The sequence below is a fragment of the Bradyrhizobium sp. Kon69 genome, from assembly GCF_055807515.1.
The window spans coordinates 1-55,466 of record NZ_JBVVOS010000027.1 but is presented as its reverse complement, the minus strand read 5'-3'; the positions used below and the strand labels follow the sequence as shown (position 1 = coordinate 55,466).

Here is a 55,466-nt window from a genome sequence, read left to right as displayed (position 1 = left end):
CCGCCCAGAAATTCTGCGAGATCAGGATGATCGCGGACGCGAGCACCACGCAGATGCCGGGAATCACGACCCACATGCGCTTGTTGCGGCTCGCGTCGATGAAGCCGCCGATCGGCGTCGTGATCAGCATGCCCGCGACATTGCCGATCGTCATCGCAGTGCCGATTAATCCGCTCGCCCAGCCGCGCTCCTGGAGGAAGACGCCGACGAAAGGGCCGATGCCCGATTGCATGTCGGCCATGAAGAAGTTGAGAGCGAACAGGGGCCAGATACGAGACGAGGAGGGGGACCGCGATGTCATCGATACCAAAAATTGGTCTCAGCCGGGATACGGCGGGTGGGACATGATCCTTTCAGCCAATCGTTCTGGCGCGGACGAGAGTTTAACGGGCGCTGATCGGGTTGGTTCCAGGTTTCGCCCGGTCGCTGGGGCTTGCGGTCACCGCCAGCAATTCCTTATTGACCTTGGATCGTCTCTGTCGGGAGTACGGCATGCCTCTCTGGACCTGCGAAACCTGCGGCGCGCAATTTCCGGATGGCGAAAATCCGCCATCCTGTCAAATTTGCGAGGACGAGCGGCAATACGTCGGCTGGAAGGGGCAGACTTTCCTCACGCGCGAGGCGCTCTCGGAGCGTCACCGCCTGGTCTGGCGAGAGGATCTCGGCCTGACCGGCCTCGCGCTCGAGCCAAGCTTTGCCATCGGCCAGCGCGCGCTGCTGGTGCCGCTCGCGGACGGCTGGCTGATGTGGGACTGCGTCTCGCTGGCGACGCCGGAAGCGATCGCCCATGTGCGGTCACTCGGCGGGCTGAAGGCGATCGCGATCTCGCATCCGCATTACTATGGCGCGCTCGCCGATTGGAGCGAGGCGTTCGGCGGGGTGCCGGTCTATCTGCATGCCGATGATCGCCGATGGGTGACGCGTCCGCATGCGTCGATCGTGCACTGGACCGGCGACAGCCATCGCATCTCCGACGATTTGCTGCTGCTGCGCACCGGCGGTCATTTCGCCGGCGCCACCATGCTGCACCATGCGAGTGGTGCGGACGGCAGGGGTGCGCTGCTCACCGGCGATATCGCGCAGGTCACGATGGATCGCCGCTTCGTCAGCTTCATGTACTCCTATCCGAACTACATGCCGCTCAACGCAGCCGCGGTGCGACGGATTGCGGCTGCCGTCGAGCCGCTGGCGTTCGACCGCGTCTACGGTGCCTGGTGGGGCCGCAACATCGCCGCGGGCGCCAAGGTCGCATTCGCGGCCTCTGTCGCGCGCTATCTGGCCGCCATCGCCTGAGCCGGCTCGCGACCGGATTTATCTTGCTGATCCATAATAAATGGACTATAAGTACAGTTATTAAGCGTGGCGCGACGATGCGTCTGCGGGACCGGCATGATCGATGCATCGCTGTTTCCGCGGCGCGCTTGCCGCGTGAGCGGGAGTTCGGTCGATGACGGCGGGGCGCGACTACGAGATTTTCGAGGCCGGCGACGTCGCGCTCCGGTCCGGGGCCGTCGTCCCTTCGCTCAAGCTCGCCTACAAGACCTACGGCACCCTCAGTCCGGACAAGGACAATGTGATTCTCTATCCGACCTCGTTCAGCGCGCAGCACACCGACACCGAGTGGCTGATCGGCCCCGACGGCGTGCTCGACCCCACGCGCTACTTCATCGTGATCCCGAATCTGTTCGGTAACGGGCTGTCGTCCTCGCCGTCGAATACCGCCGCGCCATTCCCGATCCTGACCTATCACGACGCCATCGCGGTCCAGCATCGGCTGCTTGCCGAGCGGTTCGGCATCTCGAAGCTTGCCCTGGTCTATGGCTGGTCGATGGGCGGCATGCAGGCCTATCACTGGGCGGCGCTGCATCCCGATATGGTCGAGCGGGCGGCCGTCGTCTGCGGCAGTGCCCGCTGCGCGCCCTATAATTATGTCTTCCTGGAAAGCGTGAAAGCCGCGCTGATCGCCGACCCCGCCTTCCGTGACGGCCGCTTCGTCGAGAAGCCGGTCGCGGGCTATCGCGCCATGGGGCGCGTCTACGCGGGTTGGGCGATGTCGCACGGTTTCTATCGCGACGAGATCTGGCGCGAAGCAGGCTTCACCTCGCTGGACGACTATCTCGTCCGCACCTGGGACGCGGCGTTTGCCCGGCGCGATGCCAACGATCTCCTGGCTCAGATCGGGATCTGGCAGAACGGCGATATCAGTTGCTGCGCCACATTCAACGGCGATTTCGATCGCGCGCTCGGTGCGATCACGGCCCACATGCTGCTGATGCCCGGTGCGACCGACCGCTATTTCGACGTCCGCGACAACGAGGGCGAACTCGGCCGGCTGGTCAACGCCCACTCTGCGGTGCTGCATCCGATCCCGTCGCTGCACGGCCATCGCGCCGGCAACCCCGTCAACAATCCGCGCGATCAGGCCTTCATCAAGGCTGAGATCGCGGAGCTTCTCGGCAAGTAGGACAGGCATCCGATCATGACTGACACAACCGTTTCAGACTCCGGCCATCGGCTGAAGCCGCTGGCACCGGCGATGCTGCGCGAATTGTCGGTGCGGTCGAACCTCAGAGGTGCCGCGCAAAGCCTCAGCCATTACGGCCTGGTCGTACTGGTCGGCGCGCTGATCTGGAGGGTCTCTTCCACCTGGGGTGTCCTTTGGACGTTGCCGCTGGTGGCGGTGCAGGGCTATCTCGTCGCCTTCCTGTTCATGGCCGTGCACGAGACCGCGCACAAGACTGCGTTCAAAAGCCGCGGCCTCAACCTCGTGGTCGGCTATCTCTCAGGCTTCATCATCGGATTGCCTTACGAATATTACTGCCTGTTCCACTGGGACCATCACCGCTATACCCAGGATCCGGACAAGGACCCCGAGCTGGTCGTCGGCGTCAAACCGAAATCCGACACGCAGCTCGCGCTCGCCTATAGCGGCGTGCTTCAGGTCGCCGGACGCCTGCGGCTGATGCTCGGCCATGCCGTCACCGGTAAGGTCGTCGTGCCCTGGATTCCCGAGAACAGGCGCGCCATCATCGTCACCGAGGCGCGCGCCTATGCCGCGCTCTATGCGTTGCTGCTCGGGCTGTCGCTATGGTTCTCGTCGGCGCTGCTGCTCTGGGTTTGGATCGTGCCGCTGATCATTGGGCAGTTCTTCCTGCGGCCCTATCTCTACGCCGAGCACACCGGCTGCGAGCGTACCCGCAGCGCATTCCAGAACACCCGCACGACTTATACCGGCGCAATCGTCAAATGGATCGCGTGGAACATGCCCTACCATGTCGAGCATCACGCCTATCCCTCGATCCCGTTCCACGCGCTGCCAAAGCTGAACGGAATCGTCGACGGCGAGATCGTCCATCGTGGCCGCGGCTACATCAGGACGACGCGCGAGACCTGGGCCTGGTTTCGGCGGCAGCGTCAGGGCGGCTAGTGGGAAAAATTTTGACATGCAAAGGCCCCGATCGCGGTGCCATCGGGGCTTTGCCGTGAATGCGAGATATCAGTAGATCCCGTACGCGCAGACGTTCACGACGCGGACGCGCAGGCCGTGGCGGGTCTGGACGACGCGCTCCTGATAGCAATTGTTGACGCCGCTGTTGACGTAGACCCCGCCAAAGCCCCAGCTCGGACCCCAGTGATGGTGGAAGCCGTGGGCCGACGCGGCGGTGGGGGCGAGAGCGGCAACGCCGAGCGAGCCGGCGGCGATCAGACCAAGTGCAAGCTTACGAAACATCTTCATTCTCCAGTGTGGCGCAAAGGGCCGTTGTTGTGTCCCTGCATCTCGGTCGAGCCGAAACGCGGATGCGTTCATGCAGGCAGGGGAGAATCGTGTTTCAGGAGTGTTTCGTCGGTCGCGACGCGTCGCGCCGCCGTCCTGTTTTCCGCGCCGCGCGATAGCGCACGGCCATCGCCTCTGTCAGCTCGGCCATCTTCTCGCGCAGATCGGCCGGCTCCAGTACTTCGGCCTCGGGCCCGAGCCGCAACAATTCGGCGGCGGCATGCCATGACGTCTTGCCGGTCGGCACTCTGGCAATGCGCCAGCCGTCCGCATCCGCGGTCTCTTCGAGCTGCGTACGCGCCCTGACGTAAGGCTGGCTCAGCGCGTCGAGCAGTTTCACGCCGAAGGGCGACAGCCGAACGATCGCGACATTGGGATGCATCTCGGCCTCGAGACGCAGCGTTGCGTCCCGCCAATAGGCGGCGAGATCGAAGCCGGCGGGCCGCTCACAGCGATCGTCGAGCGCCGTGCAGTCGAGCACGCGCGCGACGCGATAGGTCCGCACGCTGCCGTCGACCAGACCTGCGAGATACCAGCTGCCACCTTTCAGCACGAGACCGAGCGGCGCGACGCGGCGCTGCTTCTCGGCGCGCCAGCTCTGGTAGCGGATCTTGATCAGTGTCCCGCGCAGAGTCGCGGCGGCGATGGTGCGCAGATGCTTGGGTTCTTCGGCCTCGCCGAACCAGCCCGGCGCGTCGAGGTGAAAACGCTCCTGCATCCGTCCGGCGTCTTCGCGCAAATTTGCGGGCAGCGCGGCCATCAGCTTGTTCTGTGCGGCGATCATCGCCGCATCCAGCCCGAACGCCGCCGCCGGGCCCGGCAATCCCCCAAGAAACAGCGCTTCCGCCTCGCTTTGCGACAGACCGTTCAGCCGCACGCGATAACCGTCGAGCAGGCGATAGCCGCCCTCGGCGCCGCGGTCGGCATAGACAGGGACGCCGGACGCCGCGAGCGCGTCGATGTCGCGGTAGATCGTGCGCACCGAGACTTCGCAGGCTTCCGCGAGCTCGGGCGCGGCGACCTGCCCCTTGGCCTGGAGGGTGGTGAGGATCGACAGCATCCGGCTCGCGCGCATGATCCTTTAAACCATACCTGACACAAGATGTCAGGTATGGTTCGCTATAACGCCATCGCCAGCCGGCCAGATGGAGACCCGCCATGACCGATCCGAACCGCATCACGCTGTATTATTCGCCGCAAACCCGCGCCACCGGCACGCGTGTGCTGCTGGAGGAACTGGGCGCGCCCTATGATCTTCATGTCCTCAACATGAAGGCCGGCGAGCAGCGCCAGCCGGCCTACCTCGCCACCAATCCGCTCGGCAAGGTGCCGGCGATCCACCATCGCGGGCAGCTTGTGACCGAGCAGGTCGCGATCACCATCTACCTCGCCGACTTGTTTCCGCAGGCCGGGCTCACGCCCGCGCTGAACGATCCGCTGCGCGGCCCCTATCTGCGCTGGATCGCCTATTACGGCGCCTCGTTCGAGCCGGCTCTGATCGACAAGTTCATGCAGCGCGAGCCGGCACCGATCACGCAATCGCCCTATGCCGACTATGACACCATGCTCGGCGCGCTCGAGGCGCAGCTGTCGAAGGGACCGTATCTGCTCGGCGAGCGCATGACGGCCGCGGATGTGCTGTGGGGCGTCGCGTTCAGCTGGACCATGATGTTCGGCATTGTGCCGAAAAAGGACGTGTTCGTCCGCTATGCCGAACGCATGACCTCGCGGCCGGCGTTCCAGCGCATCAACGCGGCGGATGCTGAGATGGCGGCGCAGCATGCTGCGGCGCTTCAGGGCTGAGCGATCCAAGGTTGAAGATGGACGAAGCCGATGCACACGACCAACTGCTTCAACACCTTCATCCAGGTTGCTGAAGATTGTCCTGCGCGCACAGGCGAAGAGCCGCCGCTGCGCGCGGGAAAGCCGACGGTGGCGTGCCTGCAATACGAGATGATCGCGAAGGCGCCTTACAAATACACGTCCGACGACGTGATCTTCGCGACGTCTGCGCCAGGACGCGAACTCGCCGTGAAGGCGACGGAAACGGAGAAGCTGGCGGCCCGTGAAGCGTTCTTCTCCCGAGGGCAGGCGTGCATGAGGGCATCAAGCCTGGGCAAGCGCTTCGGCTGGGGCGTTCATGCCGATAGCAAGGGCCGGATCGCGATCTATCCCATCGAGAGCACACGCTACCAGGCGCTTGCCCGCGATCCCAAGCTTACGCAGGTGAGGGCGATGCGGTCGAAGCGGGCGTGATCAGAATTTTGGCGGCCGCTTCTCCGCGAACGCCTTGATGCCTTCCTTGATTTCGTCGCCGCGCATGCTGTCGCGGTGACGCTGGTCGGCGGCTTGCTGGTCGAGTTCGCCGCGGGCGAATTCGTTGATGGCGCGCTTCATGCCGCGCATCGCCTGCGGCGCGTTGCCGGCGAGGATGTTGGCGAGCCTATCGACCTCCTCGTCCAGAAACTCGACCGCCACCATATCGGTGAGATAGCCGATCCGCAGCATCTCCGGCGCGCTGATCTTTTGCGCGGTCAGGAACAGCTTCTTCGCATTGTCGACGCCGAGCCGCGTCACGTAACGCTTGATGCCGCTGCTGTAGTAATGCAGCCCGAGCCGTGCCGCGGGCATGAACATCTCCGCGGTATCGACGCCGATGCGGAAGTCGCAGGCGAGCGCGAGGTCGGTCGAGCCGCCATAGACGCCGCCGTTGAGCCGGCAGATCGTGGGGACGCCGAGATCCTCCAGCCGATTGACGACCACCTCGAAGGCGGAGCCCGCGCTCTGCTGCTCGCTCGCACTGACCGCGCGCTCGGCAACCGAGTTGAGGTCATAGCCCGCGGAGAAGGCGCGCCCCGTGCCGGTCAGCACCAGCACGCGGATAGCAGGATCGGCCTCGACCCGGTCGAACAGTTTGACCAGCTCGCCGAGATCCTCGGCCTGGAGCCGGTTGAGATGTTTGGGCCGGTTGAGGCGGATGGTGGCGCGCGCGCCAATCAGTTCGAGCACCGGGCCAGTGGCTGCGTCGGTGATGTCCGACATTCTTATCTCCATTTATTTGCTTGTCGCCATCTATTTGTTTTCGAGCGTGCGCCGCTTCGCCTCGGCATCGATGGTCTCGGCGAGATCGGGATGCCGTGCCATCAGCACGCGGAAGTCGACGAGGTCGAGCACAAGAAGCCGCGACACCTTGGTGGTCGAGACATTGGCGCCGCGCAAATTGTTGCCGAGCAAGGCCATCTCGCCGAAGAACGCGCCGTCGCCGAGCTGCACCTTCTTGCCGGGCAGGTCGACCTCGACCTCGCCGGCGGCGATGAAATACATGCAATCGCCCTGCGTACCCTTGCGGATGATCATGGTGCGCGCCGGCAGCTCCATGGTGCGCAGCATGTGGGTGACGTCGGCGATGGCGGCCGGTCCAAGCGCCGCGAAGAACGGCACCTTGCTGACGGATTCCCAGGTCTTGAGGAAATTGTCGCGCCGGGTCTCCGCGGCAAAGCCGGTCGCCAAAATACCCGTCCAGAGGCCGAACACGCCGAGGCCGGAGATCATCACCAGCGCGGCCACCATGCGGCCGAGCGGCGTCACCGGCACGACGTCGCCATAGCCCGTCGTCGTCAGGGTTGCGACGGCCCACCACAGCGCGGCCGGCACGCTGCCGAACGTCTGCGGCTGCACGTCCCGCTCCAGGAAATATTCGGCGACCGAGGCCAGGAAGACCACCATCAGGAAGATCACGAGCACGCTGAGCAGCGGCCCCGATTCGAGCACCAGCACGCGGCGGAGCTGCCGCAGGCCGGGAATGCCCGGTACCACCTTCAGAACCCAGAGCACGCTGAGCAGCCACGCCGTCCTGGGCTCGATCCCGAGAATCAGCGCGGCCGGCACGGCCAACGCACCGACCGCGTCGACCAGCCCGGCGGAGGAGGACATGTAGAGTGCGAGGCGCCCCTGTCGCGCCATATGGCGCAGCCGGACCACCCATTCGAAAACGAAGTAGACGAGGCAGGCCCAAAGCAGGGCATCGACCCAGCGATGCGCCGTCTCATAGGCCGGGTTGACCGTCAGCAGCACCATGGCGAGCACGCCGACGGCGACGGCCACATAGGCCGCCCTGGTCATGTTGCGGCCGGCCGTGGCGGCCGCGAACTGGGCCAGAGCGGAGATCAGCGGCTTGGACATGCGGGAAGGCGGCTCGGTTTTGTCTTTGCGGTCCCCGGCTGGAACCTCGGTGCCAAAGTGCCTGCCCGGGTCGAGGCCGTCAACGACGGGCGCGGCCGCGGGCCACGTGCCGTTACTTGAAATGCGGCGGTTCGTCGTAGCCGCGACGGCTGCTGAAGAATAGCAGCACCATCAAGCCGATGCCGACGAGAACGGAAAACCCGGCCCCCAGCGCCAGCGCCACATAGCCCTCCGTCGGGATCGGCTCGCCCTCGACCGCCATCGCGGAGTAAGCGAAATAGCCAACCGCGGCCAACATTCCCAGCAGGAAGATGATGAGGAGTGCACGCATGGCGCGGTCTCCGGTTGATCCGAGAACAAACGGTTGTAGACGGGGACGGTTCCCGCACTAGGGTCCCCGGTCGTTCGCGGACGTGCCGGCAAGGCGTCGTCGCAGATCCTCAAATCGATAGGTCAGGCACTCTGAGCTGTCTTCACCACCACGACATTGCTCTCGTCGTGGTGGGGAGGGGCAGCATCCTGAGCGGCCTTCTCGCCCTCGCCCGCATGGCGCTTGAGGTAGTCGCGGCGCATGCCGATCTCGTCGCGGACGAATTCGTAGCCGAGCTTGAAGGTGTCGAGCCCGTCGGTACTGATCGTGCCGTCTCGCAAGCCGATGACCGCGCCGCGCAAGATGCCTTCCAGCTCGTCCTGGAGACATTCGAGCTGGTCGAGCGAATGCGCGTGTTCGATCCGCTCGCCGATGTCGAGGATGGCGGTGGAAAGCTCGCTGGCCTTCTCCGGCGCGATCCGGGTGATCTTGGCGTAGATCGCGGCGAAGATCGAGCCGATGACGCTGAGCGCGGCAGCGCCCAGATACATCAGGTCGCTGTACTTATCCATGAACGACTTGGTGTCGTCGTTGATGTAGTCGGCCGCCCCTTGATGCGCGATCACGAAGGCGTCCTTCTCGACGGAGGCGGGCTCTATTCTGCTGGCAAAGCCGCCGTCGAGCCCGAGCGCGGACTTGTTCTCGTAGACGGTGCGCGCGAGCTCCCCGGCCGCCGACGGCGACATCCTGGATTGGGCGACCAGCAACCATTCGAGCCCGATCGTGTCGAGATCGTCGTCGGGAATTTCCGGCGATGCAGACAGCGTGCCCGCCGTCAGCGTCTCGCTGGAAATGCCGGGGATCCTGCGCGCCAGCGCTTTCGCCTCGTCGATCGCGTTCAGCGTGAAGCCGCCGCGCCTGGCGACCTGCTCATACGCCTTGTCCCGCACCGCCCTCGAGGCGTGGACGATGGCGACGACCGCGCCAAAGCCGCTTGCCGGCGCGAACAGCTTGTCGAGCGTTGCGCCCGGCGGCGCCATCTGGATCTTCGCCGCGTCCGCGCCGTCGGGAATGTCGAGGATGCCGCGGACGAAGGCGAGCGATGAGTCGTTGTCGGCGAGGACGGCGACCTTCTTCTTCTTCAGCTCGGCGAGCGACTTGATCTTCTTGTTTCCCGGCCCGAGCAGCAGCACGAGATCGTGCTCGAGGATCGCGAGCGTGCGCGCCCGCAGCGGCACCTTGGCGTCGGTGCGCAGCACCGCGAGGTCGGCCTGCTTGCGATCGAACTGGGCGATCGCCTTGACGTTGTCGGCGTTGTTGACGATCTTGATCCGGAAGCGCGAGGCGTTGTTCTTCAGGACGCTAGCGAGCTTGGCTGCGAACAGCGCCTCGTCGCTGTTGGCGGCACCGACCGCAAAGGTCAGCGTCTCCGAATTGTGCACAAGCATGCGGCCGCCCCAGACAGTGGCAAGCGACAACAGCAGGGTCAGCACGACGTAGAGGAAGACCTGCTGCTGATTGGTCTTGATCACCTTGGGTCGCCGGGGTGGTGGCTCGATCGGCGATGAGGTCGGGCCCTCAGTACTCATGGCAGCACTCTGGCCTTATGCTTCCGGTGGCGGGCGGCTCGCGGATGCGATCGCTGCGGTCGCCCTGTAATTCGTAAACGTCTGAAAAAAGAACGATATTCTCTGCCGGCAATGATAGCGCGCAGGCCGCGGAAAGCAAATTCCGAGCCGAAGGTAACCTTACTCAACCCGGCCGCGGCGATTGGTCATCCTATCACCAGTTAGCCACAGTTGGCGATTTTCCGGTTCCCCCCGGCTGCATTCCGCCGCGGGAGGTGTCATAAATCGCAAGTCCCGGCGATTTGACCGGTCCAGGAAGAGATTGCGCTGAACGCTCCAATTCTTCTTGTCACGTCAACGAGGGCGCCTTGTCGTTTCCACCCCTGTCATCGGCGGTTCCGGTCGAAGCCCTCATTGGTTGGATGTTGCTGCTGACGTTCAAGCACGTCATCGCCGATTTCGTCCTCCAGACCGCCTGGATGGCGCATGGCAAGGACCAGAAGCACGGCTGGGCCCTGCCGCTCCTGGTGCACTGCCTGGTTCACCTTGCGGTTGCGCTGCCGCTGATCCTGATCGTGGCGCCGAAATTCTGGTTTGTAGCGCTGATCGACTTCGTGATCCACATCACGATCGACCGCGCCAAGGGCCTCGTCTCGGCCAATTTCGGTGTCGATCTTGCGCATCCCTGGTTCTGGACCCTGATCGGTGTCGACCAGGCCCTGCACCATGTGACCGGCTTCGGCCTCTCCATCTTCATGGCGGCGAACTGAGGGCTGGCGGCCGTCTGGAGTGGCTGTCGGGCCTGCATGGTTCGAGACGGCGCTTCGCGCCTCCTCACCACGAGGGCTGAGAATCTTTCAGCAGAAGCAGACCTCATCCTGAGGGCCCGCAAGGCGGGCGTCTCGAAGGATGGCCACAGAGAAAACCCTTTCCAGCCCATTGATTCGCGGCGAGGGCGCAAGGACCCCGGGTGACTACCGGGCAGCGTGGTTAACCTTTTATTAGAGAATTGCACTGCATCTTCCCAGACGAGGGAGAACTGCAATGTTTTCAAGCCGCGATACCTTTGAAGGCGATTCGTGCCCGGTCCGCGACGAACTCCTTGGCGAGATGTACCGCGCCAGCGAGAGTGGCCTGCCGAGGCTGGTTGAAAGTGTTTCCCCTGACGCGCGCGCCAGGCTGGCGCTGTTCTGCTATCGCCGCAGCCATCTGCATTCGCTGGCGGTCGCGATCGCCGGCAGCTGCAACGAGCGCGACCTGATCGAGAACGGCGGCCGTGTCGGTTCGACGCTCTACGCGCTTGCGCGCGAAGGCGCGGCGAAATCCTCGCCGTCGCTGTCCGGTGGGCGCAAACCGATCACGCTGTCGACCAAGCCACTCTCGGTGCTCGCGCCGCTGGACGACGAGATCGACGACGAGATTAGCGAAGCCGTCCCGGCCTAAACGCTCGCGATAATTGGCAGCCCGAATTTCCGTCGCGCCATCGCGCATTCGGCATCGCCCGGCATGCATGTGCGGCACACCTCCGGTCGCACTGCGTAGATGCCGCACGCGGTCGCTTGTCCGATCTCTCCCTGCAACGCCGAACAGCGATCGCCTTCGCAGCGCATGCCGCATTGACGGTCGTTGACGAGCGCTTCGGGAATCGCGGCGAGCTCCTCGTCGCTCTCGATCGAGAAGCGCGGCCAGTTCGCCGAATAGCCGCAGCAGGCGCCGCAACTCTGGCAGCAGCTCGACAGGTCGATGGGGGCGTTCTCGTCCATCGTCACGTATCCTTCACGTATCCTTGGGCGGGCCCCAGACCAGGCTCTGCCGCCATTTCGCGCGCAGCACGTCGCGCCTTTCCGGATATCTCTCGTCGGGATAGCTCGCATCCACCACGCGGTCGGTGCGGAAGCTGCGGAAGTCGCCGCGCAGCTCGCACCAGGCTGCGAGCAGGCGCACGGCTTCGAGATAGCCGATCGAAATCGGCCAGATCATGCGCTCGCTGGCGCGGCCCTGCTCGTCGCGATAGCGCAGCATGATCTTCTTGCCTTCGTGGATCTGGGTGCGCGTGCGTGCCATGTCCAGGCGGTCCGGCTCCCTGTTCCAGCTCGGCCGGGCCCGGCTTGCCGGCTCCAGCACGAAGGGACGCAGGCGCTCGGGGACGGTGTCGGCGATCTTGGCCATCAGATCTTCAGCCGCGCGCGCCAGCGCGGGATCGGCATGGCCGGCGACCCATTGCGCGCCCAGCACCGCCGCCTCGATCTCGTCGGGTGTCAGCATCAAAGGCGGCAGGTCAAAACCCTTTTCCAGGATGTAGCCCATGCCGGCTTCACCGCGGATCGGCACGCGCTGGCCGATCAGCGTGGCGATGTCGCGATAGATCGTGCGCTTCGAGGTCTCGAGCTCGGCCGCGATCGCGTCCGCCGTCAACGGCTTACGCGTGCGCCTCAGCACCTGGATGATTTGAAACAGCCGGTCGGCGCGTCTCATGACGGGTCTCTTGTCGGTGGTTTTTCAGATGGTGGCGCGCGGCTGCTGACAGGATGTTGGCAGCAGGGGAGTTCTATACCGGGACAACACGTCGACTGAAGAGGATTTGTCCATGATCATCCCAACTCATTTTGGCCCGGCCGCTGCGCTGTGGCGGACCCAGCCTCTAAAGGTCCAGTCTTTGCGACTCCCGCCATTGCAGGTCCGAGCTTGGTACGCATGGGTGTTCGGCCGCCTCGTATCCCTTGATCTCATGGTCGTCGACCTCCGCCTTGCGCTCGCGACAATGGTGGCTCGCTTCCTGGTCCAGGCCGCGGACGCGCTGGTCCGTCATGTCATGGCCCGCGCCTGGCGAGGGGCCCGTTTCGCAGAAGATATCACTGCTGCTGCCACCATGGTGGCAGCAGCCCGCGGTTAAGTTCCCTCAACTCTTTCGGTGGTTTCAGGAGAGCCTTCATGATCACGCTTTACGGCTTTGGCACCGGCTTCGGCCTGCCGGAGATCAGCCCCTTCGTCACCAAGACGGAGGTGCAGCTCAAGATGGCGGGATTGCCCTACCGGAAGGAGCGGGCGATGCCACCCGCCTCTCCCAAGGGGCAGCTGCCTTTCATCGACGATGGCGGCGAGGCGGTGGCCGATTCCACCTTCATCCGCGCCCATATCGAGCGCCGCTACGGCTTCGATTTCGACGCCGGGCTGTCGCTTGCCGAGCGCGCACAGGCTTGGGCATTCGAGCGCATGATCGAGCATCACGTTTATTTTGCGCTGGTCGGGGCGCGCTGGGTCGATCCGGTCAACTTCGCCAAGGGGCCTGCGCATTTCTTCGACGGCGCGCCGGAGCACAATCGCGAGAAGTTGCGCGAGGACGCGCAATTCCGTGTCGCCGAGAACTATTTGCTTTCCGGGCTCGGACGGCACGCGCCCGATGACGACGTCGATCTCGCCGTGCGCTCGCTGTTTGCGCTCTCGGTGCAGCTCGGCGACAAGTCCTATCTGATGGGCAACAAGCCCTGCGGCGTCGATGCCACCGCCTTCGGTGCACTCGCCGGGATCCTGACGCCATTCTTCGAATCCGCCCTGCGCCGTCGCGCCGAAGGATTTCCGAACCTCACCGCTTATGTCGACCGGATGATGGACATTTACTATCCGGAGTTCGCCTGGACCCCGCTGCGGCAGGCAGCGTAGTGCTCATCAAGCCGTCTTGAAGCGAAAACAAAAGAGCCGGCCCATCGGGCCGGCTCTCGTCGTCTCAATCCTGCCGCCGCGTCTACTTCACCAGCGAGTACTTGCCGTTCTTCACCGTGAGCAGGATGCGCGAGCGCTCGTCGAGGCCGTAGCGGTCCTTCTCGGTGAAATTGTAGACACCCTGGCTCGCCGCAAGCTCCTTCTCCGACAGCAGCGCCTGGCGGATCGCTTCGCGGAATTCCGGCGTGCCGGGCTTGGCCGTCTTCAATGCAGCCGGGATGATGCGCTTGAGAATCTCGAACGCATCGTAAGAGTGACCGGCGAACTGGCTACGGCTGTTCGGGCCGTACTTGGCTTCATAGGCCGAGTTGAGCGCGAGGCCCGGCTTCTTGGTGGCGGCTTCGTCCGGCTGGTCCTCGGGATCCATGACGGGACCAGAGGCCATCAGCACGCCTTCCGCTGCTTTGCCGGCGATGCGGATGAAGTCCATGCTGGCGGCACCATGGGTCTGGTAGATCAGGCCCTGATAGCCACGCTCGCGCAGCTCGGTCTGCGGCAGCGCGGCCGCGGTGCCGGAAGCGCCGACCAGAATGGCGTCGGGATTCGCAGCCACGAGCTTCAGCACCTGTCCGGTCACCGACGTGTCAGGGCGAGCGAAGCGCTCCTCGTCGGCGATGGTTATGCCCATCGGCACGGCCTGCGCCTTCAAATCGTTGAACCAGAGGTCGCCATAGGAGTCGGAATAGCCGATATAGCCGACGGTCTTCACGCCCTTGGCCTTCATGTGGTCGTACAGCACCTTGCCCACGATCGGGATCGGCTGCGGCATCGCCACCGACCACTTCATGCGCTCCGGCGTGATCGGGAACGGCGCCAGGCCGAAATGCGGAATGCCGGCTTCGTTGGCGACGTTCGACACCGCGATGGTCGGCGGCGTCAGCGCCGAGCCCATGATGATGTCGGCCTTGGATTCGGTCACGAAGCGGCGGGCGTTGGTGGTCGCGGTGGTGGGATCGCCGCCGTCGTCGAGCACGATCACCTTCAGCGGCACGCCGCCGATCTCCTTTGGCACGAACTCAAGCGCATTGCGCTCGGGAATGCCCAGCGCTGCGCCCGGGCCGGTCGTGGTGGTGGTGATGCCGATGGTGACCTCGGCGGTCTGGGCCAGCGCGGGCGCGGCTGGCAGCGCAAGCGCGGCCGCGGTGACGGCGGCGGTCAGGTAAAAGCGTTTCATCTATTCCTCCCTTTATGTGTTTCTTTGAAAGCAGAAATCGGGGGGTAATTCAGCCCCCTCTTTTGGTGATGTGGCGATTTAGCTCCGGGCCTCGCTCCCCGTGAATTTGGCTACCATTTCCGCAGGAAACGGTGCCGATTTCAGTTTGTCGGGGTTAACGGGGTCGCGGCCGACCAGGACGCGGGTCTCGAAACCCTCGATCGCCAGCGCCTCGCCCTTGTAGACGTTGTGCTTCACCTCGAAGCTCGAGCGCTTGATGCTCTCGACCTTCGTTTCGATGGTGATCCAGTCGCCGTAAGTCGAGGGGATGTAGAACTTGGCGCGCGTGTCGACCATGGGAATGCCCACCAGGCCGTATTTCTTGACCAGGTCCTGCTTGGAGAAGCCGGCGACTTCGAACAGGGTCGACGTCGAATCGTCGAACATCGCGAAATAGCGCGGGTAATAGACGATGTTGGCGGGGTCGCAGTCACCCCACTGGATCTGGACGTCGCGCCGGTTCACGAACATATGCCGCGCCCTATTTCGGCGCCATGCGCAGCGAGCCGTCGAGGCGCACCACTTCGCCGTTGAGGTAGGAATTCTCGACCATGTGCAGGGCGAGCGCCGCGAACTCGTCGGCGTGGCCGAGCCGGCGCGGGAACGGGATCGCGGCGGCGAGCGAGTCCTGGGCTTCCTGCGGCAGGTTGGCGAGCAGCGGCGTGAGGAACAGGCCGGGCGCGATCGTCAGCACGCGGACGCCGAACTGCGCCAGCTCGCGCGCGATCGGCAGCGTCATGCCGACGATGCCGCCCTTGGAGGCCGAATAGGCCGATTGCCCGATCTGGCCGTCATAGGCGGCAACGGACGCCGTGTTGATGATGACGCCGCGCTCGCCGGTGGCCTGCGGCTCGAGCTTGGACATCTCGTTCGCGGCAAGGCGGAGCATGTTGAAGGTGCCGATCAAATTGACCTTGATCACCTTGTCGAAATCGGCGAGCGCCATCGGGCCGTCGCGGCCGACGACGCGCTTGGCAACGCCGATGCCGGCGCAATTGACCAGCACGCGCGCGGGTCCATGGGCCTTGGTCGCCTGCGCGATCGCAGCTTCGGCGGAGGCGGCATCGGAGACGTCGCAGGTCACCGCGACGCCCTTGATCTCGGCGGCGACAGTTTCGGCGAGCTTGGCATTGAGATCGCACACCGCGACCCGGGCGCCCTGCGCCGCCAGCTTACGCGCGGTCGCCGCGCCCAGTCCCGATGCGCCGCCGGTGACGATGACAGCCTGGTCCTTCAACAACATGGCGTTCTCCCTGTGGCGATGTTTTCTTAGCCGACCGATATCACACGGTCCGATGGATTGGCAGCGTAGAGCTCCTCGATCAGCAGGCTGCGATGCTCGAGCACCGCGCGCTGGTTGATCGAGCCCTTGTCGGTGACCTCGCCCTTGTCGATCGAGAGCGGCGTGTCCATGAGGATCGCGCGCGTGATCCGCGTCGAGGAGCCGGTGGCCGCGCCGAGAAAGCGGGTCAGCCGTTCGCGAAATGCCTCGCGCACCAGCCGGTCGCGGGTCGCGACGACGAGATCGTCGGTCGGCAGCGTCGGGTTGATCAGCCGGCAGCCGTCGAGATCGAGCACGACGAGCGCGGAGACCTCGTCACGGTTGATGCCGGCGATGACGACGTCGCGCACCAGCGGTGCGCAGGCCGCAACGAAGCGCGCGCGCAACGGGCCGACGCTGACCCAGGTGCCGCTGCCGAGCTTGAAATCCTCACCGATGCGGCCGTCGAAATCGAAGCCGGCATTGAAATCCTCGGGATCGACAGGCTTGAGTGCATCGCCGAGCTTGTAGAAGCCTTCTTCGTCGAACGAACTTGCGGTGATGTCGGGCTGGCGCCAGTAGCCGGGCATCACGTTCGGCCCCTTGCAACGAACTTCCATCTTGCCGTTGTTCGGCACCAGCTTGGCGTCGTTGCCGGATACGGGAAGCCCGACATGGCCGGAGCGGCTGGTGCGCGGGTTGACCGACATGAAGAACGGCGCGGTCTCGGTTGCACCAAGGCCGGTCAGCATCGGTACGCGGTAGCCTTTTTCCTTCACCGCGAGCTCGTCGAGGCTGTTCCAGACGAACGGTGACAGCGCCGCGCCCGAGAAGAACATCGCGTGCAGCCGGTCGAAGAATTTTGCGCGCAGGCCCTGGTCGTCGCGCAGATAAGGCAGCAGCGACTCGTAGCCCTTGGGGACGTTGAAATAGACCGTCGGCGATATCTCCTGGAGATTGCGCACGGTTTCCTCGATGCCTCCAGGCACCGGCTTGCCGGCATCGAGATACATCGAGCCGCCATTGTAGAGCGTCAGCCCGATATTGTGGTTGCCGCCAAAAGTGTGATTCCAGGGCAGCCAGTCGATGATGACGGGCGGCTCGTCCTTGAGGAAGGCGAGCGTCTCGCGCAGCATCACCTGGTTGGCGCAGATCATGCGCTGGGTGTTGATGACCGCCTTGGGGTTGCCGGTCGAGCCCGAGGTCAGCAGGAACTTCGCGATGGTGTCGGGACCGATCTTGCCGTGGACCTCGTCCAGATCGGCGCGGATCGGGGTTGCCATGAGGTCGGCGAGCGAGGTGACGTCGCGGCCCGGCACGCGACCGTAGGACGCGGCGATCTCGGTGCCGAGCGAGACGTTGGCCGCGAGCGCGTCGGCGAACTTTTCGGCGTCCTCGGCAAAGACGAGGCCGGGCGTCAGCAGCTTCATCAGGTAGGAAAGCTTGCCGTAATCCTTCGACACCAGCGAATAGGCCGGCGACACCGGGCAGAACGGAATGCCGGCATGGAACGCTCCGAACGCCAGCAATGCATGGTCGATCGAATTGCCGGAGAGGATGACGACCGGCCGTTCCGCCGACAACCCGCGCGCAATGAGTCCTGAGGCGATGTGCCGGCTCGCGGCGAGCAGCTCGGCGTAGCTGATCTTGCGCCAGCCGCGGCCACCTTCGCGCTCGGCCATGAAGACGCGATCCGGCGTCGCGCTCGCCCAGTGATGCAGGCGGTCGGTGATGCGGGCCGGATAATCGCCGAGCGGCTGTTTTGGCCGCAGATAAATCGTGCCGTCGTCGCGCCGCTCGATGTTGACGACGGGATCGCCGAACGAAATGGGCCGCAGCGGGGAAGTGCTCGCGCCGCGCTCCATGCTGGAAGAGGACGGCTGCGCGCTCATGATTTCGGCTTCACCTTTGCGGTCTTGTGTTCGAGGAACTCGCGGATCCTGCGCTTTGCCTCTTTGTCGCTCTGCGCCACCGTCGCCATCAGCGATTCCATCAACAGGCCAGTCTGCGGATTGGCCTCCGCGATCATCGGCAGGGCCTGGAGCACGGCGAAGTTGGTCAGCGGCGCGTTGGAGGCGACCTTGGTCGCAAGCTCCATCGCCTTGCCGAGCCCGTTGCCGGCTTCCGTGACATATTGCGCAAAGCCGTAGGAGGTGCCTTCGGTCGCGGAATAGACGCGGCCGGTCAGCATCATGTCCATCATCCTGGCGACGCCGATCAGCCGCGGCAGGCGCACCGAACCGCCGCCACCGACGAAGATGCCGCGTTGCCCCTCCGGCAGCGCGAAATAGGTCGAGGGTTCGGCGACGCGGATATGCGCCGCACAGGCGAGCTCCAGCCCGCCGCCGATCACGGCGCCCCTCAGCGCGGCGATCACGGGCACGCGGCTGTACTGGATGCGGTCGAACACCCGGTGCCACATCTGGGAATGGAGAAGGCCGCCGGTGGCGTCATGGTCGGTCAGTTCGGAGAGATCGAGACCGCTGGAAAAATGGTCGCCGATGCCGTGGATGACGACCGCGCCGATATCCTCGGGCAGGGACGCAAAACACTCGCCGATCTCCAGGATGATGCCGTCATTGAGCGCATTGCGCTTGGCCGGCCGATTCAGGCCGACGGTCAAAACCCGGTCCGCCCGCTCGATCCTCAAAAGCCCGGAGGCGCCCGCGTCGGCGGTCTCGGCGTTTCCCTGTGTCATTTGCGTCCTTGTCAGAATAGTTATGTTGTATAACGAATTGAGGGGGAGTCAACAAGGGAGGTCCGCCGTTGCGCTTCGAAGCCTCCTTCGAAACGGGAAAACGTCAGCGCATTGGGCGCCGCATTCGGCGCAATACGTGGAGCGCCTCAGGCTGCGTCGGTCATCAGCTTCTTCGCGGCCTGAGCAAGCAGGCCGGATCGTGTGTAGCCGTGGGCCTCGGCGTATTTGTCAATTTGCTCCAGGACATCACCCGGCAAGGTGACATTGACGCGCACGACCTTCGGCAGATCGTCCTTCATCGAGACCAGAATGGCGACGCCCGAGCGGCTCTCGGGCTTGGACATGATATCTTCGAGTGAGGAAGGCTCCGGGATCGGTTCGCCGTCCTCCGCCATCCCTTCGAGGTGAAACGCCAGCGCTTCCTCAGCCATGTCACGCGCTTCGTCGAGCGTAGTCCCTGCGGTGATGAGGCCCGGCAGATCGGGAAACGACACGCCGAAATCGCTGTCGGCGTCCTTATGGATAAGACCAATGTAATGACGCATGGCGCTTACCTCAGCTTCAGGCCGGATTGCTTTTCAATACTCTTCAGCGTTCCGAGAGGGACGTCCCGCTTCGGATGAGGGACCGTGACGCGGCCCTGCTTCGCCGGGTGCTTGAACTGGACGTGGCTGCCCTTCTGAGCCACTTGGACCCAGCCATCTCTTTGAAGCACCGAGATAATTTCTCGGCTATCCATGATGTGTATTTATACACATTTTGTCGGCGCTCGTCAATGAACTCACATCACCTGGTGCACATCGATCACCACCCGGTCCGCATGCCGCGCTGCTGACCCGACAAAAATGTGCTCCATCAGCCAGCGGTATTTCTCATGCCCGGTCTCGAACTTTGGCACGGTGCGGAAATAGATCTGCTTCGGGTCGACCGGCTCGCCGCGTTTGAGCTTTTGCAACAGCTCGACCGGGCCGAAGCGCATGCCCTTGTTCTCGACATAGACAATGGCGCCGTCATCGGTCTCGAAGGCGTATTTGGCCTCGAGATCAATCAGCTCATTCGGGCGGATGGTCTGGAAGTCGGCACCGAACGGCAGCACCTTGCCGGTGATCGCGCCCGTCACCTCGCCGCCGATGATCGGGATGATGCGGCGAATGCCGATGCCGGTCTCGCCGGCGGTGACGACGTCGCCGATGCGTGCGGTGACGGTAAAGACGTATTTGGTTTCCAGTGCCGGCATGGTCATCGCTTCACCCCTCAATGCGCCATCATCCGCGTCGGCAGCCATGTGGCCAGCAACGGGAAGGCGATCAGGATCACCAGGCGCACGAGGTCTGTCGCCACGAACGGGATCACGCCCCTGAAGATGGTGGAGAAGGAGACATCCTTCACCACGCTCTTGATGACAAAGACGTTCATGCCCACCGGCGGATGGATCAGGCCGAGCTCGACCGTCATGACGATGATGACGCCGAACCAGATCGGGTCGAAACCGAGATGCATGATCACGGGGAATATGATCGGCACGGTGAGGATGATCATCGCCATGGCGTCCATCAGGCAGCCGAGCACGAGATACATCACCATGATCAGCGCCAGCACGCCGTAGGGGCCCAGCCCAAGACCGGTGAGGAATTCGGTCACCTTCTGCGGCGTCTGCGTCACCGTGAGGAAATAGCCGAAGATCAAGGCGCCGATCAGCACGGTGAACACGGCGGCCGCCGTGCGCGTCGCCTGCAGCAGCGAGGCCAGAATCTTCTCGCGGTCGAGCCGGCCGGTCGCCACGCCGATGATGAAGGCCCCGGCCGCGCCGACGCCGCCGGCTTCCGTCGGCGTGAAGCGCGGCAAATAGGGCAGGCCGTAAAGGCCGCCGATCACGAACACGAACAGCAGCACCGGCGCCCAGATGTCCTTCAGGCCGGCGAAGCGCTCGCGCCACGGCAGCACCTTGCCCTTGGGCAGAAAGTCCGGCCGGAAATAGCCGATCAGGAAGATCGTGATCATGTACATGGTCATCGCCAGGATGCCCGGGATGATGCCGGCGATGAACAGCTTGCCAATGTCCTGCTCGGTGATGATGCCGTAGACGGCGAGCACGGTGGAAGGCGGCAGCATCGCGCCCAGCGTGCCGCCGGCCGCGATCACGCCGGTGGCAAACGATTGCGGATAGCCGAAGCGGCGCATCTCGGGGTACGCGACCGCGGAGAAGGTCGCTGCGGTCGCGACCGAGGAGCCGCAGATCGCGGCAAAGCCGCCGCAGGCGCCGACGGTGGCGATGCCGAGCCCGCCGCGCAAATGGCCGACAAAGCCGTTGGCGGCGCGGAACAGCTCGCGGCTCATGCCGGAATTGCTGACGAAGGAGCCCATCAGCAAGAACATCGGAATGACGCCGAAGGTGTAGTCGGTCACCGTGCGCATCGAGGTCTGGCCGACCAGCTTCAGCGCCGGCGTGGCGCCGACGAGATAGGAGAAGCCGGAAACGCCGACAAGGCCCATGGCCATGCCGACGGGCACGCGCAGTAGCATCAGGGCGAACAGGGAAACAAAGCCGATAACGGCGACGGCATCGGTGCTCATGATTACTCCGTCGCCTTCAGCTTGGGGTCGTGCATTTCTTCGGGATGGAAGATCAACCGGTAGGTGCGGATCGCGATCAGCAGCACGGCCGAGACGTCGCCGATCCAGGCGATCGCGAAGAACGGCCAGGTCGGCATGTGCATGTCGAAGGTCTGGACGTTGTCGTTGTAGGTGCCGCGGACTTTGTCGAACAGCGTCCAGGTCTGCACCGTCACGACGAACAGCAGCACCAGCGTCGCGAACACGTCGATCCAGCGCTGGTAGCGCGGCCCGACATTGCCCCAGACCAGGTCGACCGTGATGTGGGTGCCGCGATAGGAGGTCGCGGCGATGCCCCAGAAGATGAGGATGCCGAGCAGCATGCGGCCGATGTCGAAACTATCGGGGATCGCATAATTCAGCGTGTTACGCAGCAGCACCGACAGAAAGATGTCGAGCGCGACGATGCCGACGAAAGCCGCGGCGATCCATTCGATCGAATCGATAACGCGATCCATCCAGCTGCGCTTCATGGGAGTGTCCTGCGCATTGTCATTCTCGTTGTCGACTCCGGCGGTGGTCCTTCGCCTCTCCCCGCGCGCGGGGAGAGGCCGCGTCGCATTGCAAGATGCGAGGCGGGTGAGGGGGGCTCTCCGCGAGTCCGTTTGTCACTATTTTTGCGGAACCGGCCCCTCACCCCAACCCTCTCCCCGTAAGAACGGGGAGAGGGGGAAGAAGAGCCCGTCATCGCGTCACTCCGCCAGCGCGTTGTACTTCTTCAGCGATGCCTTCAGCTCGCTAAGCGCCGCGTCCGGATCCGCGCCGGCCTTCTTCGCGCCGTCGCTCCAGGTTTTCACCAGCGGCTCGGCGGCTTTCTTCCAGGCGGCGGTCTGCTCGGGCGTCAGCTTGTAGACCTCGTGGCTGGACTCCGCCTTGACCTTGTCGATGCCGGCATCCTCGAACTTGCCCCAGTGCTCGCCGACCACACCGGCCATCTCGACCGTGCAATTCTTGTCGATTGCGGCCTTCTGCTTGTCGGACATCGCATTGTACTTGTCCTTGTTCATGACGAACACGAAGGTCGTGGTGTAGAGCGGCGCCTCCATGTCGTACTTTGTCACCTTGTCGATGCCGAACAGCACGAGGGAGCCCCAAGGGAAGGTGACGCCGTCGGCGACGCCGCGCTCGATGATGTCGCGCACTTCAGGCGCGGAGGACTGCACATTGGTGCCGCCGAGCGAGGTGACGAAATTCGCCATGGTGGCGTGGGCGGGGCGGATCTTCAGGCCCTTCACATCCTCCGGCATCACGATCTTCTTGGTCTTGGAATGGAACGAGGAGGGCGAGTGGACGAAGGCGAGGCAGTATTTAACGTCCTTCATCTCCTTTGCGGCGTATTTGCGGTACCAGGCGTCGAGCCCCATCGAGCCGCCCTTGGCATCCGAGATCAGGAACGGCAATTCGCCGGCGCCGATGATCGGGAAGCGCCCGGGCTGGTAGCCGGGATTGACATAGGTGACGTCGGCGATGCCGTCGCGCGCCATGTCGTAATGGTCGAAGGCCTTGCCCATCTGCTGGGCCGGAAACACCTTGCCCTTGATGGTGCCGCCGGAATCCTTCTCGACCGCGGCGGCCCAGTCCTCGAGCGATTTCTGCAGCGGATGCGAGGCCGGCACCCAGTGCGAGATCTTCAAATCGAAGGTCTTGTCCTGCGCGAGCGCAGGGCTCACGCTTGCTGCCAGCAGCAACGCCAGACAGGCTTTCCTCATCACGCGTCTCTCCCTCTTTTGACGGCGGGCTTCGATGGCCCGGTCTCGTTAATTAACATGTTATCTAATTGGCCGGCGCGTTCAAGCCGGAACTGGCGCGGCGTGCCGCCGCGCACTCCCTTTTTGCCCAACCGAAAGCCTACAGGATCGGGAGGAGCAAGTATTGCGGACAAAAGTCGCAATCATCGGGGCAGGGCCGGCGGGATTGTTGCTTGGGCAACTGCTGCACGGTTACGGCATCGACAATGTCATTCTGGAGCGGCGGAGCCCGGACCATGTGCTCGGCCGCCTAGCCTTTAATGGTTGCTACGAGTGCTCGCGTCGGCGCCACTCCTTTCAAACATCCGCGCAAATGGCGTTTAAAACTTTGTAGGTGGTGCATCCGTCACGTCCGCCGCTTCTAATGGCGGCAGCCACCAACGCGAGACAGACATGACCAGCACCGACATTCCGGCCGGCTTCGAGCCGCACTTTCGCAAAGCCCCGCTCACCGATCCCTGGGAGCCGCTTTACTCCAGGAAGACCGACAACGGCGTCACCGTGGGATTGCGGCTGGCAACACCGCACACCAACGCGCGCGGGCTGATCCATGGCGGCCTGATCGCGGCGCTGGCCGATGCCGCCATGGGCTATAGCTGCGCGCAGGCGACGGGCTGGACCACCTCGTTGGTCACGATCTCGCTGTCGGTCGACTATGTCGGCGCCGGTGAGATCGGCCAATGGCTCGCGGTCGAGGGTGAGGCGATCAAGACCGGGAGCACGATCTGTTTCGCGCAGTGCCTCGCCAAGGCCGACGGCGCCGTGATCGCGCGTGCCAGCGGCACCTTTCGCGTCGTGCCGAAGAAGGGGTGAGGGCGTTACCCGAATTTCCACTCCGCGGTCTCCACCACGAGATCGACGAAGGCGCGCACCTTGGCGGAGAGCAGGCGCGAGGTCGGGTAGACGATGTGGATCGGCAGCGCCGGCTGCTCGTATTTCGCCAACACGATTCTGAGCCGCCCGCGCCGCAAGCCTTCGGCGGCCTGATAGGCCAGCACCCGGGTCACGCCGCCGCCGGCCTCGGCATATTGCAGGGCGGCGTCGGCGCTGTTGCTGGCGAAGCGGGGATTCGGCGCCACCTCGATGTCGCGGCCGTCCTGAACGAAGCGCCAGTTCGCGGATGGACCGAAGGCGATGGTCTCATGCGTAAGCAGTGCCTCCGGCGTCTTCGGCTCGCCATGGCGCTTCAGATAGCCCGGCGTCGCCACCACGATCCGCCGCATCTCGCCGACCTGGCGCGCGACGAGCGAGGAGTCGGCGAGATGGCCGATCCGCACCGCGACGTCGACGGCGTCTTCCACGAGATTGACGAGGTTGTCCGACAGACGCAATTCGCAGGCGACCTCGGGATAGCGTTTGAGGTAGGCGGTCATGACAGACCCGACATGGAGCCGACCGAAGCCGACCGGCGCCGACACCACCAGCCGCCCGCTCGGCCGGTTGCGCTCCTCCCGTGCCGAGCCGTCGGCCTCCTCGACATCGGCGAGGATGCGACGCGCACGCTCCAGATAGCGCGTGCCGACGTCGGTCAGGGTCACTTGACGGGTGGTCCGCTGCAACAGCCGCGCGCCGAGATGCTCCTCCAGTGCCGCGATCAGCCGCGTCACCGCGGAGGGCGACAGCCGCAGTTTTCGTGCCGCCGGCGCGAAGCCGCGCAAATCGGCGACGGTGACGAAAACATGCATGGCTTCGAGGCGATCCATGGCATTATTGCATATAACGCAATGATGAAGTGTCAAGCCGGCCGATTGTTTTAGGCGGCGAAAGGTCCATTTTAGATTGCGAAGACGCAGGGATGCGCCGGGATTTCAGGAGATCGTCCGATGACGGCAACTCAGACCTACGCCAGCGACGTGGCATTCACGCCGGCGGTGAAGTCGATCCAGACCCGAAAGGGATCACGCGAAGGCTATGCCCATGCCGAGCAGCGCGGCTGGCGCACCGAGGTCGATGAGAACCTCGCGGCGTTTCTGGCCGACGCCAACAGCTTTTATCTCGCGACTGCCTCGGCCGACGGTCAGCCCTACATCCAGCATCGCGGCGGCCCGAAGGGCTTCTTGAAGGTGCTGGACAAGCAGACGCTCGCGTTCGCGGACTACGCCGGCAATCGGCAATATATCACGCAGGGAAACCTGTCCGAAAATCCCAAGGCCTACATCTTCGTGATGGACTACGCCCATCGCCGCCGGGTGAAGATCTGGGGCGAAGCGCGGGTGGTCGAGGACGACGAGGCGCTGACGACATCGCTGATGCCGAAAGGCTATCGCGCCCGGCCGGAGCAGGTGATCCTGTTCAAGATCGAAGCGTGGGACACGAACTGCCCGCAGCACATCCCCCAGAAGTTCGAAGCGAACGATGTGGCAGCGGCGCTGGCGGCAAGGGATGCGAAAATAGCGGAGCTGGAAGCAGAGGTGGCGGCGCTGAAGGGGGAGAAGGGGGCGAGTTGAGCTTACCTGCCAACGAAAGCTAGAGCGGCTTGTGCGGTGTACCCTCTCCCCTTGCGGGAGAGGGTGGCTCGTCGCGGAGCGACGAGACGGGTGAGGGGTTCTCTCCGCGAATGAAGCGCTTTCCGTTTGGATGGATACCCCTCATCCGGCGCTTCGCGCCACCTTCTCCCGCAAGGGGAGAAGGGAAGAGGAGTTGACGGCGCACTTACAACCCGCTCGCGCCTTCGTGCTGGAAGCCGAGATAGCTGGCGGCGACGCGCTCATTTGCTGCGATGTCGCTGGCCTTGCCGCTGAGCACGAACTCGCCGAGCTCCATGACATAGGCCTGATCCGCGATCTTGAGCGCGGCCTGCGCGTTCTGCTCGACCAGCAGCACGGAGACGCCGGCGGCGCGCAGTTCGGTGACGATGCGGAAAATGTCGGCGACGATGATCGGGGCGAGGCCGAGGCTCGGCTCGTCCAGCATCAGGAGCTTGGGCTCGCCCATCAGTGCGCGGCCCATTGCGAGCATCTGCTGCTCGCCGCCGGAGAGCGTGCCGGCGAGCTGCTTGCGCCGCTCCTTGAGCCGCGGAAACAGCGTGTAGACCCGCTCCATCGAGGCTTTCGCCTTGCTTCTCTCGATGCGGAAGGCCCCTAACTCGAGATTGTCCTCGACATTCATGGTCACGAACAATTCGCGGTGCTCGGGAACGAGGCCAAGTCCCATGGCGACGCGGTCCTCGATGTCGAGCCGCGACAGATCCTGACCTGCGAATGAAACGCGCCCCTTCAGCGGCAAGATGCCCATGATGGCGGAGAGCAGCGTGGTCTTGCCGGCGCCGTTGGCGCCGACGATGGTGACGATCTGGTTCTGGCCGACTTCCAGCGAGACCGAGCGCACGGCCTCGACCTTGCCATAGGCGACGTGGGCGTCGGCGACGGACAACAGCGCGCTCATGCCGCCACTCCGAGATAGGCCTTGATCACTTCGGGATTGGTCTTGATCGTGGCCGGCGTTCCTTCCGCGATCTTGGTACCGAAATCGAGCACCACGATGCGGTCGGCGAGGTTCATGACGAAGCCCATGTCGTGCTCGACGAGCAAGACGCTCATGCCGCCGTCGCGCAGCTCCCGCAGCAGGCTCGCGAGCTGCTGCTTCTCCATGTGGCGCAGGCCAGCGGCCGGCTCGTCGAGCAGCAGCAGCATCGGATCGACGCACAACGCACGGGCGATCTCGACGATCCGTTGCTGCCCCAGCGACAGCGAGCCTGCGAGCTGATGCATCTGCTCGCCAAGTCCGACGCGCTCGATCTGGCGGGCGGCTTCGGCGAGCAGCTTTGCCTCATCAACGCGGTCGAGCCGCAGCATCGAGGAGATCGGCCCTGAATGGCCGCGCAGATGGGCGCCGATTGCGACGTTTTCCAGCACGGTCATGTCAGGCACCAGCTTGACGTGCTGGAAGGTGCGGGAGATGCCGAGCTTGACGATCTCCTGCGGCGGCGCCCTGTCCACCTTGTTGCCGAGCACGGAGATCGAGCCCGAGCTGGCCGACAGCACGCCGGTGATCAGGTTGAAGGTGGTGCTCTTGCCGGCGCCGTTGGGGCCGATCAGCGCGACGATCTCGCGGGCCTGAATGTCGAAGGAGACGTTGTTCACCGCGACCACGCCGCCGAATTGCTTCCGCGCCTTCTCGACCTGGAGCAGGACGCTGGATTGGCCGGGCGAGCGGGTGCGCTGCTCCAGTTTCAGCGAAGTGTCCGGCTTCTTGCCACTGGTACGCTGGGGCAGGAACGACATCAGCCAGGGCCAGACGCCGCCGGGTGCGAGCTGGAGCAGCGCCACCAGCATGATGCCGAACACGATGGTCTCGACCTGGCCGGAGCCGGGCAGGATCAGCGGCAAGTAACTCTGCAGCACTTCCTTCAGGACCACGACGAGCGCCGCGCCCAGGACGCCGCCCCAGACATAGCCGGCGCCGCCGACCACGGCGATGAAGAGATATTCGATGCCCGCCTGCGCGCCGAACGGCGTCGGATTCACCGCGCGTTGAAGATGGGCGTAGAGCCAGCCGGAGAGACCGGCGAGCACGGCGGCATGGATGAACACCAGCATCTTGGCCCGCGGCGTGTGCACGCCGAACGCCTCGGCCGCGACATGGCCACGCCGGAGCGCGCGGATGGCGCGGCCGGTGCGGGAGTCCAGCAGGTTCATCGTGAGCAGCGCCGAGAGGATCACGGCAACCCAGATCGCGTAGTAGATCGAGCCGGGCGAGAGCATTTTGAACGAGCCGATCGACAGCGGCGGGATCGCCGAAATGCCGTCGTTTCTTCCCAAAAACTCCAGCTTGCTGAAGAGATAGAACAAGCCGAGTCCCCAAGCGAGCGTGCCGAGCGGCAGATAATGGCCGGAGAGACGGACCGTGACGAGGCCGAGCAGCACCGCCAGCAATCCGCTGACCAGCAGCGACAGCGGCAGCGTCAGCCAGGGCGACATGCCGTAGGTCGTCGACAGCACCGCGGTGGTGTAGGCGCCGAAGCCGACAAAGGCCGCCTGTCCGAACGAGGTCAGGCCGCCGACGCCGGTCAGCAGCACGAGGCCCATCGCGACCAGGGCGGTGAGGCCGACATTGTCCAGCAGCACGATCCAGAACGGGGGCATGCCCGGAACAAACGGGATCGCCGCCATGACAGCTGCGAAGATGAGGATGGGGAGCCGGCTCTGCATCTTGGCGTCAGTCCTTTTCTTCCTCGACCGCAGGCGCCGCGAGCGAGCGCAGCAGCAGCACGGGAATCAAGAGCATGAAAACGATCACCTCCTTGTAGTTGGAGGCATAGAAGGACGAGAACGCCTCGACGATGCCGACGACCAGCGCCGCGACCGCGGTGAGGGGATAGCTGACAAGCCCGCCGATGATGGCGGCGACAAAGCCCTTCAGGCCGATCAGGAAGCCCGAGTCGTAATACAGCGTCGTGATCGGTACGATCATGATGCCCGACAGTGCGCCGATGACGGACGCCAGCAGGAAGGCGATCTGCCCGGACAGCGTGGTGCGGATGCCGACGAGCCGGGCACCGAGCCGGTTCACGGCGGTCGCGCGCAGCGCCTTGCCGTAAAGTGTCAGCCCGAAGAACAGCCACAGCCCGACGATGAAGGCGATGGTGATGCCGTAGACCGTGATGCTCTGGCCTGTGAAGCGCAGCGCACCGGTGGTGAAAGATCCCGACAGCACGGCAGGTCCGCGCTGGCCTTCGGCGCCGAAGAACAAAAGGCCCAAGCCCTGAAGCGCGAGGTGGACGCCCACCGAGGCGATCAGCAGCACCAGCACCGAGGTGTGCGCCAGCGGCTGGAATGCGATGCGATAGAGAAACAGGCCGATCATCGCCACGATCACCAGCGACAGCGCGATGCACACCGCAACAGGCGGTTTCTGGGCGGCGTAGTAGACAGTCAGCGCCAGTACGATGGCCGGCAGCACGATATTGGTGAGGGCGCTGCGCAGCACCAGGCGCCCGTGCAGCGCCTTGCGCGCGGCGAACAGGTCGAACGCGAAGGCGCCAATGCCGAGGGCGAGCGCGAGTTTCGCCGTGCCCGGCATCTGGCCCGCAGCCAGCGAGGCATAGGTCAGCGCGCCATAGGTGACGAATTCGCCTTGGGGAATGAGGATGACGCGGGTGACGGCGAACACCAGCACCAGCGCCAGGCCGAGCAGCGCATAAATCGCGCCATTGGTGATGCCGTCCTGCAGCAGGAACAGCATGATGGTGGTATTCAAGACCGGACGCTCCCCCTCAAAGATTCAGGACCGGTCCCCTGATTGTGGTGGACGGTCCGCTCACAGCCATTGAACAGCGCTGACGATATTTGATATGGTCCATAACAATTATCAAATATAACATCAAGGGTGGCGAACGATCCTCCCGAACTTAACGGGATTGCGAGCATGAGGCGATGACCGTTTCCAAAAGCGCTGAAAAGTCCTCTGAAAAACCCGCCGACACAGCCAAGGGCCGCAAGGACGCGGCCGAAGGGCCCGGCGAAGCCCTCCAGCTCGGCGAGCTCTCGGAGCAGCTCGGCTATGTCCTGAAGCGGGCACAGCTCAAGGTGTTCGAGAACTTCCTGCGCTGCATGGCCTCGCTCCAGCTCACGCCGGCGCAGTTTTCCGTGCTGCTGCTGGTCGAGAAAAACCCCGGCCGTAACCAGACCGAGATCGCCTCCACGCTCGGCATCCTGCGTCCGAATTTCGTGGCCATGCTCGACAATCTCGAGAGCCGCGATCTCTGCGCGCGGATCCGCTCCACCAACGACCGCCGCTCGCACATCCTGGTGCTGACCGACAAGGGCAAGGCCGTGCTGGCCCGCGCCAAGAAGCTCGTCGCCACCAAGCACGAGGCGCGGCTGAACGAGGTGCTCGGGCCGTCCAACCGCGAAGCCCTGCTCGGGATGCTCTCGAAGATCGCCAACGAGTTTTGACGGGTCCATTGCTCCGAAGACGGAGCATCGAACCCGGCATCCCGGGCGGGCTGGCGGTTATGCCGCAGCGAACCGGTGGGGCATGGCAGGTGTTTTCGCGGACAGGAAACGGCGCTCAATTTCCACGGCGGGCAAGGGCGGGCTGAACAGATAGCCCTGCATTTCCGTGCAGCCTTCCGCTGCGATCCGGTCCCGTTGCTCCTCAGTCTCCACCCCCTCCGCCGTCGTCGTCATGCCCATCCCGCGCGCCAGTGCCGCCACCGCCCGCACGATGCTGAGGGAGGCCGCATTGTTTTCCACGCCGCTGACGAAGGACCGGTCGATTTTGATCTTGTCGAAGGGGAAGCATTGCAGATAGGTCAGTGACGAATAGCCGGTGCCGAAATCGTCCATGGCGACCTTGATGCCCAGCGCCCGGAGCTGGTGCAGCGTCGCCAGCGTCCCGTTCCTGTCCTGCAGCAGAACGCTTTCCGTGATTTCGATTTCCAGCCGCCGCGGATCGAGGCCGGAGGCCGCCAGCGCGCCGACGATCACTTCCGTCAGGCCCGGCTGGCGGAATTGCACCGCCGAGATATTGACGGCGACGTGCAGATGGTCCGGCCACCGGCTTGCAGTGGCACAGGCCTGCCGGATCACCCATTCGCCGATCGGCGCGATCAGGCCGATCTCTTCCGCAAGCGGGATAAAGCTGTTCGGCGCGACCAGTCCGCGCCCTGGATGTCGCCAACGGATCAAGGCTTCGAAGCCGCTGATCTCGCCGCCGTCGGTCTTCACGACCGGCTGGTAGTGCAGTTCGAACTCGCTGGCGGCAAGTCCGTTGCGCAGGTCCTGCTCCAGCGCGCGACGGCTTTGCGCCTCTTCGCCCATGGCCGGTTCGAAGAAGCAGTGCATGCCGCGGCCGTCGCTTTTCGCGCGATACAGGGCCAGATCGGCATTGTGCAGGAGTTGCTCGGGCGTCGAGCCGTCGCCGGGCGCAATGGCGATCCCGATGCTCGCGCCCACAATAGCCTGGTGTCCATCGAGCCTGAACGGGGCACTCAGCGTGCTGACAGCGTCACGCGCCAGCGTGTCCGCTTCGCTCGAATCGGAAATCGGCGTCTGGAGGATGACGAATTCATCGCCACCCATGCGCGCGACGGTATCGCTGTCGCGCGCGAGCTGCTTGAGGCGGCGGCTGACATCCTGCAGCAGGATGTCGCCGGCCTGGTGGCCCAGGGTGTCGTTGACAGCCTTGAACTTGTCGAGATCGATGTGGTGGATCGCGAACGTCCCGCCCTGTTCGAGCGCCTGCTTGAGGCGCTGACCGAGCACGGCGCGATTGGCGAGGTCCGTCAGCGCGTCGTGGTGCGCCATATGCGCGATCTGCAATTCCGCCTTGCGCTGCTCGGTGATGTCTTCGTGGGTCGCGACCCATCCGAGATCGGGCATCGGTCGGTGCCTGATCTTGAAGGTTCGCCCATTCCGCATCTCGACGATGCTGTCCATGGCCTCGGCCGACGCGGCGACATCGGTCCGCCATGTGGCGTATTCCTCCCGCGTCATTGCTGGCACGCTGCCGGCTTCGAAGCGCAGATCGAGGATCTCCTGGAGCGGCGTGCCCGGACGAACGCGGTCGGGCGGCAGGCCGTACATTTCGATATAGTGCGTGTTGCAGACCAGCAGCCGATGGTCGGCGCTGAAGAAGCAAAGTCCCTGCGACATGTTGTTGATCGCAATGTCGAACTGAAAATTACGTTCCTGTAGCCGCGTGCTGAGCTCTTCGCGCTCTGTAATGTCCTCGTGCGTCGCCATGCCGCCGCCGGCGGGCAGGGGATGGATGGTGTAGGCGATGATTCGGCCGTCGGCGAACTGCTGGACCGTCTGCTCGCTGACGACCGAGCCCTCCGTGCGGGCGCGGACATAGGCGCCGGCTTCTCCGCCGATGTTCAGGCCCAGTTCGAGCCGATGCTGGATCAGGTCCTTGATCGGCGTGCCCGGGTGCACCTGTTCGGGCGAGAGCGCGTACATCTCGCGGTAGCGCGGATTGCAGAAAATGACCCTGCGGTCGCTGCCAAAGAGGATGATCCCGAGCCACAGATTATTGGCGGCGCACTTGAGCAGCTCGCCGAGCACGAGCGGATCAATGCTTGCGACCTCCTCATCACTCTGCGTCATGCGCCTTCCCCCGGGACGACGCGATTAGAGCAGGCGGTGGTGAATGAGCCCAACAATTCGCCCAATTTCGGGACATGTTCCTGAAACTGGGGCGAATGCGAGGTTAAGGACGGCGATGCCCGGCCCTGGAAAAGAGGACGCCGACGAGAATTAAGAGATCGTTAACCATACCGTCGCGCCGAACGCGCGGAGCCGGCGGGATAGCGATGCCGCCATGTCAGTCAACCAGGATCACCCTGATATCGTTCACATTGGTCAGCGTGGGACCCGGCAGCAACAGGTCGCCCGTCGCCTCGAAGAACGTCGTCGCGTCGTTGTTGTCGAGATAGGCCTGCGGCTGCAGCCCCTGCGCCCTCATCTTCGCGAACGTCGCCGCATCGATCAGCGCGCCGGCGGGGTCGGTGGGATGGCCGGCACCGCCATCGGCGCCGTCGGTGTCGCCGGCGAGCGCGGAGATGTCAGGCGTGTCCTTTAAGAGGGCGGCGAGCGCCAGCGCGTATTCCTGGTTCGGGCCGCCGCGGCCTTGGCCGCGCACGGTGACCGTGAGCTCGCCGCCGGAGAGGATCGCGACGCGCTTGCCCTGCGCGCGGGCCTGAAGCGCCAGCCTGGCGTGATCGGCGGCAACGTCGCGGGCCTCGCCTTCGAGGTCGGCGCCGAGATCGATCGTCTCGTAACCGGCCTCATGCGCGAGTTTCACCGCAGCGTCGAGCGATTGCTTCGGACGTGCGATCAATTCGAAATGCGCGCGCGCGAACGCGGCATCACCGGGCTTGCAGCTCTCGTTGGCGCGGTCATCCAGCGCGCGGCGGACGGCATCGTCGATGTCGAGCTTGTACCTGGCGACGATGGCGCGCGCATCATTGAGCGTGGTCGGATCGGGCACGGTCGGACCGGAGGCGATCGCCGAGGGATCGTCATGCGGCACGTCGGAGATCGCAAGCGTCACGATCTCGGCGGCATTTTTGCCCGCGCGCGCCAGCCGCCCGCCCTTGATCCGCGACAGATGCTTGCGCACGACATTCATCTCGCCGATCGGCGCGCCGGAGCGGAGCAGCGCCTTGTTGACCGCCTGCTTCTGCCCGAAGCTGATGCCAGTGACGGGCGCGATCCAGTTCGCCGAACCGCCGCCGGTGAGCAGCACCAGAAGCAAATCGTCCGGCCCGGCCTCGGCCGCGAGCGCGAGCGTATCGGCCGCGCCTTTCAGGCCGGCTTCGTCAGGTACGGGATGACCTGCCTCGACCACGCGGATGCGGCGCGTCGGCACGCCGTAGCCGTGACGCGTGGTGGCGATGCCGACCAGGCGTTCCGGTGCGAGCCCGAGCGTGTCGAGATAATGCCGCTCGGCGGCGGCGGCCATCGCGGCCGCGCCCTTGCCGGCGGCGAGACAGATCACGCGTCCCCTTGGCGCGGGCCGCAGGTGCGGCGCCAGTATCGTGCTCGGATGAGCGGCGGCAACAGCGGCGTCGTAGAGCGCGCGGAGCAGGGGGCGTCGGTCGGTCATGACGAAGGGCCTTGAGCGGACAGGAAAGACTGGCGGCAAACGCGCCGCTCACCTGCCTACCGCATCATGCGCCAAAGCGTAAGCCGGCTTTGCCATCATTCGATTGTGCAATCGCGTGATCATAATCGGCGCGCAAGCAAAAACCCCCTGCGATGGTTCGCAGGGGGTTTTCATGGTCGTTGGTATCAGGTGGTTAGCCGCCGACGTCAGCGCTGATCACGTCACCGAACAGTTCCCACTTGTCGCCCTTGAACTTCTCGAGCTGGAGCTGGCTGATCGGTGCGAAGTCGGTCGGCGACGTGTTGATCTGCACGCCCGGCAGCAGCACTTCGGTGCGGAAGTTCTTCAGGCTGGCGGCCTGCTTCATGACGTTCGCGCGTGTGAGATCGTCGCCGCACTGCTTGAGGATCTGGACCAGGGTCTGCGCCACGCCGTAGCCGACGATGGTGCCGTGGTCGAGCTTGTCGCCGTCCGGAAAGTACTTGTTCATGAACGCGACGAAGTCCTTCATGCCGGGATCGCTGTTCCACTGCGAGTCCGAGATGTCCTTCAGGTAGTCGGCGGAGATGATGTCCTGCGAGTTCTCGAAGCCGGCGGGCTTGAGCACGCTGCCGACGGACGCCGAGACGTTGTTGAGGAAGTGCAGCGGCTTCCAGCCGATCTCGGCCACCTTCTTGATCGCCTGCGCCGCGAATTTCGGCGTCGTGATGTTCATGAAGACGTCGGCGCCGGTCGACTTCAGCTTGACGATGTGGTTGTCGATGGTCGGCTCGGATGTCTCGTAGCTCTCCTCCATGACGATCATCGACGCGGCCTTGGCGCCGAGGCCGTCCTTCAGGCCCTTGAGATAATCCTTGCCGTAATCGTCGTTCTGGAACAGCACGGCGATCTTGGCATCCGGCTTGTTCTTGAGCAGCCACTTCGCGTAGATCTGCGTTTCGCTCTGGTAATTGGGCTGCCAGCCCATGGTCCAGGGGAAGTTCTGCGGATCGTTCCACTTGGTGGCGCCGGTCGCGACCAGGAGCTGCGGCACCTTCTTCGAGTTCATGTATTTGTGGATCGCCGAGTTCGGCGGTGTGCCGAGTGAGTTGAAGATCAGGAGGACTTCGTCGCTCTCGACCAGCTTGCGCGCCTGCTCCACCGTCTTTGGCGGCGAGTAGGCGTCATCGTAGCTGATGAAGTTGATCTTGCGGCCGTTGATGCCGCCTTCGTCGTTGATCTTCTTGAAATAGGCCGCTTCCGTCCGTCCGATGATGCCGTAGGCGGAGGCCGGTCCGCTGTAGGGCATGATGTTGCCGATCTTGATCTCGGTATCGGTCGCGCCGGTATCGTATTTCTTCTGAGCCGATGCAGTGGAGGCCGAGGCCGCAATGAGCGCGAGCGCGAGTGACGCGGCCGCAAGTTTGCCGGTGACAGCGGGCATTCCTATCTCCCTATTTTCTTGGTGTGTGTGCGTCCCTTTTCTTGTGTTGCCTGTTCTTGGTGACGCAGCCGCAATTCAATACGATTTGCCTGTTGCCTTCAACAGAAAGCCCCCACGGCGGGGGGGCTGGGGCTGCTTCTTTAGTAGTCAGGGACGGGCGTGCGCGCGTGTGCGACTGCGAGAAGGTGCATCCGTCTGAGTTGACGAACCGATCGGGAGCGAGTTTGAGTTGCGCGGCTTCAGTGGCCGAGCTCGCTCGAGATGATGTCCCCGAACAGCTCCCATTTCCGGCCCTTGAACCGCATCATCTGTAGCTGCTCGATCGGCGCGAAATTATCGGCCGCGGTGTTGATCTTGATGCCGGGCAGCAGGGTGTCGGGCTCGAAATCCTTCAGGCTTGCCGCCTGCTTCATGACGTTGTCGCGGGTGAGATCGTCGCCGCACATTTGCAGCACCTTCACCATGGTTTGGGCTGCGGCGTAGCCGAACACCACGCCGGCATCGAGCTTGTTGGCCTTGGGATCGTATTTGGCGAGGAAGTTGTAGAACTTCTTCATGCCGTCGTCGGCATTCCATTGCGGGTCGGAGCCGTCCTTGGTGTAGCTCGCCGACAGGATGCCTTGCGAGATCTCGAGCCCGGCCGGCTCGAGCACGCCGCCGACCGAGGCCGAGACGTTGGAGATGATGTGGACCGGATGCCAGCCGATCTCGGCCGCCTTCTTGATCGCTTGCGCGGCAAATTTCGGCGTGGTGATGCTGACGAAGATGTCGGCGCCGGAGGCCTTCAATTTCACGACGTGCTCGTCGATTGCCGGCTCCGACGTGTCGTAACCGTCTTCCAGCACGATCATCGAGGCCTTGGGGCCGAGGCCTTCCTTCAGCCCTTTCAGATAGTCCTTGCCGAAATCGTCGTTCTGGTAGAGCACGCCGATCTTGCCGTCCGGCTTCTCCTTCATGATGTACTTGGCGTAGATGCGCGCCTCGCTGGCGTAGCTCGGCTGCCAGCCCATGGTCCAGGGATATTGCTTCGGATCGTTCCACTTTGAAGCGCCGCTCGCCACGAACAATTGCGGCACCTTCTTCTCGTTCATGTATTTGCGAATGGCGCCGTTGGTGGAGGTGCCGAGCGAGCCGAAGATCAGCAGCACCCCGTCGCTCTCGACCAGCTTGCGGGCCTGCTCCACCGTCTTCGGCGGCGAATAGCCGTCGTCGTAGGAGATGAACTTGATCTTGCGGCCGCCGATGCCGCCCTCGGCATTGATCTTGTTGAAGTAGGCTTCCTCGGCCTTGCCGATCGCCGCATAGGCGGAGGCCGGGCCGCTATAGGGCATGATGTTGCCGATCTTGATCTCGGTATCGGAAGCGCCGCTGTCGTATTTCTTCTGCGCCAGGGCCGGGCCGCTCATCGCAGTGCACAACGCGAATGCGGCCAGAACGCCCGCAACCTGAAATCGAACGGCAGTCATCTTTCTCCACCCGGAACGGATCGCCGCCGCATTGAACAAGATTGATGCGGGACGTCAACAAAAAGCCCCCGCGATCGTTCGCGGGGGCTTCTCGAAGTGTCGGACTATTGCGTCAGAGTGTCAGTCGGTGGCGATGTCGCCGCTGATGATCTCGCCGAAGAGTTCCCACTTCTCGCCCTTGAAGCGCTGCATCTGGAGCTGTGCGATCGGGGCGAAGTCGGTGGGTCCGGTGTTGATCTTGACGCCGGGCAGCAAGGTGTCCGGTGCAAAATCCTTCAACGAGGCCGCCTGCTTCATGATGTTGGCCCGGGTCAGATCGTCGCCGCACATCTCCAGGACCTTGGCCAGCGTCGACGCCGCGCCATAGCCATAGACCATGCTGGTGTCGGACTTGTCGGCACCCGGCATGTACTTGTCGACGAACTCGTTCCACTTCTTCATGCCGGGGTCGTTGGCCCACTGCGGGTCCGTGGAGTCCTTGGCATAGGCCGCCGACAGCACGCCCTGCGCAGCCTCGAAGCCGGCCGGCTTCATCACGCTGCCGACCGAGATCGACACGTTGGTGAGGATCTGCAGCGGCTTCCAGCTCAGCTCGGCGGTCTTCTTGATGGTCTGGGCCGCGAATTTCGGCGTCGCGTAGATCAGCAGGACGTCGGGATTGGCCGCCTTGATCTTGACGATGTGACCATCGATCGAGGGCTCCGACACCTCGTAGCTCTCTTCCATGATGATCATGGACGCGCCCTTGGCGCCCAGGCCGTCCTTGGTGCCCTTGAGGTAGTCTTTGCCGAAATCGTCGTTCTGATAGAGGATCGCGATCTTGGCGTCCGGCTTCTCCTTCAACAGCCATTTCGCGTAGATCTGCGCTTCGCTCTGGTAGGAGGGCTGCCAGCCCATGGTCCAGGGGAAGTTCTTCGGGTCGTTCCATTTGGTGGCGCCGGTGGCGACGAACAGCTGCGGGATCTTCTTGGCGTTCAAATACTTCTGGATCGCGCTGTTCGAGGGCGTGCCGAGCGGGTTGAACACGACGATCACTTCGTCGCTCTCGACCAGCTTGCGGACCTGCTCGACGGCCTTCGGCGGCGAATAGCCGTCGTCATAGGTGACGAAGTTGATCTTGCGGCCGTTGATGCCGCCCTTGTCGTTGATCATCTTGAAATAGGCTTCTTCGGTCTTGCCGATGATGCCATAGGCCGACGCCGGACCGCTATACGGCATGATGTTGCCGATCTTGATCTCGGTATCGGACGCACCGGTGTCGTATTTTTTCTGGGCGAATGCGGCGCCGGAGGTGAGAGTGATGACCGCCGTTGCCGTCACCAGCGCAGCGGTTCGCAGTGTTCTTTCAAAAAACAATTCGGGTCTCCTTGGCTTAATCAACGGATTGTCAGTTCTTTCTGAGCCGGCCGACGAGTTGCTGGCCCATGATCGCGATCTGCCTCGCGCCGTGTGGCACGAGGTAGATGACGGCGAACAGGAGTACGCCGAATACGGCGCCGGAGAGGCCCTTGGAGATGCCCTCCGCCATGTTCGGCACGAAGATGATGAAGGCTGCGCCGACGAACGAGCCGGGCAGCCAGCCGACGCCACCGACGACCATGCCGAGGAACAGCGAGATCGCCAGCGTGATCGTGTAGCTGTCGGGCGCGACGAACTGCACGGCGATGGCGCCAAGCGAGCCGGCAACGCCGGTGATGCCGGCGGACACGCCGAAGGCCAGCGTCTTGTACAGTGCGACGTTGACGCCCATCGAGGAGGCCGCGATCTCGTTGTCGCGGATCGCCATGAAGGCGCGGCCCGAGCGGGAGCGCAGCAGGTTGACCGAGAAGATGTAGATCGCGAGCACGACGGCGAGCGAGAAGTAGTACAGCCAGGTGTCCTGCGACATCGGCAGCCCGAACGGTGCGTCGGGCTTGGTGACGACGAGGCCCTGCACGCCGCCGGTCCAGTGCTCGAGGAAGTTCAACTTCAAGAGCTGCGGCATCGCGGTGGCAAGCGCAAAGGTCGCGAGCGCGAGATAGACGCCCGACAGCCGCAGCGCCGGCTTGCCGAACAGGTAGCCGAATCCGAAGCAGACCGTGGCGGAAATCGGAATGGTCAGCGCATAGTTGACGTTGAAGTACTCCATCAGCACCGCCGACGTATAAGCGCCCACGGCGTAGAAGGCGCTCTGGCCGAGCGAAAACTGGCCGGAGCCGCCCGTCAGGATGTTCAAGGCCAGCACCGCGAGTCCGTAGATCAGGAGCATCGTCATCTGGAAGATGATGAAGTTCTTGACGAACACCGGCACGACCAACAGCACCGCCAGCACCAACAGGGAGGTGCCCGTGCCCAGCGTCATCGCCCGCTTCGGAACTGCCTCGACGGCCGGGGCTTCCGTGACGACGTCTTCTGCAGCGCTCATGATCAAACTCGCTTGACGATTTGCCGGCCGAACAGGCCAGCGGGTTTGACGACCAGGACGGAAATGATCAGCGCGAGCGCGATCGGAAGCTTCAACTCGTTGCCGACGCCGGGAATGTAGGTGCCGGCGAGGTTTTCGAAGACACCGACCAGGAAGCCGCCGACCACGGCGCCGAACGGGCTGGTCAGTCCGCCGAGCACCGCCGCGGCGAAGCCGTAGATCAGCACGCCGCCCATCATGTTGGGCTCGAGGAACACGACCGGTGCGATCAGCATGCCGGCGATCGCACCGATCGCGGACGCCATGCCCCACCCGAGCGCAATCATCCAGCTGGTGTTGATGCCGACCAGCCGGGCCGATTCAGGCACGGAGGCGGCAGCGCGCATGGCGAGCCCGATCTTGGTGTACTGGAAGAAGAAGTAGAGGCCGAGCAGCAGCAGCACCGTCACGCCGATCATGCCGGCCTGGTGGGTCGAGATCAGCTGGCTGCCGAGGAACGGCGAGGAGCCGAACGGGGTCGGATACTGCTTGATGGTGAAGTCCCAGATCAGGCCGGCGGAGGAGTTGATGATCGCGAACAGCGCGATGAAGCCGGCGACGTTGGTCAGCACCGGCGCCTTGGCGAGCGGCTTGAACAGGATGCGCTCGATCGCGATGCCGCCGACAAAGGACAACGCCAGCGTGATCACGAAGGCGGCCCAATAGGGAATGCCCCATTGCATCAGCTGCCAGGAGATGAAGGTCGAGAACATCGCCATCTCGCCCTGCGCGAAGTTGAGATGATCGATCGCCTGGTAGATCATGACCACGGCGAGCGCCATGCAGGCGTAGATCGCGCCCGTGGCGATGCCGGCCAGCACTTGGTTGGTGAACAGCTCCATCGTGCCGGCTCCTCAGTAACCCAGATAGGATTTGCGGATTTCTTCGTTGTTCGCGATGTCCTTGGCGTTGCCCGACATCACGATGCGCCCGGTCTCGATCACATAGGCCTGGTCGGCGAGCTCGAGCGCGAGCTGGGCGTTCTGCTCGACCACCAGGATCGACACCTTGTCCTCGCGATTGATCTTGCCGAGGATGCCGAACAGGTCGCGCACCACGAGCGGCGCCAGGCCGAACGAAGGCTCGTCCAGCAGCATCAGCCGCGGCCGCAGCATCAGGGCGCGGGCGACCGCGAGCATCTGCTGCTCGCCGCCCGAGAGCGTGCCGGCCTGCTGGGTATGGCGCTGCTTGAGCACCGGGAAATGCGCATACATGCGCTCGATATCGGAGACGATGCCGGCGCTGTCCTTGCGGGTGATGGCGCCGAGCTGGAGGTTTTCCTCCACCGTCATGGTGGTGAAGGTGCCGCGGCCCTGCGGCACATGGGCGATGCCGAACCGTACGATGCTTTCGGTGGAGCGGTTGTTCAGCGGCTTGCCGTCGAACTCGATGCCGCCGGTCGAGCGCACCATGTTGCAGATCGCGCGCAGCGTGGTGGTCTTGCCGGCGCCGTTGGCCCCGAGCAGCGTGGTCAGCGATCCCTCGCTAAGCGAGAAGGACAGGCCGTGGAGCGCCTGGACCTGGCCGTAATAGGCGCGTAGGTCCTTGACGTTGAGCAGCGTCGTCATTGGTCCTTGCTCCCGAGATAGGCCTTGATGACGTCGGGATCCGCCTGCACCTGGGCGGGCGTGCCTTCCGCGAGCTTCTTGCCGAAATTCAGCGCGACGACGTGGTCGGCGATCGACATCACGAGGCCCATGTGATGCTCGACCAGCAGGACGGTCATGTGGCGTTCGTCGCGGATGCGGCGGATGAGGTCGCCGAGAACGTAGACTTCCTCGTGGTTGAGGCCGCCGGCGGGCTCGTCGAGCAGCAGGATCTTCGGATCGGCAGCGAGCGCGCGCGCCAGCTCGACGCGCTTCTGCGTGCCGAACGGCAGGCCCGACACGACGGTGTGGGCGACGTCCTCGAGGTCGAGATAAGCGAGGATCTCATGCACCTTCTTGTTGACGTCACTCTCGCTGCGGCGAACCCAGGCCAGCCGCAGCGAGTCGCTGATGATGTCGCTGGAGGTGCGGGCATGGGTGCCGACGCGGACATTGTCCATCACCGACAAATTCGGAAACAGCGCCACGTTCTGGAAGGTGCGGCCGATGCCGATCTCCGCGATCCGGTGCGGCGGGCGCGTCAGGATGCTCGCGCCCTCCATCAGGATGTCGCCGGACGACGGCTGGTACAGCCGCGAGAGGCAGTTGAAGAGCGTGGTCTTGCCGGCGCCGTTGGGGCCGATCAAACCGAGGATCTGGCCCTTGTGCATGTCAAAGGACACGCCGTTGAGCGCAATGATGCCGCCGAACACGACGCTGACGTCGCGAACCGCGAGCAGGGGCGATGTCCCCTGCGCGAGCTGTGCCTGCGTCATCTCGTCTCGCCCACTCTGTTCGGTGAGCGAAGGAGCGATGTGAACCGCTCTCGATGACAACAAAGGCTATCTGATCCCCTCGGCCACACGCGCAACTTTCCCTCCTGATTTCAGCTTTTTGCTGACGTCTTTTTTGGAATGCGGCATCAGACCCCCAAGTGCCGCTTCGATGTTCCTTACCATCGCAAGCAGACGCGGTCCAATGTCGTTGATCAAACGCTCTTCCGTGAAGCGGAATGCCGGCGCGCCGCAATTGAATGCGTAAGGACCGGTTCCGTCGTTGAGCCTGAGTGCAACGCCAGCGGCGCCGATGTCGTCGTGCCAGTCGCCGACCGAAATCGCAAATCCGTATTTCGCGACCGTCTCGCCGGAACGTTCCAGCCCGTCGCGCATCTTGGGCCAGCGGCTGCCGTAATGTTCGCGCAAGACACGAGACAGTTCCGCCCGATCGTTCTCCTCGAGCGCCCAGAAATAGGCGCGGCCCATCGCGCTGGTTGCAATCGGCACGCGGGAGCCGACGTCAAGTTGAACGCCGACCGTCTCGCTGCCGCGGCTTTGCCCGAAATAGATCATGCTGTGACGGTCGCGGCCGCCGACGGCAACGGCTCCGCCGGTCGCGCGCATCATTTCCTCGCGGAACGGTTCGGACAAATGCCGAACGCCGAGATTGGACAAGGCGGCGTAGCCGAGCGCCATCGCGGCCGGCGCAAGCTGATATTTCTCGAAGCGGGGAACCGGCGTCAGATAGCCGAGCTTGGTCAAGGTATAGGTCAGCCGCGAAACCGTCGGCTTGGGCAGATTGGTACGAGCCGCGATTTCCTGATTGCCAAGAAGTCCGTCGCTGGGCTGGAATGCGCGCAATACGTCTAGTCCGCGGGAAAGCGCGACGACGAAATTCCGATCGGTCGCGGTCTTCTTTCCTGTACGCTTCATCCCGGATCTGCTTCTTGCGCGGAGTCGTTGACAAGCCACGTGCTTCAAAATAACCCTGCCGTCAAGATGCGGAATTAAATTCCGCAGTGCGAAATTGAACAAAAGTTACCCCACCAAGGAGGGACACCGTGAGCGAAGTGGTCAAGCTTGAGCGTCATGACGAAGTCGGGATCGTCACGGTCGACAGCCCTCCGGTCAACGCGCTGAGCGCCGCGGTTCGCGGCGGAATTCTGGAATGCATCAAGGCCGCAATCGCCGATCCCGCCGTCAAGGGCATCGTGCTGACCTGTGCCGGCCGCACCTTCATCGCAGGCGCCGACATCACTGAATTCGGCAAGCCGCCGAAGGCACCCGCCCTCAACGACGTGCTTTCCGAGATCGAGAATTCACCAAAGCCGGTCGTGGCCGCGATCCACGGCACCGCGCTCGGCGGCGGCCTCGAGGTCGCGCTCGCCTGTCATTTCCGCGTTGCGGTGAAGGAAGCCAAGCTCGGCCTGCCCGAGGTGAAGCTCGGCCTGCTGCCGGGCGCCGGCGGCACCCAGCGCCTGCCGCGCGCGGTCGGACCGGAGCTCGCGGTCAAGATGATCGTCGGCGGTGATCCGATCGGTGCGGCGGAAGCGCTGAAGAACGGCCTGATCGAGGAGATCGTCGAGGGCCCGGCCGCCGGAGGAGAAGCCTTCGTACGAAAGTTGCTGGCTGAAAAGCGTCCGCTGCGCCGCCTGCGTGACGACGACTCCAAGATCGCGGCGGCCAAGGCCGATCGCTCGATCTTCACCAACGCGGTCGCCGCCATGACCAAGAAGGCGCGCGGCCTGGAAGCGCCGTTCGCGGCGGCCGACGCCGTCGGCTACGCCATCGACCTGCCGTTCGACGAGGGCCTCAAGAAGGAGCGCGAGGGCTTCCTGAAGCTCGTCGCCAGCGATCAGTCCAAGGCGCAGCGTTATGCCTTCTTCGCCGAGCGCGAGGCCAGCAAGATCGCCGGCGTTCCTGAAGGGACCAAGCCGCGGCCCGTGAACCGCGTCGCCATCCTCGGCGCCGGCACGATGGGTGGCGGCATCGCGATGTCCTTTGCCAATGCCGGCGTTCCCGTCACGCTGATCGAGACCGGCGAGGAGCAGCTCAAGCGCGGCATGGGTATCATGCAGAAGAACTGGGAAGCGACCGCAGCGCGCGGCGGCATCCCGGCGGATGCGCCCGCCAAGCGCATGGCGCTGATCAACGGCGTTGTCGGCATCGAGAACGTCGGCGATGCCGACCTCGTCATCGAAGCCGTGTTCGAGACCATGGCGGTGAAGAAGGAAGTGTTCGGCAAGCTCGACCAATACGTCAAGCCGGGCGCCGTGCTCGCCTCCAACACCTCGTACCTGAACATCGACGAGATTGCGAAGTCGACCAAGCGTCCGCAGGACGTGCTCGGCATGCACTTCTTCTCGCCCGCCAACGTCATGAAATTGTGCGAGATCGTGCGCGCCGACAAGACCGCGCCGGATGCCCTTGTGACCGCGGTCTCGATCGCGCGCAAAATCGCAAAGGTGCCGGCCGTGGTCGGTGTCTGCGACGGCTTTGTCGGTAACCGCATGCTGGCCCAGCGCGGCAAGCAGTCGGAGAAGCTGCTGTTCGAAGGCGCGCTTCCGCAGCAGGTCGACGCCGTCGTGACGAAGTTCGGCATGCCGATGGGGCCGTTCGCGATGGGTGACCTCGCCGGCCTCGACATCGGCTGGCGCTCGCGCAAGGACCGCGGCATCAAGTCGGAGATCGCGGACGCGCTCTGCGAAGCCGGCCGCTTCGGCCAGAAGACCGGCAAGGGCTATTACAGATACGAAGCCGGCTCCCGTTCGGCGCTGCCGGATCCGGAAGTCGAGAAGCTGATCGACGAGACGCTGCTGCGCATGGGCCGCAAGAAGCGCGTCGTCAGCGACGACGAGATCCTCGAACGCATGATGTATCCGATGATCAACGAGGGCGCAAAGATCCTGGAGGAAGGCATCGCCGCGCGCCCGTCCGATATCGACGTGGTGTGGCTCTATGGCTATGGCTGGCCGATCTACCGCGGCGGCCCGATGTTCTGGGCCGACACCGTCGGCCTCAAGCACATCGCCGATCGTCTCTCCTTCTATGCCAAGGAGACCAACGACCCCAGCCTCGAGCCCGCGCCGCTGCTGAAGAAGCTCGCGGCCGAAGGCAAGACGTTTGCGTCATTGGCCGCGACATCAAAGGCGGCTTGATGGAGCCTTGCGCTTCAATGCTCAGTCATTCCGGGTTCGATGCTTCGCATCGCCCCGGAATGACTGTCTGTGGTTTAAGGAAGCTATGACCCATCCCGGCGAACAGTTTTATCCCGAGGGCGTGCGCTGGGACGACACCATCGTCCAGGGCACGCTGCCTGACCTGCTGGCAAAAGCCGCGGCCGAGTACGGACCGCGCACCGCGCTGGAATTCCGGGATCGTCCGATCAGCTACACTGAGCTCGCCGCGATGGCCGAGCGCGCAGCCGCCGCCTTCCTGCGCGCCGGCTACGGCAAGAACAGTTCGGTCGCGCTGTTCCTCGGCAATACGCCGGACCATCCCGTCAACTTCTTCGGCGCGCTGAAGGCCGGCTCCCGGGTCGCGCATCTCTCACCGCTCGACGGCGAGATCGCGCTGACGCACAAGGTCACCGATTCCGGTTCGCGCCTGCTCGTGACCACCAACCTCGCGGCGCTGCTGCCGACCGCGCTGAAATTCCTGGAAAAGGGCCTGATCGACCGCCTGGTCGTCTGCGAGGAGGACAGTTGGGGCAAGGTCGGCACGCCGCAGGCACCGATCCCCGATGATCCCCGCATCGTCACCTTCAGGGCCTTCGTCGATGGCGCGACCGCGCCGGCGCAGTGGCCATCCGTGACGGCCGACGACGTCGCGCTGCTGCAATATACCGGCGGCACCACCGGCCTGCCCAAAGGCGCCATGCTGACGCACGGCAACCTCACCTCGGCGGTGTCGATCTTCGACATCTGGGGCAAGCCGTCCCGAGCCGCGCGTGGCGACGTGGTCGAGCGCGTGATCGGCGTGCTACCGTTGTTCCACATCTATGCGCTGAGCCTGGTGCTGCTGTGCTCGCTCCGCCGCGGCTATCTGATCTCGCTGCATCAGCGCTTCGATGTCGAAGCCGTGATGCGCGACATCGAGGTCAAGCGCGCGACCTATTTCCCGGGCGTGCCGACGATGTGGATCGCGATTGCAGCGCTCCCAGATCTCGACAAGCGCGACTTCTCCTCGCTCAGCACCATCGGCTCCGGCGGCGCGCCGCTGCCGGTGGAGATCGCGAGTTTCTTCGAGCGCAAGGTCGGCAAGAAGCTCAAGAGCGGCTGGGGCATGACCGAGACCTGCTCGCCCGGCACCGGCCACCCGCCGGTTGGTCCCGACAAGCCGGGCTCGATCGGCCTGATGCTGCCCGGCATCGAGCTCGACGTCGTCGCGCTGGACGATCCGACGCGCGTATTGCCGCCGGGCGAAGTCGGCGAGATCCGCATCAAGGGCCCGAACGTCATCAGGGGCTATTGGAACAAGCCCGAGGGATCCGCCGAGGCTTTCGTCGACGGCCGCTTCGTCACCGGCGACATCGGCTATGTCGATAGCGACGGCTATTTCTTCCTGGTCGACCGCAAGAAGGACATGATCATCTCCGGCGGCTTCAACGTTTATCCGCAAATGATCGAGCAGGCGATCTACACCCTACCAGGCGTGCACGAGGTGATCGTGCTCGGCATCCCCGACTCGTATCGCGGCGAGGCCGCAAAGGCCTTCATCAAGCTCAGGCCCGGCGCAAAGCCGTTCTCGCTCGACGAGCTGCGGGCGCAACTCGCCGGCAAGCTCGGCAAGCACGAATTGCCGGCGGAGGTCGAATTCGTCGACGATCTGCCGCGCACGCCGGTCGGAAAGCTGTCGCGCCATGAGTTGCGCCAGCAGCAGAAACCATCACAATCCGCCCAACTTGCCACCCGACTTGCATCAGGAGATCGCTCTTGACCGACGCCGTCATCGTTTCCACCGCCCGCACCCCGATCGGGAAGGCCTATCGCGGCGCGCTCAACGCTACCGAGGGCGCAACCCTGCTTGGCCACGCCATCGGCGCGGCCGTCGCGCGCGCCAAGGTCGACCCCAAGGAGGTCGAGGACCTCGTGATGGGCGCTGCGCTGCAACAGGGGGCGACCGGCGGCAACATCGCGCGCAAGGCGCTGCTCCGTGCCGGTCTCCCCGTCACGGTCGCCGGCACCACCATCGACCGGCAATGCGCCTCGGGACTGCAGGCGATCGCGCTCGCCGCACGTTCGGTGATTTTTGATGGTGTGGAGATCGCGGTCGGCGGCGGCGGCGAGTCCATCTCGCTGGTGCAGAACGACAAGATGAACGGCTTCCATGCGCAGGACCCGGCGCTGCTCGAGATCAAGGGCGAGGTCTACATGCCCATGATCGACACCGCCGAAATCGTGGCCAAGCGCTACGGCATCTCACGGGAGAAGCAGGACGAATATTCGCTGGAGAGCCAGCGCCGCACCGCCGCGGCCCAGCAAGGCGGCAAGTTCAAGGATGAGCTCGCGCCGATCACCACCAAAATGGCAGTGACCGACAAGGCGACCGGTGCAGTCTCGTTCAAGGACGTCACGCTGTCGCAGGACGAGGGCCCGCGCCCCGAGACCACCGCAGAAGGCCTCGCCGGCCTCAAGGCCGTGCGTGGCGAGGGGTTTAGCGTCACCGCCGGCAATGCCAGCCAGCTTTCCGACGGCGCCAGCGCCTCGGTGATCATGAGCGACAAGGAAGCGGCGAAGCGCGGGCTGAACCCGCTCGGTATCTTCCGCGGCTTCGTCTCCGCCGGCTGCGAGCCGGACGAGATGGGCATCGGCCCCGTGTTCGCCGTGCCGCGCCTGCTCAAGCGTCATGGCCTCACCGTCGACGACATCGGCCTGTGGGAGCTGAACGAAGCCTTCGCGGTGCAGGTGCTGTATTGCCGCGACAAGCTCGGCATCGACCCCGACAAGATCAACGTCGACGGCGGCGCGATCGCGGTGGGCCATCCCTACGGCATGTCGGGCGCGCGCCTCACCGGCCACGCTCTGATCGAAGGCCGCCGCCGCAAGGCGAAGTATGCGGTCGTCACCATGTGCGTCGGCGGCGGCATGGGCGCGGCGGGGCTTTTCGAGGTGTTGCAGTAACCGTCGTCCCGGCAAAAGCCGGGACCCATACGCCGCAGCAGGCGTTTGGGGCACAGACAATAATGGCCTGTGCAAGACAACAAAGAGTTGTGGTTATGGGTCCCGGCCTTCGCCGGGACGACAAGGGTAGGAGGATCCGATGGATCTCGCATTCACGAAAGAAGAGCAGGCGTTTCGCGAAGAAGTGCGGTCATTCTTCCGCGACAACGTGCCGCCGGATACGCGGCGCAAGCTGGTCGAGGGCCGCCACCTCTCGAAGGACGAGATGGTGACGTGGTGGCGCATCCTCAACAAGAAGGGCTGGGGCGTCAGCCACTGGCCGAAGCAATATGGCGGCACCGGCTGGACCTCCGTGCAACACTACATCTTCAACGAGGAGCTGCAGTCCTATCCGGCGCCGCAGCCGCTCGCCTTCGGCGTCAGCATGGTCGGTCCTGTCATCTACACCTTCGGCAATGAAGAGCAGAAGAAGCAGTATCTGCCCCGCATCGCCAATGTCGACGATTGGTGGTGCCAGGGCTTCTCCGAGCCCGGCTCCGGCTCCGACCTCGCCTCGCTCAAGACCAAGGCCGAGCGCAAGGGCGACAAGTGGATCATCAACGGCCAGAAGACCTGGACTACGCTCGCCCAGCACGCCGACATGATCTTCTGCCTCTGCCGCACCGATGCGACCGCCAAGAAGCAGATGGGCATCTCCTTCATCGTGTTCTCGATGAAGTCGAAGGGCGTCACCGTGCGTCCGATCCAGACCATTGACGGCGGCGCCGAGGTCAACGAGGTGTTCTTCGACGACGTCGAAGTGCCCTACGAGAACCTGATCGGCGAGGAGAACAAGGGCTGGGATTACGCGAAATTCCTGCTCGGCAATGAGCGCACCGGCATCGCCCGGGTCGGCGTCTCCAAGGAGCGGCTCCGCCGCATCCGCGATCTCGCCGGTAAGGTCGAATCCGGCGGCAAGCCGATCATCCAGGATGCCGCTTTCCGTGACAAGCTCGCCGCCTGCGAAATCGAGCTCAAGGCGCTCGAGCTGACGCAGCTCCGCGTCGTCGCCGACGAAGGCAAGCACGGCAAGGGCAAGCCCAATCCGGCTTCCTCCGTGCTGAAGATCAAGGGCTCCGAGATCCAGCAGACCACCACCGAGCTGCTGATGGAAGTGATCGGTCCGTTCGCCGCGCCCTACGACGTGCACGGCGACGACGGCTCGAACGAAGCCATGGACTGGACCGCCCAGATCGCGCCGAGCTACTTCAACAACCGCAAGGTCTCGATCTACGGCGGCTCCAACGAGATCCAGCGCAACATCATCGCCAAGGCGGTGCTGGGGCTGTGATGCTCTCTTCTTTCCCCCTCTCCCCGTTCTTACGGGGAGAGGGAGGGGTGAGGGGCCTCTCTCCGAGCAGGGACTGTCGAGAGAGCGGTACCCCCTCACCCGGCACGCTTCGCGTGTCAACCTCTCCACGCAAGCGGGGCGAGGTGAAGAAGAGCCCCACGCAATGCTGACACCAGTGACTTGAGGAAACAGAAATGGATTTTGATCTGAACGAGGAGCAGCGGCTTCTCAAGGAAAGCATCGACGGCCTCTTGACCGATTCCTACGATTTCGAGAGCCGCAAGAAGTACATGAAGGAGAAGGGCGGCTGGAGCAAAGCGGTCTGGGGCAAGCTCGCCGAGCAGGGCTTGCTCGGTCTGCCCTTCGCGGAGGCCGATGGCGGCTTCGGCGGCGGCGGCGTCGAGACCATGATCGTGATGGAAGCGCTCGGCAAGGCACTGGTGCTCGAGCCTTATCTCGCAACCGTCGTGATCGGCGGCGGCTTCCTGCGCCATGCGGGCAGCAATGCGCAGAAGGCCGCGCATGTGCCCGGCATCGTCGACGGCAGCAAGACGCTCGCCTTTGCCCAGCTCGAGAAGAATTCGCGCTACGATCTCTTCGACGTCACCACGACGGCGAAGAAGAAGGGCGAGGGTTGGGTCATCGACGGCGAGAAGTTCGTCGTGCTCAACGGCGAGAACGCAGACACCCTGATCGTGACCGCGCGCACCAGGGGCGAGCGCCGCGACAAGAGCGGCATCGGCGTATTCCTGGTGCCGGCCAGCGCCAAGGGCGTCGCCAAGAAATCGTACCCGACCCAGGACGGCCTGCACGCCGCCGACATCACCTTCACCGGCGTCGAAATCGGTGCCGATGCCGTGCTCGGCAATCCCGACGATTCGCTCGCGCTGATCGAGCGTGTGGTCGACGAAGCCCGCATCGCGCTCTGCGCCGAAGCGGTCGGCCTGATGGACGAGTCTCTGAAGACAACGGTTGAGTACATCAAGACGCGCAAGCAGTTCGGGGTCGCGATCGGTTCGTTCCAGAGCCTCCAGCACCGCGCCTCCGACATGTTCGTCGCCACTGAGCAGGCGCGATCGATGTCGATGTTCGCGACCATGGCTGCTGATTTCGAGGACGCCAAGGAGCGCAGCAACGCCGTTGCCGCGGCCAAGGTGCAGATCGGCAAGTCGCTGAAGTTCGTCGGACAGCAGGCGATCCAGCTCCACGGCGGCATCGGCATGACCATGGAGGCGAAGATCGGCCACTATTTCAAGCGCCTGACCATGATCGAGAACAGCTTTGGCGACACCGACTACCACCAGCGCCGCGTGGCGGACGGTGGCGGGTTGATCTAAGCGCCCCCACCGTCATTGCGAGGAGCGCAGCGACGAAGCAATCCAGATTTTCTCCGCCGAAAGATCCTGGATTGCTTCGCTTCGCTCGCAATGACGCAGTCAACGGAATCAACGGAGCAACAACAATGAAAAACACCCCGTTCGATCTCACCGGCAAGGTCGCCGTGGTCACCGGCTCCAGCCGCGGCATCGGCCGCTCTTCCGCCGAGCTGCTCGCAAAGCTCGGCGCCAAAGTGGTTGTTTCCTCGCGCAAGGCCGATGCCTGCAAGGCAGTCGCCGACGGCATCAAGACGGCTGGCGGCGACGCCACCGTCATCCCCTGCAACATCGCGCGCAAGCAAGAGGTCGAGGCGCTGATCGCGGGTGCGACCAAGCATTACGGCAAGATCGACATCCTCGTCTGCAATGCCGCGGTCAACCCGTATTACGGCCCGCTGCTCGACATCACCGACGAGGCCTTCGACAAGATCATGGGCAGCAACGTCAAGAGCAACATCTGGCTCTCCGCGCTGGCGATCCCGCAGATGGCGGAGCGTGGCAACGGCTCCGTCGTCATCATCTCCTCGATCGGCGGCCTGCGCGGCTCGACCGTAATCGGCGCCTACGGCATCTCCAAGGCCGCCGACTTCGCGCTGTGTCGTTCGCTCGCCGGCGAATGGGGCCCGAAAGGCGTCCGCGTCAACTGCATCGCGCCCGGCCTCGTCAAGACCGACTTCGCTCGCGCGCTGTGGGAAGACGAAGCAAATCTAAAGCGCCGCACCGCCACCACGCCTCTTCGCCGCATCGGCGAACCCGACGAAATCGCCGGCGCAGTCGCCTACCTCGCCTCCGACGCGTCGAGCTTCATGACCGGACAGACCATCGTCATCGATGGCGGCGTGACCACGGCGGCGGCGTAGGTCTCTCAGCTCGTCGTCCCGGCCTAGTGCGCAATTGCGCACGGGGGCCGGGACCCATAACCACAAGGAGTGGTTTGGCGAAGACTGGTCATGCTGGATCGGCATCGTGCGCAATCGATGAATCACGCGGTATGGGTCCCGGCCTTCGCCGGGACGACAGCTGAGCCCGTCTTGACCTTCCCGCCCTAATCCGCTCCCTTTGGCGAAACACAATAGCCCCTCACCGGACAACGTCAAAGAAAACGCCAAAGAAACCCCAAGGTTTGCCGCCATGTCTTTCGTCCTCGCCATCGACCAGGGCACCACCTCCTCGCGCGCCATCGTGTTTCGCGGCGACATTTCCATTGCGGCGAAGGCGCAAGCCGAGTTTCCGCAGCATTTCCCCGCCTCGGGCTGGGTCGAGCACGAGCCCGAGGACATCTGGACCTCGACCGTGACGGTCTGCCGCGACGCGATCGCGCAGGCCGGCATCAGTGCAAAGGACATCGCCGCGATCGGGATCACCAACCAGCGCGAGACCACCGTGGTGTGGGACCGCGCCACCGGGCAGGCCGTGCACCGCGCCATCGTCTGGCAGGACCGCCGCACCGCAGACATCTGCGCCAAGCTGAAAGCCGACGGCCGCGAGCCCGTGATCTCGCAGAAGACCGGCCTGATCATCGATCCTTATTTCTCCGGCACCAAGGTCGCCTGGATTCTCGACCACGTCCCCGGGGCACGGGCGCGTGCCGCGCGCGGCGAATTGATGTTCGGCACCGTCGATTGCTATCTGCTGTGGCGCCTCACCGGCGGCAAGGTGCATGCCACCGACGCCACCAACGCCTCGCGCACGCTGCTGTTCAATATCCACACCGGCCAGTGGGACGACGAGCTGCTCGAGATCATCGGCGTGCCGCGCTCGATGCTGCCCGAGGTGAAGGATTCCTCCGCCCGTTTCGGCGAGAGCACGCCGGACCTGTTCGGCGGCGCGATTGCGATCTCCGGCATCGCCGGCGACCAGCAGGCCGCGACCATCGGCCAGGCCTGCTTCCGCCCGGGCATGATGAAGTCGACCTACGGCACCGGCTGCTTCGCCCTGCTCAACACCGGCACCACGCCCGTGGCCTCGAAGAACAAGCTGCTCACCACCATCGCCTACCAGCTCGGCGGCAAACGCACCTACGCGCTCGAAGGCTCGATCTTCGTCGCGGGCTCGGCGGTGCAGTGGCTGCGCGACGGCCTCGGCATCATCAAGCACGCCGCCGAGACCGGACCGCTCGCCGATCAGTCGGACTCCATGCAGAGCGTCTATCTGGTACCGGCCTTCGTCGGCATGGGCGCGCCATACTGGAATCCGCGCGTCCGCGGCGCGCTGTTCGGTCTCACCCGCAACACGGGCCCGGCCGAGCTCGCCCACGCCGCGCTGGAAAGCGTCTGCTACCAGACGTTTGACCTCTGGGCCGCAATGCGCGCCGACTGGCCGAGCTCGGAAACCGCCAGCGTGGTGCTCCGCGTCGACGGCGGCATGACCGCATCGGATTGGACCATGCAGCGCCTCGCCGACCTGCTCGACGCGCCCGTCGACCGCCCCGTGATCCAGGAGACCACGGCGCTGGGCGCCGCCTATCTCGCGGGCCTCGAGGCCGGCGTCTATCCCGAACCGACCAAATTCGCCGACAACTGGCGGCTGGAGCGTCGCTTCAAGCCAAACATGAGCCAGGCGACAAGGGAGCGGAAGCTGGCGGGCTGGGCGAGGGCGGTAAAGGGCGTGCTCGCGAGCGACGAGGGCGAGGGCTAGGAGGATCTCGTAGCAGGGATAGAGCGCAGCGAAATCCGGGGTTCTCCATGGCACGATTCCCGGATTACGCTGCGCTCCATCCGGGCTACAAGAAACAGCAACAAAGGGAGCACCAACAATGAACACGGATTTCAACCGGGTCATGCAGAAGCTTTTTGGCGCAGCGATCTCCGCTGCGCTGCTCACCTCGACCGCCATCGCGCGTGAGAAGCCGGACCCGCTCGGAAGCGCGCGTCAGGTCAAGACCGACGTCGCCGGTCTCAACGCTCCCGCGCAGATTCTGGTCGATGTCTGGGGCATCCCCCACATCTATGCCGGTAATGAGCACGACCTGTTTTTCTTGCAAGGCTTCAACGCCGCGCGCGACCGGCTCTGGCAGATCGATCTCTGGCGCAAGCGCGGGCTCGGTCTGCTGGCCAAGGATTTCGGCCCGGCCTATGCCGAACAGGACAAGGCGCTGCGGCTCTTTCTCTATCGCGGCGATATGAATGCGGAATGGGCGGCTTACGGCCCCAAGGGAAAGACCTATGCGGAGGCATTCGTCGCCGGGGTCAACGCCTATGTCGCCGACGTGCGCGCGGGCAAGCGCCCGCTGCCGATCGAATTCAGGATCGCCGGCACCAAGCCGGATCCGTGGACGGCGGATGACATCGTCCGCATCCGCAGCCATGGCTTGACGCGCAATGTCGCCTCCGAGGTCAAGCGCTCCTTGGTCGCCTGCGCGGCCGGCCTCGATGCCGATCGCTTTCGCGTCAAGCTCGAGCCGGCGTGGACGACGAAGGTGCCGGATGGTCTCGATCCCTGCAGCGTGCCGAAGGCCGTGCTGGCGCCTTACGATCTGGCGACGCGCCCGGTCGCCTTTGCCGCGCCGAAAGATCGCCAGGCCGCACTCGCGCACGATCCCGACAAATACCTCACCGAGGCCGACCAGCAACGCGACACCATCGGCTCCAACAATTGGGTGATCGCGGCGTCGCGGACCGCGACGGGACGGCCGATCCTCGCCAACGATCCGCATCGCGAGCACAGCGTGCCGTCGCTGCGCTACATCGTCGGCCTCAATGCGCCCGGCCTCTCCGTGATCGGCGCGGGCGAGCCGGCGCTGCCCGGCATCTCGATCGGCCACAACGGCACCATCGCCTTCGGTCTCACCATCTTCAACGTCGACCAGGAAGACCTCTACGTCTACGAGCTCAATCCGCAGAATCCCAACCAGTACCGCTATGGCAGCGGCTGGGAGGACATGCGCATCGTGCACGAGAAAGAGCCGGTGAAAGGCGAAGCCGATCGCGACCTCGAGCTGAAATTCACCCGGCACGGTCCGGTGATCTATGTCGACGACGCCAACAAGCGCGCCTTTGCCGTCCGCTCGATCTGGTTCGAGCCCGGCACCTCGGCCTATTTCGGCTCCTCCGACTACATGACCGCGAAGGATTGGAACGGTTTCCTTGGCGCCATGCGGCGCTGGGGCGCGCCGTCGGAGAATCAGGTCTATGCGGACACCAAGGGCAATATTGGCTGGGTTGCCGCCGGCAAGACGCCGCGGCGCGCCAACTATGATGGCCTGATGCCGGTGCCCGGCGACGGCCGCTACGAATGGCAGGGTTTTCTCTCGCTCGACGAACTGCCCAAGGCCTATCAGCCCAAGCAGGGCTTTCTCGCCACCGCCAACCAGATGAACCTGCCGGCGGATTATCCCGTCGGCGAGCGCAAGGTCGGTTTCGAATGGGCGGACAATGCGCGCTGGCAGCGCATCACCGAGGTGCTGCAGGCCAACAGCAAGGTGACGCTGGCCGATGCCATGGATCTGCAGAACGACGACACCACGATGCTGGGGCGGCGGCTGGTCAAGCTGCTGCAGCCGCTCACTTCGGACGATGCCAACGTGAAGAAAGGCCTCGAACTGCTCAAGCCGTGGGACGCGCGTGATGCCGCTGAAAGCGCCGCTGCCGCATTGTTCGAGGTCTGGATCGCCAATCATCTTGGACCGGTACTGTTGAAGACCACGGCGCCCAAGGCCGCCGACCTGATCGCGCCCGAGGCGTCCAGCATTTCGGCGCTTGTCGCCTTCCTGGAATCTCCGGACGCGTCGTTTGGCTCCGACCCCGCCGCCGCCCGCGACCAGATCCTGCGCGACAGCCTTGGCGCCGCGGTGGCCGATGTGACGGCCAAGCTCGGGGCCGATTCCTCGACCTGGCGCTGGGGTCGCCTGCACGTCGCAAAATTCGACCACGCGCTGATGCCGCTTGCCGACAAGGCGACGGCCGCTCAGCTCTCGGTCGGTCCGCTGGCCTATGGCGGCGCCGCCAATGTGCCGCGCGCGGCCACCTATCGCCGCACCGATTATCAGCTGTTCGCCGGCGCCTCGTTCCGCATGGTGCTCGACGTCGGCAATTGGGATGCGAGCCGCACCATCAACACGCCGGGCCAGTCGGGCGATCCCTTCAGCGGCCATTATCGCGACCTCGCGCCGCTCTGGGCGACAGGGCAGTATGTGCCGCTGCTCTACAGCCGCGCTGCGGTCGAGGCGGCGACGGCGGAGGCGATCACGCTGACGCCGCGGTGAATGAGGCGTATCCACAAACTCGGCCGTCGTCCTGGCGAAAGCCAGGAGGTGGATTCACACTCGAAGTGCAACAGTTGAGAGGAGAAGGCCTCTGCCGGGGTT

At 64.3% G+C, this 55,466-nt stretch carries 54 protein-coding genes and 1 pseudogene (1 of these 55 running past the window's edge); 21 read left to right on the top strand and 34 right to left on the bottom strand.

What is annotated here, in order from left to right:
• A protein-coding gene (locus tag AC0L3U_RS30120) for an MFS transporter (protein WP_473364241.1) crosses the window boundary here: on the bottom strand, positions 1-301 show its 5' end (the start). Its footprint begins 902 nt before the window's first position; 301 of the gene's 1,203 nt are visible here — the first part of the coding sequence; its start codon is at positions 299-301; the stop codon falls past the left edge of the window.
• A 191-nt stretch (positions 302-492) separates the two neighbouring features.
• On the opposite strand from AC0L3U_RS30120, the gene AC0L3U_RS30115 reads away from it, so the two are divergent.
• The 3 genes from AC0L3U_RS30115 to AC0L3U_RS30105 all read left to right on the top strand — a co-directional run bounded on the left by AC0L3U_RS30115 (position 493) and on the right by AC0L3U_RS30105 (position 3,427).
• Positions 493-1,293: an MBL fold metallo-hydrolase gene (locus tag AC0L3U_RS30115; RefSeq protein WP_473364240.1), complete on the top strand. Its 801-nt coding sequence runs from the start codon at positions 493-495 to the stop codon at positions 1,291-1,293.
• Positions 1,294-1,447: 154 nt separating this feature from the next.
• Positions 1,448-2,464 (top strand): alpha/beta fold hydrolase, encoded by a 1,017-nt coding sequence (locus AC0L3U_RS30110; protein WP_473364239.1) that lies wholly within the window; start codon positions 1,448-1,450, stop codon positions 2,462-2,464.
• Positions 2,465-2,479: 15 nt separating this feature from the next.
• Complete coding sequence (locus AC0L3U_RS30105) at positions 2,480-3,427, top strand: fatty acid desaturase (RefSeq protein WP_473364238.1); 948 nt, start codon at positions 2,480-2,482, stop codon at positions 3,425-3,427.
• A 69-nt stretch (positions 3,428-3,496) separates the two neighbouring features.
• Here the strand turns inward: AC0L3U_RS30105 and AC0L3U_RS30100 are convergent, their stop codons facing one another.
• Positions 3,497-3,730 (bottom strand): hypothetical protein, encoded by a 234-nt coding sequence (locus AC0L3U_RS30100; RefSeq protein WP_007599629.1) that lies wholly within the window; start codon positions 3,728-3,730, stop codon positions 3,497-3,499.
• Between the two features lie 100 nt (positions 3,731-3,830).
• Positions 3,831-4,850, bottom strand: a complete 1,020-nt coding sequence (locus AC0L3U_RS30095) for a helix-turn-helix transcriptional regulator (protein ID WP_473364237.1) — start codon at positions 4,848-4,850, stop codon at positions 3,831-3,833.
• An 83-nt stretch (positions 4,851-4,933) separates the two neighbouring features.
• On the opposite strand from AC0L3U_RS30095, the gene AC0L3U_RS30090 reads away from it, so the two are divergent.
• Positions 4,934-5,578, top strand: a complete 645-nt coding sequence (locus AC0L3U_RS30090; RefSeq protein ID WP_473364236.1) for a glutathione S-transferase family protein — start codon at positions 4,934-4,936, stop codon at positions 5,576-5,578.
• A gap of 30 nt (positions 5,579-5,608) precedes the next feature.
• Positions 5,609-6,031 (top strand): DUF6157 family protein, encoded by a 423-nt coding sequence (locus tag AC0L3U_RS30085; RefSeq protein WP_473364235.1) that lies wholly within the window; start codon positions 5,609-5,611, stop codon positions 6,029-6,031.
• On the opposite strand, the gene AC0L3U_RS30080 is transcribed toward AC0L3U_RS30085, so the two are convergent.
• From AC0L3U_RS30080 to AC0L3U_RS30065, 4 genes are all read right to left on the bottom strand, one after another.
• Entirely contained in the window at positions 6,032-6,817 is a 786-nt protein-coding gene (locus AC0L3U_RS30080) for an enoyl-CoA hydratase/isomerase family protein (protein WP_473364234.1), read from the bottom strand. It abuts the gene before it with no gap.
• A gap of 30 nt (positions 6,818-6,847) precedes the next feature.
• Positions 6,848-7,957 carry a cyclic nucleotide-gated ion channel gene (locus tag AC0L3U_RS30075; protein WP_473279429.1) on the bottom strand — a complete coding sequence of 370 codons (1,110 nt, stop codon included), beginning with the start codon at positions 7,955-7,957 and terminating at the stop codon, positions 6,848-6,850.
• A gap of 112 nt (positions 7,958-8,069) precedes the next feature.
• Entirely contained in the window at positions 8,070-8,288 is a 219-nt protein-coding gene (locus AC0L3U_RS30070; RefSeq protein WP_007605264.1) for a hypothetical protein, read from the bottom strand.
• 122 nt (positions 8,289-8,410) lie between these two features.
• Complete coding sequence (locus AC0L3U_RS30065; RefSeq protein ID WP_473364233.1) at positions 8,411-9,856, bottom strand: TAXI family TRAP transporter solute-binding subunit; 1,446 nt, start codon at positions 9,854-9,856, stop codon at positions 8,411-8,413.
• 401 nt (positions 9,857-10,257) lie between these two features.
• Between AC0L3U_RS30065 and AC0L3U_RS30060 the strand changes: the two genes are divergently transcribed.
• Together AC0L3U_RS30060 and AC0L3U_RS30055 are read left to right on the top strand one after the other, a co-directional pair.
• Entirely contained in the window at positions 10,258-10,605 is a 348-nt protein-coding gene (locus AC0L3U_RS30060; RefSeq protein WP_473364279.1) for a DUF3307 domain-containing protein, read from the top strand.
• Positions 10,606-10,879: 274 nt separating this feature from the next.
• Complete coding sequence (locus AC0L3U_RS30055; RefSeq protein WP_007599645.1) at positions 10,880-11,278, top strand: hypothetical protein; 399 nt, start codon at positions 10,880-10,882, stop codon at positions 11,276-11,278.
• Here AC0L3U_RS30055 and AC0L3U_RS30050 read toward each other — a convergent pair.
• Together AC0L3U_RS30050 and AC0L3U_RS30045 are read right to left on the bottom strand one after the other, a co-directional pair.
• Positions 11,275-11,598 (bottom strand): YkgJ family cysteine cluster protein, encoded by a 324-nt coding sequence (locus AC0L3U_RS30050; RefSeq protein ID WP_473364232.1) that lies wholly within the window; start codon positions 11,596-11,598, stop codon positions 11,275-11,277. The genes AC0L3U_RS30055 and AC0L3U_RS30050 overlap by 4 nt on opposite strands.
• Positions 11,599-11,611: 13 nt before the next feature.
• A complete protein-coding gene (locus AC0L3U_RS30045) occupies positions 11,612-12,310 on the bottom strand; it encodes a helix-turn-helix transcriptional regulator (RefSeq protein WP_007599649.1) in 699 nt (232 codons plus the stop codon).
• A 112-nt stretch (positions 12,311-12,422) separates the two neighbouring features.
• Here AC0L3U_RS30045 and AC0L3U_RS30040 point away from each other — a divergent pair, with 112 nt between their 5' ends.
• Together AC0L3U_RS30040 and AC0L3U_RS30035 are read left to right on the top strand one after the other, a co-directional pair.
• Positions 12,423-12,728 carry a hypothetical protein gene (locus tag AC0L3U_RS30040; RefSeq protein ID WP_473364231.1) on the top strand — a complete coding sequence of 102 codons (306 nt, stop codon included), beginning with the start codon at positions 12,423-12,425 and terminating at the stop codon, positions 12,726-12,728.
• A 38-nt stretch (positions 12,729-12,766) separates the two neighbouring features.
• Positions 12,767-13,495 carry a glutathione S-transferase family protein gene (locus tag AC0L3U_RS30035; protein ID WP_473364230.1) on the top strand — a complete coding sequence of 243 codons (729 nt, stop codon included), beginning with the start codon at positions 12,767-12,769 and terminating at the stop codon, positions 13,493-13,495.
• Positions 13,496-13,577: 82 nt separating this feature from the next.
• Here the strand turns inward: AC0L3U_RS30035 and AC0L3U_RS30030 are convergent, their stop codons facing one another.
• From AC0L3U_RS30030 to AC0L3U_RS29980, 11 genes are all read right to left on the bottom strand, one after another.
• Positions 13,578-14,729: an ABC transporter substrate-binding protein gene (locus tag AC0L3U_RS30030; RefSeq protein WP_473364229.1), complete on the bottom strand. Its 1,152-nt coding sequence runs from the start codon at positions 14,727-14,729 to the stop codon at positions 13,578-13,580.
• A 78-nt stretch (positions 14,730-14,807) separates the two neighbouring features.
• Positions 14,808-15,239, bottom strand: coding sequence for an acyl-CoA thioesterase (locus AC0L3U_RS30025; protein WP_473364228.1), 432 nt, complete (start codon positions 15,237-15,239; stop codon positions 14,808-14,810).
• Between the two features lie 10 nt (positions 15,240-15,249).
• The gene (locus AC0L3U_RS30020) at positions 15,250-16,011 is read right to left on the bottom strand and encodes an SDR family NAD(P)-dependent oxidoreductase (protein ID WP_219682940.1); all 762 of its coding nucleotides are present in this window, start codon (positions 16,009-16,011) and stop codon (positions 15,250-15,252) included.
• 26 nt (positions 16,012-16,037) lie between these two features.
• Positions 16,038-17,921, bottom strand: a complete 1,884-nt coding sequence (locus tag AC0L3U_RS30015; protein ID WP_473364227.1) for a feruloyl-CoA synthase — start codon at positions 17,919-17,921, stop codon at positions 16,038-16,040.
• Entirely contained in the window at positions 17,918-18,727 is an 810-nt protein-coding gene (locus tag AC0L3U_RS30010; protein WP_247283469.1) for a crotonase/enoyl-CoA hydratase family protein, read from the bottom strand. Before AC0L3U_RS30010 ends, AC0L3U_RS30015 begins: the two co-directional genes overlap by 4 nt.
• 146 nt (positions 18,728-18,873) lie before the next feature.
• On the bottom strand, positions 18,874-19,272 hold the full coding sequence (locus AC0L3U_RS30005) for a type II toxin-antitoxin system HicB family antitoxin (protein ID WP_473364226.1): 399 nt from the start codon (positions 19,270-19,272) through the stop codon (positions 18,874-18,876).
• A gap of 5 nt (positions 19,273-19,277) precedes the next feature.
• Positions 19,278-19,466 carry a type II toxin-antitoxin system HicA family toxin gene (locus AC0L3U_RS30000; RefSeq protein WP_473364225.1) on the bottom strand — a complete coding sequence of 63 codons (189 nt, stop codon included), beginning with the start codon at positions 19,464-19,466 and terminating at the stop codon, positions 19,278-19,280.
• Between the two features lie 42 nt (positions 19,467-19,508).
• Complete coding sequence (locus tag AC0L3U_RS29995) at positions 19,509-19,970, bottom strand: DUF3237 domain-containing protein (protein WP_473364224.1); 462 nt, start codon at positions 19,968-19,970, stop codon at positions 19,509-19,511.
• Positions 19,971-19,981: 11 nt separating this feature from the next.
• Entirely contained in the window at positions 19,982-21,301 is a 1,320-nt protein-coding gene (locus AC0L3U_RS29990) for a TRAP transporter large permease (RefSeq protein WP_027515392.1), read from the bottom strand.
• Between the two features lie 2 nt (positions 21,302-21,303).
• Positions 21,304-21,813, bottom strand: coding sequence for a TRAP transporter small permease (locus tag AC0L3U_RS29985; RefSeq protein WP_007599673.1), 510 nt, complete (start codon positions 21,811-21,813; stop codon positions 21,304-21,306).
• Between the two features lie 219 nt (positions 21,814-22,032).
• Positions 22,033-23,049, bottom strand: coding sequence for a TRAP transporter substrate-binding protein (locus AC0L3U_RS29980; RefSeq protein ID WP_473364278.1), 1,017 nt, complete (start codon positions 23,047-23,049; stop codon positions 22,033-22,035).
• Positions 23,050-23,212: 163 nt separating this feature from the next.
• Here AC0L3U_RS29980 and AC0L3U_RS29975 point away from each other — a divergent pair.
• Positions 23,213-23,341: pseudogene (locus AC0L3U_RS29975) on the top strand (FAD-dependent monooxygenase); the annotation flags it as partial.
• Between the two features lie 140 nt (positions 23,342-23,481).
• Positions 23,482-23,901, top strand: coding sequence for a PaaI family thioesterase (locus tag AC0L3U_RS29970; protein ID WP_007599679.1), 420 nt, complete (start codon positions 23,482-23,484; stop codon positions 23,899-23,901).
• Between the two features lie 5 nt (positions 23,902-23,906).
• Here AC0L3U_RS29970 and AC0L3U_RS29965 read toward each other — a convergent pair whose 3' ends face one another.
• On the bottom strand, positions 23,907-24,791 hold the full coding sequence (locus AC0L3U_RS29965) for a LysR family transcriptional regulator (RefSeq protein ID WP_473364223.1): 885 nt from the start codon (positions 24,789-24,791) through the stop codon (positions 23,907-23,909).
• A gap of 120 nt (positions 24,792-24,911) precedes the next feature.
• On the opposite strand from AC0L3U_RS29965, the gene AC0L3U_RS29960 reads away from it, so the two are divergent.
• Positions 24,912-25,535, top strand: a complete 624-nt coding sequence (locus AC0L3U_RS29960; protein WP_473364222.1) for a pyridoxamine 5'-phosphate oxidase family protein — start codon at positions 24,912-24,914, stop codon at positions 25,533-25,535.
• Between the two features lie 205 nt (positions 25,536-25,740).
• On the opposite strand, the gene AC0L3U_RS29955 is transcribed toward AC0L3U_RS29960, so the two are convergent.
• From AC0L3U_RS29955 to AC0L3U_RS29945, 3 genes are read right to left on the bottom strand one after another with little or no spacing between them, the layout of a single operon-like run.
• A complete protein-coding gene (locus tag AC0L3U_RS29955) occupies positions 25,741-26,472 on the bottom strand; it encodes an ABC transporter ATP-binding protein (RefSeq protein WP_473364221.1) in 732 nt (243 codons plus the stop codon).
• A complete protein-coding gene (locus AC0L3U_RS29950) occupies positions 26,469-28,238 on the bottom strand; it encodes a branched-chain amino acid ABC transporter ATP-binding protein/permease (RefSeq protein ID WP_473364220.1) in 1,770 nt (589 codons plus the stop codon). Before AC0L3U_RS29950 ends, AC0L3U_RS29955 begins: the two co-directional genes overlap by 4 nt.
• Before the next feature lie 7 nt (positions 28,239-28,245).
• Positions 28,246-29,286 carry a branched-chain amino acid ABC transporter permease gene (locus AC0L3U_RS29945; protein ID WP_354103079.1) on the bottom strand — a complete coding sequence of 347 codons (1,041 nt, stop codon included), beginning with the start codon at positions 29,284-29,286 and terminating at the stop codon, positions 28,246-28,248.
• A 176-nt stretch (positions 29,287-29,462) separates the two neighbouring features.
• On the opposite strand from AC0L3U_RS29945, the gene AC0L3U_RS29940 reads away from it, so the two are divergent.
• Positions 29,463-29,984 carry a MarR family winged helix-turn-helix transcriptional regulator gene (locus AC0L3U_RS29940; RefSeq protein WP_473364219.1) on the top strand — a complete coding sequence of 174 codons (522 nt, stop codon included), beginning with the start codon at positions 29,463-29,465 and terminating at the stop codon, positions 29,982-29,984.
• A 57-nt stretch (positions 29,985-30,041) separates the two neighbouring features.
• Here AC0L3U_RS29940 and AC0L3U_RS29935 read toward each other — a convergent pair whose 3' ends face one another.
• The 10 genes from AC0L3U_RS29935 to AC0L3U_RS29890 form a co-directional block, all read right to left on the bottom strand.
• Positions 30,042-32,138 (bottom strand): putative bifunctional diguanylate cyclase/phosphodiesterase, encoded by a 2,097-nt coding sequence (locus AC0L3U_RS29935; RefSeq protein ID WP_473364218.1) that lies wholly within the window; start codon positions 32,136-32,138, stop codon positions 30,042-30,044.
• 217 nt (positions 32,139-32,355) lie between these two features.
• Positions 32,356-33,639, bottom strand: a complete 1,284-nt coding sequence (locus tag AC0L3U_RS29930; protein ID WP_473364217.1) for a glycerate kinase type-2 family protein — start codon at positions 33,637-33,639, stop codon at positions 32,356-32,358.
• 193 nt (positions 33,640-33,832) lie between these two features.
• Positions 33,833-35,062: an ABC transporter substrate-binding protein gene (locus tag AC0L3U_RS29925; RefSeq protein ID WP_456766357.1), complete on the bottom strand. Its 1,230-nt coding sequence runs from the start codon at positions 35,060-35,062 to the stop codon at positions 33,833-33,835.
• A 239-nt stretch (positions 35,063-35,301) separates the two neighbouring features.
• The gene (locus AC0L3U_RS29920; RefSeq protein ID WP_473364216.1) at positions 35,302-36,528 is read right to left on the bottom strand and encodes an ABC transporter substrate-binding protein; all 1,227 of its coding nucleotides are present in this window, start codon (positions 36,526-36,528) and stop codon (positions 35,302-35,304) included.
• Positions 36,529-36,648: 120 nt separating this feature from the next.
• Complete coding sequence (locus AC0L3U_RS29915; RefSeq protein WP_473364215.1) at positions 36,649-37,884, bottom strand: ABC transporter substrate-binding protein; 1,236 nt, start codon at positions 37,882-37,884, stop codon at positions 36,649-36,651.
• A 31-nt stretch (positions 37,885-37,915) separates the two neighbouring features.
• The gene (locus AC0L3U_RS29910; protein ID WP_456766354.1) at positions 37,916-38,932 is read right to left on the bottom strand and encodes a branched-chain amino acid ABC transporter permease; all 1,017 of its coding nucleotides are present in this window, start codon (positions 38,930-38,932) and stop codon (positions 37,916-37,918) included.
• Positions 38,933-38,934: 2 nt separating this feature from the next.
• Complete coding sequence (locus AC0L3U_RS29905) at positions 38,935-39,813, bottom strand: branched-chain amino acid ABC transporter permease (RefSeq protein ID WP_007599708.1); 879 nt, start codon at positions 39,811-39,813, stop codon at positions 38,935-38,937.
• 12 nt (positions 39,814-39,825) lie between these two features.
• The gene (locus AC0L3U_RS29900; protein ID WP_007599709.1) at positions 39,826-40,539 is read right to left on the bottom strand and encodes an ABC transporter ATP-binding protein; all 714 of its coding nucleotides are present in this window, start codon (positions 40,537-40,539) and stop codon (positions 39,826-39,828) included.
• Entirely contained in the window at positions 40,536-41,333 is a 798-nt protein-coding gene (locus AC0L3U_RS29895; RefSeq protein ID WP_473264524.1) for an ABC transporter ATP-binding protein, read from the bottom strand. Before AC0L3U_RS29895 ends, AC0L3U_RS29900 begins: the two co-directional genes overlap by 4 nt.
• A 66-nt stretch (positions 41,334-41,399) precedes the next feature.
• Positions 41,400-42,266, bottom strand: coding sequence for an IclR family transcriptional regulator (locus AC0L3U_RS29890; RefSeq protein ID WP_007599713.1), 867 nt, complete (start codon positions 42,264-42,266; stop codon positions 41,400-41,402).
• A 128-nt stretch (positions 42,267-42,394) separates the two neighbouring features.
• Here AC0L3U_RS29890 and AC0L3U_RS29885 point away from each other — a divergent pair, with 128 nt between their 5' ends.
• The 8 genes from AC0L3U_RS29885 (at position 42,395) to AC0L3U_RS29850 (ending at position 55,364) form a co-directional block, all read left to right on the top strand.
• Entirely contained in the window at positions 42,395-44,491 is a 2,097-nt protein-coding gene (locus AC0L3U_RS29885) for a 3-hydroxyacyl-CoA dehydrogenase NAD-binding domain-containing protein (protein WP_473364214.1), read from the top strand.
• Between the two features lie 85 nt (positions 44,492-44,576).
• Positions 44,577-46,271, top strand: a complete 1,695-nt coding sequence (gene pimA, locus AC0L3U_RS29880) for a dicarboxylate--CoA ligase PimA (protein ID WP_473364213.1) — start codon at positions 44,577-44,579, stop codon at positions 46,269-46,271.
• Positions 46,268-47,455 carry an acetyl-CoA C-acyltransferase gene (locus tag AC0L3U_RS29875; protein WP_473364212.1) on the top strand — a complete coding sequence of 396 codons (1,188 nt, stop codon included), beginning with the start codon at positions 46,268-46,270 and terminating at the stop codon, positions 47,453-47,455. Before pimA ends, AC0L3U_RS29875 begins: the two co-directional genes overlap by 4 nt.
• A gap of 139 nt (positions 47,456-47,594) precedes the next feature.
• On the top strand, positions 47,595-48,785 hold the full coding sequence (gene pimC, locus AC0L3U_RS29870; protein WP_247406209.1) for a pimeloyl-CoA dehydrogenase large subunit: 1,191 nt from the start codon (positions 47,595-47,597) through the stop codon (positions 48,783-48,785).
• A 194-nt stretch (positions 48,786-48,979) separates the two neighbouring features.
• Positions 48,980-50,122, top strand: a complete 1,143-nt coding sequence (gene pimD / locus AC0L3U_RS29865) for a pimeloyl-CoA dehydrogenase small subunit (protein ID WP_473364211.1) — start codon at positions 48,980-48,982, stop codon at positions 50,120-50,122.
• A gap of 125 nt (positions 50,123-50,247) precedes the next feature.
• Complete coding sequence (locus AC0L3U_RS29860) at positions 50,248-51,021, top strand: SDR family NAD(P)-dependent oxidoreductase (RefSeq protein WP_473347363.1); 774 nt, start codon at positions 50,248-50,250, stop codon at positions 51,019-51,021.
• Positions 51,022-51,292: 271 nt separating this feature from the next.
• Entirely contained in the window at positions 51,293-52,798 is a 1,506-nt protein-coding gene (gene glpK / locus AC0L3U_RS29855; RefSeq protein ID WP_473364210.1) for a glycerol kinase GlpK, read from the top strand.
• Between the two features lie 118 nt (positions 52,799-52,916).
• Positions 52,917-55,364 carry a penicillin acylase family protein gene (locus AC0L3U_RS29850; protein WP_473364209.1) on the top strand — a complete coding sequence of 816 codons (2,448 nt, stop codon included), beginning with the start codon at positions 52,917-52,919 and terminating at the stop codon, positions 55,362-55,364.
• Positions 55,365-55,466 lie beyond the last annotated feature (102 nt).

Excerpts from the sequence above, each read along its gene's own strand:
- AC0L3U_RS30115 (WP_473364240.1), top strand. The coding sequence starts at position 493 with ATGCCTCTCTGGACCTGCGAAACCTGCGGCGCGCAATTTCCGGATGGC.
- AC0L3U_RS30110 (WP_473364239.1), top strand. The coding sequence starts at position 1,448 with ATGACGGCGGGGCGCGACTACGAGATTTTCGAGGCCGGCGACGTCGCG.
- AC0L3U_RS30105 (WP_473364238.1), top strand. The coding sequence starts at position 2,480 with ATGACTGACACAACCGTTTCAGACTCCGGCCATCGGCTGAAGCCGCTG.
- AC0L3U_RS30100 (WP_007599629.1), bottom strand. The coding sequence starts at position 3,730 with ATGTTTCGTAAGCTTGCACTTGGTCTGATCGCCGCCGGCTCGCTCGGC.
- AC0L3U_RS30095 (WP_473364237.1), bottom strand. The coding sequence starts at position 4,850 with ATGCGCGCGAGCCGGATGCTGTCGATCCTCACCACCCTCCAGGCCAAG.
- AC0L3U_RS30090 (WP_473364236.1), top strand. The coding sequence starts at position 4,934 with ATGACCGATCCGAACCGCATCACGCTGTATTATTCGCCGCAAACCCGC.
- AC0L3U_RS30085 (WP_473364235.1), top strand. The coding sequence starts at position 5,609 with ATGCACACGACCAACTGCTTCAACACCTTCATCCAGGTTGCTGAAGAT.
- AC0L3U_RS30080 (WP_473364234.1), bottom strand. The coding sequence starts at position 6,817 with ATGTCGGACATCACCGACGCAGCCACTGGCCCGGTGCTCGAACTGATT.
- AC0L3U_RS30075 (WP_473279429.1), bottom strand. The coding sequence starts at position 7,957 with ATGTCCAAGCCGCTGATCTCCGCTCTGGCCCAGTTCGCGGCCGCCACG.
- AC0L3U_RS30070 (WP_007605264.1), bottom strand. The coding sequence starts at position 8,288 with ATGCGTGCACTCCTCATCATCTTCCTGCTGGGAATGTTGGCCGCGGTT.
- AC0L3U_RS30065 (WP_473364233.1), bottom strand. The coding sequence starts at position 9,856 with ATGAGTACTGAGGGCCCGACCTCATCGCCGATCGAGCCACCACCCCGG.
- AC0L3U_RS30060 (WP_473364279.1), top strand. The coding sequence starts at position 10,258 with ATGTTGCTGCTGACGTTCAAGCACGTCATCGCCGATTTCGTCCTCCAG.
- AC0L3U_RS30055 (WP_007599645.1), top strand. The coding sequence starts at position 10,880 with ATGTTTTCAAGCCGCGATACCTTTGAAGGCGATTCGTGCCCGGTCCGC.
- AC0L3U_RS30050 (WP_473364232.1), bottom strand. The coding sequence starts at position 11,598 with ATGGACGAGAACGCCCCCATCGACCTGTCGAGCTGCTGCCAGAGTTGC.
- AC0L3U_RS30045 (WP_007599649.1), bottom strand. The coding sequence starts at position 12,310 with ATGAGACGCGCCGACCGGCTGTTTCAAATCATCCAGGTGCTGAGGCGC.
- AC0L3U_RS30040 (WP_473364231.1), top strand. The coding sequence starts at position 12,423 with ATGATCATCCCAACTCATTTTGGCCCGGCCGCTGCGCTGTGGCGGACC.
- AC0L3U_RS30035 (WP_473364230.1), top strand. The coding sequence starts at position 12,767 with ATGATCACGCTTTACGGCTTTGGCACCGGCTTCGGCCTGCCGGAGATC.
- AC0L3U_RS30030 (WP_473364229.1), bottom strand. The coding sequence starts at position 14,729 with ATGAAACGCTTTTACCTGACCGCCGCCGTCACCGCGGCCGCGCTTGCG.
- AC0L3U_RS30025 (WP_473364228.1), bottom strand. The coding sequence starts at position 15,239 with ATGTTCGTGAACCGGCGCGACGTCCAGATCCAGTGGGGTGACTGCGAC.
- AC0L3U_RS30020 (WP_219682940.1), bottom strand. The coding sequence starts at position 16,011 with ATGTTGTTGAAGGACCAGGCTGTCATCGTCACCGGCGGCGCATCGGGA.
- AC0L3U_RS30015 (WP_473364227.1), bottom strand. The coding sequence starts at position 17,921 with ATGAGCGCGCAGCCGTCCTCTTCCAGCATGGAGCGCGGCGCGAGCACT.
- AC0L3U_RS30010 (WP_247283469.1), bottom strand. The coding sequence starts at position 18,727 with ATGACACAGGGAAACGCCGAGACCGCCGACGCGGGCGCCTCCGGGCTT.
- AC0L3U_RS30005 (WP_473364226.1), bottom strand. The coding sequence starts at position 19,272 with ATGCGTCATTACATTGGTCTTATCCATAAGGACGCCGACAGCGATTTC.
- AC0L3U_RS30000 (WP_473364225.1), bottom strand. The coding sequence starts at position 19,466 with ATGGATAGCCGAGAAATTATCTCGGTGCTTCAAAGAGATGGCTGGGTC.
- AC0L3U_RS29995 (WP_473364224.1), bottom strand. The coding sequence starts at position 19,970 with ATGACCATGCCGGCACTGGAAACCAAATACGTCTTTACCGTCACCGCA.
- AC0L3U_RS29990 (WP_027515392.1), bottom strand. The coding sequence starts at position 21,301 with ATGAGCACCGATGCCGTCGCCGTTATCGGCTTTGTTTCCCTGTTCGCC.
- AC0L3U_RS29985 (WP_007599673.1), bottom strand. The coding sequence starts at position 21,813 with ATGAAGCGCAGCTGGATGGATCGCGTTATCGATTCGATCGAATGGATC.
- AC0L3U_RS29980 (WP_473364278.1), bottom strand. The coding sequence starts at position 23,049 with ATGAGGAAAGCCTGTCTGGCGTTGCTGCTGGCAGCAAGCGTGAGCCCT.
- AC0L3U_RS29970 (WP_007599679.1), top strand. The coding sequence starts at position 23,482 with ATGACCAGCACCGACATTCCGGCCGGCTTCGAGCCGCACTTTCGCAAA.
- AC0L3U_RS29965 (WP_473364223.1), bottom strand. The coding sequence starts at position 24,791 with ATGGATCGCCTCGAAGCCATGCATGTTTTCGTCACCGTCGCCGATTTG.
- AC0L3U_RS29960 (WP_473364222.1), top strand. The coding sequence starts at position 24,912 with ATGACGGCAACTCAGACCTACGCCAGCGACGTGGCATTCACGCCGGCG.
- AC0L3U_RS29955 (WP_473364221.1), bottom strand. The coding sequence starts at position 26,472 with ATGAGCGCGCTGTTGTCCGTCGCCGACGCCCACGTCGCCTATGGCAAG.
- AC0L3U_RS29950 (WP_473364220.1), bottom strand. The coding sequence starts at position 28,238 with ATGCAGAGCCGGCTCCCCATCCTCATCTTCGCAGCTGTCATGGCGGCG.
- AC0L3U_RS29940 (WP_473364219.1), top strand. The coding sequence starts at position 29,463 with ATGACCGTTTCCAAAAGCGCTGAAAAGTCCTCTGAAAAACCCGCCGAC.
- AC0L3U_RS29935 (WP_473364218.1), bottom strand. The coding sequence starts at position 32,138 with ATGACGCAGAGTGATGAGGAGGTCGCAAGCATTGATCCGCTCGTGCTC.
- AC0L3U_RS29930 (WP_473364217.1), bottom strand. The coding sequence starts at position 33,639 with ATGACCGACCGACGCCCCCTGCTCCGCGCGCTCTACGACGCCGCTGTT.
- AC0L3U_RS29925 (WP_456766357.1), bottom strand. The coding sequence starts at position 35,062 with ATGCCCGCTGTCACCGGCAAACTTGCGGCCGCGTCACTCGCGCTCGCG.
- AC0L3U_RS29920 (WP_473364216.1), bottom strand. The coding sequence starts at position 36,528 with ATGACTGCCGTTCGATTTCAGGTTGCGGGCGTTCTGGCCGCATTCGCG.
- AC0L3U_RS29910 (WP_456766354.1), bottom strand. The coding sequence starts at position 38,932 with ATGAGCGCTGCAGAAGACGTCGTCACGGAAGCCCCGGCCGTCGAGGCA.
- AC0L3U_RS29905 (WP_007599708.1), bottom strand. The coding sequence starts at position 39,813 with ATGGAGCTGTTCACCAACCAAGTGCTGGCCGGCATCGCCACGGGCGCG.
- AC0L3U_RS29900 (WP_007599709.1), bottom strand. The coding sequence starts at position 40,539 with ATGACGACGCTGCTCAACGTCAAGGACCTACGCGCCTATTACGGCCAG.
- AC0L3U_RS29895 (WP_473264524.1), bottom strand. The coding sequence starts at position 41,333 with ATGACGCAGGCACAGCTCGCGCAGGGGACATCGCCCCTGCTCGCGGTT.
- AC0L3U_RS29890 (WP_007599713.1), bottom strand. The coding sequence starts at position 42,266 with ATGAAGCGTACAGGAAAGAAGACCGCGACCGATCGGAATTTCGTCGTC.
- pimA (WP_473364213.1), top strand. The coding sequence starts at position 44,577 with ATGACCCATCCCGGCGAACAGTTTTATCCCGAGGGCGTGCGCTGGGAC.
- pimC (WP_247406209.1), top strand. The coding sequence starts at position 47,595 with ATGGATCTCGCATTCACGAAAGAAGAGCAGGCGTTTCGCGAAGAAGTG.
- pimD (WP_473364211.1), top strand. The coding sequence starts at position 48,980 with ATGGATTTTGATCTGAACGAGGAGCAGCGGCTTCTCAAGGAAAGCATC.
- AC0L3U_RS29860 (WP_473347363.1), top strand. The coding sequence starts at position 50,248 with ATGAAAAACACCCCGTTCGATCTCACCGGCAAGGTCGCCGTGGTCACC.
- glpK (WP_473364210.1), top strand. The coding sequence starts at position 51,293 with ATGTCTTTCGTCCTCGCCATCGACCAGGGCACCACCTCCTCGCGCGCC.
- AC0L3U_RS29850 (WP_473364209.1), top strand. The coding sequence starts at position 52,917 with ATGAACACGGATTTCAACCGGGTCATGCAGAAGCTTTTTGGCGCAGCG.